We start from the raw sequence: 57,671 nt of genomic DNA on the forward strand, positions 1-57,671 counted from the left end.
TGCAGTACTACCGTTGGAAGTGTTACCAGTATTACCGTTGGAGCTATTATTACCTGATGGTTTATCTTTTCCATTATCAGGAACGACAATCACAGGGGCATTTTTCACTCCTAAAGCATATCCTTGATCATATGCAGATGAGTAAATAGCATCAGCAGAATTAATATCTTTGGCTAGCTTGTTGTACCCACGAAGGTAACCACTGTTATAAGCATTGTACACATCGTTGTAAACATTCTTATCTAGCTTATCAGATCCTTGAACAGTACCCTTATTAACGGAGTTAATCTTGGCATCACTTAATGCTGTAGTAGCACTGTTGTATCCCATATCGTAGGCGGATTTATCAACAGGGTTCAAAGTAGCATCTTGTTTTGCCTTGTTGTTAACACCATCAAGTGCACCAATTTGAACATGGCTTTGCCATTCAGCGTATGCACGTTGATATGCCTTGTCGTAAACAACGGATACATTATCTGTACTCATTGGACGTCCTAATTGGGCATCAATGAATCCAGCTTGCGCACCTCTAAATGAAGTATCTTCATCAGAATTAGTCATGTGAGTATTGTCATCATTACCGAAAGCTTGTTGTGCTAATTGGTAACCCTTCAATGCTTCGCCTGACTTATTAAAGCCAAGCATAAATGACTTGTCATTTTGTTGTTGAGGTGTTAGTTGATCAACAGTAACACCTGACATACCAGCATCATAACCACTAGAAGCATCAGCATAACCAGCTTGATAATCAACATTGCTGTCCTTTGGATAACTGTTGGTATCAAATGCAACAGCACCATTGGCGTTGTTGTAACCAGCCATGAATAAAGTATTACTCTTTTGTGCTTCAGTTAAATCGGTTGAACTTGGTAGTTTACCAGATTTAGCAGCATCGTATACTGCATCGGATCCATCCTTAGAATTGTTATATCCAAATGTGTAAGCTTGATCCAAGATATTTTGACTTTGCGCCTTATCATTTTGACTACCATTTAGGTATTGTTGACTACCATTGTTAGCCTTAGCAATGATTTGTGCATAAATATCATTGTATGCATCAGCATAAGCGGCTGGTTGTTGTGATACATCACTTCTTCTTCCTTGCTTGAAGTCATTCAATGCATCTAATACCGCTTTGTATGCACGGTCATGTGGACTATTTGAATTATAGTTATCAGTTGGCTTATTGATTGCATCTTGAATTCCTTGTTGGATTTCATCAGCCATATCGAAACCACTCATAAATGCAGGGTTGTTCAATTGTGCTTGGGTCAATTGGTCACGAGTAACACCTTTCTTGCGTTGTTCGTAACCAGTTTGTGCTTGTGCATAACCAGAATCGTAATTTTCTTGATTATTGATTTGAATATTTGTACTAGTGATTGTTGCTGAGCCTTCAGCAAGTCCATTAACAAAGTCTTGGGCACCCTTACCGATATTGTATCCTGTCATGTAAGTAGCGCTAGCTTTATTATCATCGCTTAGATCGGCAACTGACTTAGCAGCAAATCCATCTTGATAACCAGATTGAGTATTTACGTAACCTTGGTTATATGCACGGTCATCAGCATCAGCACCATTTGAATGTTCATTTGACAATCCGTTAATGAAGCGTTGACTTCCGGCATTCATTTCTGCAATTGATTGATCATATGCAGTCTTGTATGCGCGTTGGTAAGCTGCAGATTGTTGACTAACATCTGCAGGTGTCTTTTCAGAGCTGACCTGTTTGAATGCTTGGACAGCGGCATCGTAGGTATTAACTGCATCATCAGAACCAGTGTATTGGTCAGTATGGCTTTGTGTTGGATCGTTGTAGGCCGTCTTGTATGCATCCTTAAATGCTTGACCCATTTCGTATCCTTGAATGTATCCATAGTTAGAACTAGCTTCGGTATTACCCTTCAAACCATCGGAATAACCATTTTGGGTATCTTCATAACCTAATTTTTGGAAACTATCATCTGATACCTTGTTACCATTTGCAACATAGTTGCTATAACCAGTGATGTAATCATTATTATCCTTAGCATATTCATCATTATAAACATCTTGATATACCAATGGTTCATTTGACACATCACTTGGTTGATTATTAGTCATAACCGCATCATGTCTAGCTTTAACAGTAGCGTTGTAACCAGCCATGTATTGTGCGTTGCTAGTATCTTGTGGTGCTTTACCAGAATTAGCATCATCACGGCCGCTCTTAGCATTGGTTGCAGCACTATATCCTGCTGAGTAGGATGCTGATGGATGTGAAACTTGCGCCTTACCATCGATTGCATCCTTGTAACCATCACGAGTTTGGTTATAACCAAAGTTGTAACTTGATTTTTCCATTTCATTTGAATCGCTTGGTTGATTAGTACCAGCTGAGGTCAAGAAGTCGTTTTGACCATTCAATAGGTTTTGATGAGCGATACCATATGCAACGTTATATGAAGCACTATATGGCAATGAGTGACTTGAGTCAGTGTCTTGAGAACTACCACCTGACAAGGCAGATTGATATCCAGCAACGGCACCATTGTATGATTCATTAATATCATTCTTGGTGTTTTCATCGTCATTAGTGGTATCGGCTGTGTTCTTTGTAACATCTGCTTTAGCAGCCTTGAATCCAGCACTCAACTTCAAACCAACGTTGTATGCGGGAGTATATCCAGCATATGGAAGCTTTTCAGGTGAGTTAGAAATACCATTCATGAAACCTTTGGTTGCGTCAGCAATCCCTTGGTCAGTCGCAATGTTATTAGGCAACGATGAAGTATTCTTGTTTAGATATTGCTTAATCGCATTGAAGTAGTCACCTGAAACGTTGTTTTCATGACTAATGTCGACATTACTGTTTCCAGAGTTAGCATTATTAACGCTGTCCTTAATATCGTCAAAGTTACCATACATCTTAGCAAAGTAGGTGTTGTATACATCTTGGTATGCCTTTGGTCTACCTGATACATCACTCTTCACGCCATTTCTAGCATCAGTTAACGCGTCATTGACAGCATTAACACCGTATTGTGAGTATTGGTCACTATCGATATTAGATTGCTTAGTGTATGTGCCATTGGCAGCATTAAGGGCATTAACGTGTGCCGTATATCCAGCCATAAAGACAGTATCTGCTTTTTGTTGAGCAGTTAATGATGATTGTGGAACGATATTTCCATTACTATCGACTGCAGCAGCATATCCAGATTCTGCGTCTTTATATCCTTGGCTTTCAACACTATCATCTAGTGAACTATCATCCTTAGGTTTGCCATTCAAGAACTCGTTAGCACCCTTACCTAAGTTGTAACCTTGTACATAAGCTTTATTATTGATCATTGTTTGATCAAAGTTACCAGCCAATCCTGCTTCATAGCCATCCTTAGTAGTGTCATAAGCAGCCTTTTGTAATTTATCTAGACTATTACCACTACCAGTAGTTATTGAATGAGCATTTGGAAGTGATTGGGCAAATGAGTTCAATCCATCTTCAACCGCTTGTTGAGCTTGTTGAATCATTGCATTGTAACCATTTTGCATTGAGACAGACATACCTTTTTGAAGTCCTGGATTATTGATGTTAAATCCATCGGTTAATGCTTTCACTGCACCGTTAAATCCATCGGTTGCATAAGATGATGAATCACCGCTGGTGTTGTTGGTCTTATCAGCTAAAGCAGCAAGGTATCCCTTGTATGCTGATTGACCAGCTTTATATGATTCGGTGTAGCCGACATTGTTAGTTTCTTGAGTTTGCGATTGACCGTTACTACTAAATCCAGCTTGGAAACCATCAATTGCGTCTTGATATCCTTGGGCGTGGAAATCTGTTCCGGAATTATTGCTTCCTGATAGGTAAGCATTCTTACCAGATTCGTATTGATCGAAGAATTCCTTACCTTTAACATCGAAGATTGATTGATAAATTGGTGTATGTGCAGTGTTATCAACATTTGAATAATGCATGAATTGTTGACGAGCAGCTTGGGTTGCTTGGTAAGCATTCCCATAATCAGCATCGGTTGATTGCTTTTCTCCATCCTTGATGGAACCATCTTCAATCCCGTTCTTGTATTGGGTGTAGACATTGAATCCCTTCATAAATGCAGCTTGTCCAGCTTTAGCGGCAGGAATTTGACTAGCATCATTACCAGCAGCGGCGAAATTAAATCCGTCTTTAGCTTCTTGATAACCAGTAGTTTGATCTGCATTACTACTATCGTATGACTTTGCATATACAAACGCACTTGCACCTGTTCCGGCATTGTATCCACGAGTGTAAATATCAGCTGTGTAATCACTAGGTGTATGTGGTGAATTACTTGATGCGCTGGTGTAGCCATTATTAAATCCATCGTTAGTAATTGCAAAACCGCGCGCAGTTGCTTGATCTACGAGGTTATTAGAATCAGTGGTTCCCTTACCATTTCCATCGAAATATTGTTGTGAACCCTTAGCGATTGCATCCTTGTATTCGTTATATGCAAGGTTGTATGCGTTTTGGTATGAAATAGTCTTGTCAGCATTTGATTTTGGATTGTTCAATGCCTTGGCATCATCAAAACCAGCTTTAGCGGCATCAAATGTTTCCCTTGGACTAAATGCACCTTCGCTTTGATCGTTACCAGTGTATTCTTGGTTACCATCTTGAGCACTTTGGAAACTATCAGAGATTGCAGTTCCCTTATTGTAACCAGCTAAGTAACCAGTTGAGTTACCGTTTTGAATGTGTGGAATCTTCATTCCATCTGTGTAACCATCAGAAGTTTCTTTGTATCCACGGTTAAAGGCAACATCATCAGCATTATTAGTATCGTTAGAATGATTATTCAAGACACCAGTTAAGAATAGTTGTTTACCTTGTTCATATTGTTGACCAGATTCAACATTGGCAATTGTGTATGCCTTTTTGTATGCACCAGACTTGTTTGCATCAAGAACATGTTGTGTTGCAGTATCTTGCCCATCAGCAAATCCTCTAACAGCACCGTCGAATGCTGACTTAGCTTGATCAGTGGTTGCATTATTGTCTGTTGTTGCAGTCGCATGACTTCTAGTGTATTCAAGTGAACGAGCTACATCCAATCCTAATTGATAACCATTATCATAAGCTTGACTAGGTTGACTAATCTTACCAGCGTTATCGTTAGATGAATCATTTGGATGATCCTTTACATAGTTCAAAGCATCTTTGTAACCTGCTTTAGCATCCAAGTAACCCTTATCAATAGCTGCTTGTTCTAGAAGAACTGATGATGTTGGTTTGTTGGTGTTATTAGCATCACCATTGCCGTCTAAATCATCACTACCATCATAGTTAGTAAATGCATCAATTCCTGATTGCATCTCATTTCTAGCTGTTTGGTAAGCCTTGTCATAGGCATCGTTATATGCCTTTTGACTAGCTTCATTAGCAGCTCTTGATGTTGTGTTACGTGGTTTATCACTAATTGCATCCTTGTAACCGTCTTGTGCACCGTCAAACGCGGATACACCATTAGTATCTGCTGTGTATTTGTTGTTTGAGTTAGCGTCAGTGGATGTATTTTGAGATGCATTGTAGGCAATTGCGGAGGCTTTACCAAGATTGAAACCATCGATGTAACCAACGCTCTTATTGCTTAGATCGACGTCACCAGTAGCAGCAAGTCCAGCAGCGTATCCATCACTTTCATCACTGTATCCAGTCGCTGCGTCTGAATCATTGGCAGAATTATCAGCGGCCTTGAACTTGTTCATACCCTTTTGATAATCCGATACTACACTTTCATAGATGAATTTGTAGACTTCACTCTTGTTTGAGAAATCATTAATAACGGAATTGTTAGCCAATGCCGCTCTAGCATCTTTTGCAGCATCATATGCCACTTGGGCAGTTGAATCAGTTGGTCTAGCGTTACCGCTAGAAGCTGCCAATCCGTTTAATGCTTGAGTCTTAGCGTTATATCCAGCTTGGAATGCCTTTGACTTAGCAGATAAATCTGTTTGACTAAGGGTTTGATCAGCATTAAATCCACCTGAAGCATCTGTTGCTCCCTTAGCTTGCGCTTGGTCAAAGATACCTTGTGGGTTTGCGTTAATAGTGTAATTAGCGTTTGATAAGAATGAATCTGCTCCACTTTGGACCTTATTAGCAACGTCGGTTGCTGCTTGGTTGTATGCGGCAACGTATGTTGGGTCATCCTTGTGTTTTGGTTCACTGGCTACATCATGTGCCTTGTAGTCATTAAATGCATCAACGGCCCCGTTATAGGCAGCACCTTCTCTTAGAGTCTCTGCATAGCTGACTTCATCACCATTATCTGTGGCTGCATATTTATTCTTTTCGTCACTATTATTAGCATTATCTATTGCTGCTTGATATCCCTTAAGTGCACCAATGTATGATTGGTAACCGGCAGTGTAGGCTTTGTTAGTCTTCACAATATCAGGTAAACCATTAAATTGATTATTTAATTCATCTATCTTTTGATTAATTGATAAGGAACTATCCAATGAAGCAAAATATTGTTGAGCTTGATGGTAACCATCATTAGCCTTGTTATACCCACTAGTTTGCATATCAAGTTGGTTAGGAGAACTTACACCTTGAGCAAATAACTTAGCTCCACTCATGTATGATGCTTGGTTACTGTCAAAGGCCAATTTGTAAGCTTCTTTGTAAACATTATCATGTGGATTATTAGGGTCCGAATCTGTCACAGTATCAGTATTGCTACCATTTTTGATGGCATTTTGAGCATCCAAAGTAGCTTGGTAAGCTTCTTGGTATGCTGTTTCAATCACCTTAGGACTATTAATTCCTTTAGGACCATCAGCAGTCGCATCTGTTACCGCTTGTAGGACATGACGAGCTTCATTGAAACCATTTTGGTAATATTGGCTCTTAGTTGTATCTAGTGTTGCTTTTGAATCCAATCCTAGAGCAAATCCAGTTTGAGCATCTTGATATCCACCATCGAAACCTTGTTGTTCAACAGTGGTGAATGTCTTATCTAGTTTATGTTGGTTGAATAGATAATTATTCATACCATTTAACGCAGCATCTTGAATGGATGACATCGCTGCATTATATGCAGCTGCTGCGTATTTAGCTGAAATAGCAGGATCTTGATTAGATCTAGTGGAATTACTCTTAAAGTCTGCTAAAGCAAGCTTAACTGCTGCTTCAACGTTATTAGAATTATCGTCATTTGATCCATCGCTATTCTTGTAATTTTGAGTTTGTGTTGGATTATTCATTGTATCAGCATAGGCCTGCTTAATTGTTTGAGCAGCATCATAACCAGCTGAATATTGAGGGTTATCACCATTAATTTTATTCAAGCCATTTAATGCATCAACAAAACCAGATCTGGTATTACTTGCCCCTTGAATGGCGAATCCATCGTTATCTAACGGAGTTGATTGCAATACACTATTTTGACCGTTAGTGTATTCATCTTGTGAGTATTGGTATACCAATTTGTAAGCATTGTTGTATAGCAATCCTTTGTTTGTTAAGTCTGTATGAGACTTAGTCAACAGATCAGATTGAGCTTGTAACATTGCTGTAGCAGCTGTTTGATAGTTAACGTCACTACTACTTTGAGGAACCAGTGTTCCACTAGTCTTCAAGTCTTTAAATGCATTAATCAAACCATTGGCTTGGTTAAATCCTAAATTATTACCATCATTATTACTTGCTGGTAATTGAATTTGAGTTGATGATGACGCACTCGTTTTGATTACTCTTTGAATTAGGGAAGCCAATGTAGTGTTAACTGCTGATGTGTTAGAAGTATTGTTGTTATTTCCAGAGTTATTGCTTCCTGAATTGTTGTTTACAGATGTTAGCGTTTGAGTATATGCGTTCTTAGCATCCATAAAACCTTGGTAATAGAAATCATATCCGTTAACCAGATTCTGTGTAGCCGTTGCATTGACATCTGTTCCATTCAAGTATGCATTAACCCCGTTTACATATGCTGTTTCAGCATTAGTGTAAGCATTTGTATATGCAGTAATTAATTGTAATCCAGAAGTATTGTTTTTGGCCGGATTAGCATTAGCTAAATTCATTGCTGGGGAACCTAAGAAATCGGATCTAGCTTGATTAGCAGCATTATCTATTTGCGTTTTAAGAGAACTGTTTTGGTATGAGCTAAAGCCATATCTTTCAGATAATGTAGGTGAATTTAAGCTACCCCCGTTAACGGCTTCGTTGAAACCATTAACAGCCTGGTTGTATCCAGTATTGTAGGCAATTTGCACTGATGCTCCATCATTTAGGTTATTAAAGAAATTACTTTGAGTGGTATTTTGTTTATTATTTGTAAAATCTGAAGTTCCTCGAGCAGCATAGTACCCAGTTAGATATGATGGTGAATAAGATTTACTTGTATCTGTTAGTATCTTGCTGGTTCCATCGGTAAATCCTTGTTGTGTGTCACTGTAATAATTATGAAGATTACTATTTGCATCACTATATGCACCATCGGTGTTAACGACTTTAGATTTTGCTGTATTTTCATCAAGTCCATTCAAAGAACCCATAGAAACAATCGCAGCATTATACCCCATCATAAAGGATGGATTGTTCTTTTGATCGTTACTTGGGGTTGCACCAGTTAGGCCAAATTGGTATCCATTCTTTGCAGATGTAAAACCATCGTTTTCAGCTTGAATTGGATATCCATTTGAACTACTTGAAGCAACAGATTTACCACTAAGATACTCATTAGCACCTTGTTCATGCAATCTTTGTCCTTCAGCATAAGCTTTTTGGAATGCAATGTTGTATGACAATGATTGGGTACTATCAATTTTATATGGTGCATTTGACCAACTTGCAGTATAACCCGCACCTGCACCTTTAAAGGCATCAACACCGATTTGGTCGGTCAATGTTGAATTAGATGTTGTAGTTTTTGCTAAGTTATACCCGTTAACGTACCCTTTGGATGAGCTTGTTGACTTGAATTGTCCATACGCGAAGGTGTAAGCAACATTGTTAGAAGTCTTACTATTACCATTCACCGCATCTGAAACACCTAGTTTAGCGTCGTTAAATCCTTGAACGAATAAAGTATCACTGCTATTAGTAGTAGCGTTCACATCATATCCATTTAAATAAGCATCTCTACCACTTTGATAGGAAGTAGCTAGCTGTTGATTTAATACAGGATATAAAGTTTGGTACATAGCATCAGCAGAACTATCATTTACATTTTTACCATTTGGAACATCCACTTTAGCTTGAATATATGCATTATATCCATCTACAAATGCTTTATCAGGGGTTGGATTACCAACATTTATCTTATCTGTGGAGTTAGATTTCTTAGCGGCATTAATCCCTGCTAATGCATCCTGATAAGCGTTATATCCGGTATCATAAGCAGAACCTAGTGTTGTGTTAGTTGGTTCATTTTTAACGGCACCGTTAACAGCATCTTGAAAACCTTTCAATGCGATACTATAACCAGCGTTCAAGGCGGTCTTATCTGCTTGCTTACCTGCGTTTGTTCCTTGTCCATTATATGAACCATTACCGTTAGCTTCTCCATTTACAAATGAATTAGCCCCCGTAGTCAAATTGTTCTTCCATAATTGATATGCCTTAGCATAAGATTTTTGGTAAGAAAGTGGGTATGAAGAATCAGCTGTACTTGGTTGAGTGGCATCTTGAGCTGCTCTAATTCCAGCTACAGCACCCAAGTAAGATTGGGCTTGATCATAATTAGCATCGTTTGGTCTGACAGAATTGTTATCTGATTCCTTAGTTTGATCACTAATAGCATTATTGTAACCTTGAATAACTTGAGTAATAACATTGTTGTAACCTAATTTATATGCGGCACTATGGCTAGAATCATCAGAAGCAATTTGAGCATTAGCGTTTGGATCATTAATTGCGTCATTGTAACCTTGAGATGCTTGGTTATAACCAATTGAAGCTGCATCATTAGGATTCAAATCACTTAGTGTATTTCCATATAGGTATGAATATGCACTTCTAGCTGCTTCGTAACCATCTTGATATCCAGGAGCAGTATTTGAATTTGTTGGTAAATTTAATGATTGTGGATAATTATGATACCAGAAACTATAGTCACTAATGAATTTAGTAAATCCGGCCTTTGCATTATCATATCCATTGCTGTATTGACTATCAGTAGATTGTTTTGCAAGGCCCTGCAAGTAATCCTTTGCGCCTTGTTCAGATTGTGCCTGTGCTTGCGCTAGTGCCTTTTGGTAGGCTTGCTTGTAAGCTAAGTTAGAATCCCATTCCTGTGACTTATTATTGAATCCGTCCTTAGCACCCTTATACGATTCATATACTTGATAATCAGAAGAGTTGGAATCTAGATTTTTTGAAGCATCTTCATAACTCTTGTCAGAGTAATTGTTTGCCGCACCCGCGTCTGCTGCTTTCTTATATCCAGCTGCAATTGCTTGGGCAGCATTAAATCCAGCCATAAATCCTTTATTGTTTCTTTGAGCAGGAGTTAATTGGCTTTCGTCACTGATTGATAAACCAGTTTGATAACCATATTTAGTATCTTGGAATGCCTGGATAGAAATTGGATCTTTAGCGGTTGGATTATCTTTTCCAGCCAAAAATTCTTGACTGGCTGTGCTGTAAGTAGCACTATCATCTTTTATTTCATCATTATATGCATCTACGTATTCGCGACTCTTACCAGTTAAATCAGTAGAGGGCGTATTTAATGATGCGTCAGCATACGCTGCACGAACACCGTTATAACCTTCCATGTAATCAGGGTTGGTTGAGTCCGCCGGACGATTATAGTTATTACTTAGTTGGTTCTTAGCGTCACTGGCACCACGTTTAGCATCCAATAGAGCGTTAAACGCTTGTTGATATGCGCTAGATGGACTATTTGAAGTAATTTTGCTAATTCCGTCTATTTTACTGCCATTTTTACTAAATCTGTCATTAAAATCGTTATAGGCTTTTTGCGCATCTGAATAAGCCTGTGTATATCCATAGGCCTTGTTACTTGTATCTTGACTATTTTTCAAGAAGTCAGATACACCCTTATTGTATTGTGATTGAATCTTGTTAAAGGCGTTATTGTAAACAACTTGATAAATCGCGGATTGGTTAGCGGAACTGTTAGCTCGACCATTCTTAATGTCGTCATATGCTTGTTTGTATGCATTGTAAGCCGTCTTGTAAGCTGATGAATCGTTAACGTCATCATTGCCTAGTTGGCCAAAATTGCCACTTTCTAAATCAGCCTCAGCTTTAGCAATTGCTTGATTTGCATTTGCAGCTGCTGCTAATCCATCTTTGTATGCATTAGTTTGATTATCTGACGATGTGGTATTACCGCTGGTAACTCCACTGGTAAATGCTGATAAAGCATCTTGGTAACCCTTTTCATAACCGGCTTGGTTACTACTTTGGTTAGCATTATCTGCATTACCATTTAATAAGTCAGTAACCCCTGACTTAATAGATTGTCCCAAAATATATCCTGGTAGATTTTGGTTATTATGGTTAGTTACGCCATTATATCCATCCAATGCATCTTGGTAACCTTGACTAGCAACTTGAGTTGCTACTGGTGAGTTTTCATTAGTGTTATTAGCACCATTGTTCAAGAATGCATTAGAACCATCATTATAATTTTTAGTTAAGTTTTGTAGCGCTTGGTTATATGCATCAGTGTAGATTTGACCTTGACCTGACGCTGTATGTGAACCTGTCAATACTTGGTTCTTTGCATCATTAAAAGCACTTACACCTACCGCGTAAGCTGGGTCATTTTGTTCACGATTTGTATCTACAGTATTACTGTATGCAGCGTTTTGACCGTCAGTAAAGTTTTGACGTGCGTTAAATCCTTGTAAATATGACACACTTTGTGATAGTGGGGACACAACTCCGTTACCCTTATCATTGTATCCTTGAAGGGCATTGTAGTATGCATTGTTGTAGTTGTTGTTGTATTGAGTGGTTGCATTAGGGTTAGTTGTTTGAGCATTCCCGTTAATGAAGTCATTAATCCCTTTTTGAGTTCCGGCAGCATCAGCTCTGGCTTGGTTGTAACCTTGAATGTATGCAGCTGGATCATTAACAACGTTATCGCTACTTTGATTGGTAGTGTTTGATGCAGTGTCCTTAGGCATTGACGCTGGGTTAGTTGTTGGATCAGGCGCACCATTGTTAAAGGCATCGTAACCTGCTACAACACTGCTATATCCACTAGTATAGTTAGGATTAATCTTGTATTGGTTAATGTTTTGTTGATTATTATTACCGTTAGAAACGTCGGTTAAGGCGTCACCAACCCCATTGTTAATGTCATTGTAGTTACCAGAAGTAATTACTTGTTGACCAACATCAATCAAGTTCCCATTCTTGTCCAAATCGTAACGATGTTGAGATGATACATACTGACCAGTTTGCACTTGAGCAGTGGTATCAATACCGTCAACACCATAACGAAGTAAGATTCCAACATATGGATTCTTAGTTGGATCATAGTCCCTTGGCATTTGAACGGTGTACTTCATGATTTCATAGTTGTAATTACTTGGAACGTCCATCGTTTGGCTATATACATTCGTATCCTTGCTGGTAGTTTGATTTCTAATGTTTCCAGGAAGATATGTTAATCCAGTGTATGAATTATTAGTTCCGTATCCGGCTTGGATATAGATTGGTTCGTTGTCGTTTTCTTTATGACCACCGACTTGGGCATAACCAGTAAGTGAATAAGTTCCATCTTGGTTCTTCACAGGAGTCATAGGTCCGACGAAATAAACCGCTGGAACGGTAGCAATTTGAAGGTAATTTGGAGTACCTTGTGTGAAACTACCAGGGTTTGCGGATGCATCAACATAACTATTCTTGTTGTTATTTAAATGGAAACTGTAAAGAATTTGGCTTGGGTATCGAGTTGTACTTAGGTTACCTGCACCAGAACGGTTACCGTAAGTAACTAATGAGGTGTACGCATCAATTCTGTTGTTGGACAATGTACTTTGGGCATTAGAGTTACCTGTTAAATCCAAAGTAATGTTGTTTTGACCAGGGTTAGTGATGCTAAGCGGACCGGCAATCAAGTTAACTTGTCCTGAACCATCAGCACTAACGCTCAAGTTACCAAGGTTATTGACGTTAATTTGACCGTTGTTGTTATACAAAATACCGTAACTTCCAGTAGATGTGTTACCAAGGTTTTGTGATTGAACCTTTACCAAACCACCATTAGAAATGTTAACTTGACCTGTTTGGTCAACATACATAGCAGCATTGTAAAAGTAACTAGGCGCATTAGTTTCGATATCTAAAGTCCCACCATTAACGTTAACATTTCCGTAAGTATAGATACCATTAGCAAAAGTGCCACTACCATTCCACTTATCAGGAATGACTTGTAGGGTTGCCCCTTTATTAATGTTTAAGTTGGCACCATTGGTAACCACGATTCCGTAATTAGATCCATTACGAGCGTAGTAACCACCGTTCCCACGAGGAACCAATGTCATTTGCGATCCATCATTCATAGTCAAACTACCAGATAGCTTGATTACGTTATTACCATAATCAGGTGCAACTGTTCCGAAATAGTGAGTACCTGGGTACAATAGAAGGTTTTGGATTTCCATGTTTTCTTGGTTACCGTTTCCTTCTGTTGGATGGACCCCAGTGTTCAATGATGTTTGGTAACTTGAAACGTTAATTTCATTGATATTTCCCATGAAACGAATATCGTTACCCCCGGCCGGGAAGTCAGAAAGCATTTGAGCTCCGACGTAGTTAACGTTGTTGTAAACAACGGTACCAGGTTGGTTAATCTTCAAGAATCCATAGTAGTTGTATGAATATGCTGCTTGAAAGTTTTGAATAATCAATATAGGATTAACTCCAGAATCAGCATAGAATTGGTCCAAACATCCGTGGAAGTCAGCTTGGTGATTTTGACCATCAACGACTAACTTTTTTAGATGATACATTGTTGGCCAGTATTCAGTATATGGTGCACCTTGGAAGTCAATATCGTTAACTAACTTAACGTTTGTTGCATTAACAGTCTTTCCCCAAGCATCGTTATATGCAGAATAACCGGACCATTTACCGTTAACAATGTCACTTAGTTTCCAGGTAGGATAGTAATTTCCGGCCAATGCACGTTGGAATTGCCATGAATTATGAACAAACGCAGTTTTATTATTGTTGATTTCTTGAGCAACACTGTCGTATCCAGCACGATAGTAGCTAGTTCCGCCAATATAATTTAGGTTGTTGGAATTTGTTTCAAGACTTAATACGTATCCCCAATTAGTTCCATCTCCACCACCATTAATGGTGTCATAGACTGGATCCCATTGGTCATTCATCGCTTGTTGGGCACCCAAATAAGCCTGATCATACGCATTGGTTGAATCAGCACTTGGTGTGTAATTATCGTCAGGGAAGCTTAATTGATGGTTAGCATCGTAAACTAGCCCTTGATTCTTACTAATTCCAGTCCACTTACCAGCCTTGGCATCTTTAATTCCTTGTTGGGTTAAGAAATAGTTAACACCGTATTGGTAAGTAAGGTACAAAGCGGAATTTGGTGTATAAGTATTAAATGAAGTAATTGAACTATCATTTTGGCTAGGAATTGTAATCTGACCGTTTTGGTTTAGCTTAACTGTTGTATTGTTTTTACCGTTAAACTTAGCTAACAATTGTTGTTCATAGGCAATAGCCGAGTTGTAAGCATCGTTAGGTTTTTGACTAGAACTTACATTTTGTTGGTAAGAAGTATAATCCTGGGTACCAGTTCCTTGATCATGTGTCAACAAGTTATAAGCCGCTAGTGCTCTCATTGCACCGTTATAAGCAGCATTGTAGTAGTTTTGTTCATTTACATCAGAGATAGTAGAAACTTGGTTTCCGTTTCCAGCAAACGCATCTGAACCAGCGCGATCAATTACCGCCTTGTAAGCTGCAGCTTGGCTTGATGCGTTAGTGTAATCAGAGCTATAACTTGAAGTTGGTTGACTTGATGATGCCGAACTACTTCCTGAAGATTGTGTTGAACTGGACGATTGTGCTGAGCTTGATGATTGAGCTGAATTTGCTGATGATTGGGCAGCTGCTTGGCTAGCTGCAATACTTGATGCAGCTTGTGAATTATACGCACTGTTCACACCTAATCCATTGTTAAATCCAGATTGTGCGTCAGAATCGATTGCTTTGTTAGCAGCGACGTTAGAATCGACACTCAAACTTACGGCACTTTGGTTAGCGTATGATGCGTTAACATCAGAACTGACACTGGTAGCACTAGATGCTACTTGTTGGTAGCTAGATCCACCACTTGAAGCTGAATTAGTTTGAGTAACCGCCTTCAAAGCATCCGAATTCGTATCAGCGTGTGCCACATGACTAAATGTCATTGTGTAGGCAAGACCACCCACTGTAGCAAAAGTTGACAATGACATTACAACCCATTGTTTCTTGACTTTCTTCATTACTTTCTTATCTTTTATTTTATTGAATTTTTTCTTGTTGTATTGCATATTAACGTCCCTTTCAAATTCAATCTAATTTTTTAAAACAGTTATTTATGACATTATTAAAAATCTATATTTTTGCGCTTGCGTTTATTAAAAAGTGCGCAGTTACGGTAATTTTATATAATTATTATATTATCATCTTCTTAAAGAATTTTAAAACGATTTGAAGGATTATTTAATATTTATTTAAAAAATGATACACAATGTTCATTAATCACCTAAAAAAACAACATTTTGATTCACAGAAGGCAAAAAATTGAAATTATTATTTTTAATTTTCTTATAATCCAAATTTATATTTTTATGACAAAAATATATCAATAATATTATTTCTTCTAGCTTTCATTATTGGCTAATTTCTTTTACAATATAATAAATAATATTTGCGTTATATGGGAGGTATGAATTTTGTCACAACAACGATTATTAGACATTAAAAACGGCTATAACTTCCGCGAACTTGGTGGATACCAAACAGAAGATGGCCGTTTTGTAAAATGGAACAAAGTCCTGCGCTCAGGTGACCTTTCTGAACTATCTGATTCAGATTTAGCCTTTTTAGAAGACTATGGCATTAATTTCGATGTCGACTTAAGATCTGACACTGAAAGAACAAAAGCACCTGATAAGAAATCAAGCAAGATTAAGCTTATCGCTAATCCCGTCTTTAATAGCGGTCATGACAAGACTGAACAGCAATACGCTGAACAGTACATGGACGATGCTACACGTGGTAAACAAAATATGATTAATTCATACCAATCAATGGTCACTAGCCCATCCGCCCAAAATGCTTTTAAGAATCTTTTCAAGACCTTACTAGCTAACACTGACGACGGTGCCGTACTGTTCCATTGCGCGCAAGGAAAGGACCGTACTGGTCTATCAGCTGCTTTCTTCTTATTCGCTTTAGGCGTTGATGAAGATACAATCAAAAAAGATTACCTATTATCAAAAGAAGCAATGAAACCATTCATCCAAGTTAAAATTGATCAATACAGCAAGTACGGTATGACTAACGAGCTTCGTCAAAACCTACACGACTTATACACTGTTGATGAATCATACTTCGATGCTGCGATGGCTACCATTAAAGAGAAATATGGTAATATCAATAACTTCCTGCACGAATTTATTGGTTTATCTGACGCAGATATTGCTAAATTAAAGGATATTTACCTTACAGACTAAATAACATTGGAGTGATTTTTATGGGATTTAAAAAAGCTGCTGCTGCTTTAGGTGTAATGTCTACTGCAGTTGGGGCAGGAGCTTTTATGTTCAGTTACTACCTATTCAAACTAGGTATGAACAGAAAGGACGACGAACCTGTCCCACAAACTAGCCAATTACGTTTTGCATACGCATATTACCGTTATGTCGATTGGTTCCACGCTATCCCAAAGGAAGAATGGGTGTTAAACGAAGTCGACACAGGCGAAAAAATGATTGCTTCATATGTTCCTGCCAAGGAAGAAACAAAGAAAACAATCATCATGGCCCATGGTGTTGGATGTAATCGTGAGACAATGGCAAACTTTATTAAGATGTACCACGAATTAGGTTTTAATGTCCTAGCTCCAGATGATCGTGCCCACGGTGATAGTGATGGTAAGTACGTCAGCTATGGCTGGAAGGATCGTATCGACTACCTTCGTTGGATTAAGCTAGTTCTTGAAAAAGTCGGTGACGATGCCGAAATCCTAATGTTTGGTATCAGTATGGGAGCCGGAATTGTCACAATGCTAAGTGGTGAAGACTTACCAAAACAAGTAAAAGCAATCATCGCTGATTGTGGATACACCAATGTTGGTGACGAATTCAACTACTTACTAAAAGACATGTTCCACTTGCCTCCTTACCCAATCGAACCATTGGTTAGCGCGATTAACTGGTACAAGGTTGGATACCGTTTGCACAACGCCTCATGTACCGAAGCATTGAAGAAAAACAGCTTACCTACCCTATTCATTCACGGGGATAGCGACATCTACGTGCCAACTTACATGTCTTATGAAAACTACGCCGCATCAAACGGTCCAAAACAACTATGGATTGTGCCAGGTGCAGGTCATGAAGAAAGCTTCTGGGTCAACCCAGTCGCATACAAGAAGCGCGTCAAAGACTTCTTGCACACATACTTTGACTAAACAAAAAAAGACTCAGCATTTCGCTGAGCTTTTTTTGTTAATTATTCGAATCATCTTGAGCTTATTTATTCCAAATCGATTATATAAAAAAGCCAGCCAACCTGGCTGACTCTTACTTAAATGTTAATGTCATTAGCATTGACGCGTTAATAATCATGTAGATAACAATTGAAATCACTAGTGGTTTCCAATCATATGCTAGACTGACTTTCACTCGGTTAAACCAACGCTTCAAGTAATTTCCTTCATCCGCATCAATGATTGAATCAATGATGTTAAAACTAATTTTAGCGTTGATGTATGCCATGTATAGGATGGTCAAAGTACCAATCAATAGTACCAATCCACCTAAAATATCACCAACTGGGAGTGTGTAGTAAGCAAGTGCTAATTCTTGTCCAGCTAGTAATAATGTAATAATTGTTGGCAAGGCCACAATGCGACGTGATGGTAGCAAAGTACATACGAGGTAGAACAATACCAAGATCACTGCGTAAATCAATGAGCTTAATAGCGTTGACCAGTGTACTAAGAAGAATGTCACTTTAACATTGCCCCAGTGAGCAAAGTGCGCCTTACTGAAACTGTAGTAAACAGCGCATAAGAAGAATAGAACTGAGAAAGTCCAACCTTCTTTTGTCATTTCAAATTTTTTATTCATTATATATCACCTATGTTTCATTCTAACTGATTTTAAAAAATTACACAAAAAAAGAGCTGGCGGATTGCCAACTCTTTTTGTTTTACATTAAACCACAGCGTTTGAAAATTTCATCGACGTGGCGGATGTGATAGTGATAATCAAAGGCATCATCAATGTCTTCTTTTGAAAGTTTTTCGTTAATTGTTTCACTGGCTTCAACCAATGGCTTGAATTGTTTATTTTCATCCCAAGCAATTGCAGTAAGTGGTTGAACTGTGTCGTAAGCAGCTTCTCTAGTCATCCCTGCTTCAACTAACTTCAACATTACACGTTGTGAGTAGATTAGACCATTAGTAATGTTTAGGTTACTTAGCATTCTTTCTTCGAATACATCTAGATCGCGAACAATATTGTTGAAACGGTGCAACATGTAGTCGATTAAGATAGTAGAATCTGGCAAGATAACACGTTCTGCCGATGAGTGGGAAATGTCTCGTTCATGCCATAATGCAACATTTTCCATTGCAGTAACAACATGTCCCCTCATTACACGAGCTAATCCACAGATGTTTTCTGAACCAATTGGGTTTCTCTTGTGTGGCATTGCTGATGAACCCTTTTGACCCTTAGCAAAGTGTTCTTCGACTTCATGAATTTCTGAACGTTGTAGTCCACGAACTTCGGTAGCAAATTCTTCTAAACTAGTAGCAATCACGCCAAGACATGCAATGTAGTTAGCATGTAAATCACGTGGTAGCACTTGGCTGGCTACTGATTGGGCACGGATACCTAACTTTTGACATACGTATTGTTCAACGTATGGATCAACGTTAGCGAAAGTACCAACGGCACCCGAAATCTTACCTGCTTCAACATCCTTTGATGCCATGTTGAAACGTTCCAAGTTACGTTTCATTTCTTCATACCAACGAAGTAACTTCAAACCAAAGGTAGTTGGTTCAGCTTGCACACCGTGAGTTCTTCCCATGATAACAGTATCTTTGTACTTAAGGGCCTTGTTACCGATAGTTTCGATAATTTCTTCGATATCTTTACGAATAATGTTGTTAGCTTGTTTCAAACGGTAACCTTGGGCAGTATCAACGATATCTGTACTGGTCATACCGAAGTGAATCCATTTACTTTCATCACCTAAGTATCTTGAAACATCACGAGTAAATGCTACGACATCATGATGGGTAGTCTTTTCAATTTCTTCAATTTCTTTTTCATCAAAGGTAGCGTTCTTTTGAATCTTAGCTAAATCTTCAGCAGGAATTTCTCCTAACTTAGCCCAAGCTTCGTCAACAGCAACCTCCACAGCTAGCCATGAGGCGTATTGATTATATTTAGACCATACATTTCCCATTTCTGGTCTGGTATAACGATCAATCATCACAATCCATCCTTTCGAATATCTTGCTTTAATATTAACATATAAAATTCGCTTTTTCACTATTATCTTAAAATTAATTATACTTATTGTTCGTTTTTTATTTATTTTCCGAACATTATTTTCTCATTTATACAAATAGTTCTTGATTAATTTTTCCAGCATGGTAAAATCTTTCCTGGAGTGTTGAAATATACTCCTCAATACTTAAAGAAATATATGAGGTGAACTTGATGTCATCAATCGTTATTATAGGTAGCCAATGGGGCGACGAAGGAAAGGGTAAAATTACCGACTTTCTAAGTCAAGATGCTGATATGATCGTAAGATATTCTGGCGGAGACAACGCCGGCCATACCATCGTTATTGACAACAAGGAATTTCACTGCCGTTTAATTCCATCCGGAATCTTCTATTCCGATAAGCTAAGTATCATCGGAAACGGAGTTGTAGTTAATCCAGAAACTTTAATTTCTGAAATGGACTACTTAGAAGAAAATGGTTTTGATTATTCTGGACTACGTATCTCAAACAGAGCCCAAGTAATCATGCCATACCACATCTTGTTTGATAAATTACAAGAAGAACAAAAAGAACATAAATTAGGTACCACCCACAAGGGAATCGGACCTGCTTATATGGATAAACTAGAACGTATCGGTATTCGTATCGCCGACTTGATTGACGAACATACCTTTGCTGACAAGTTACACCAAGCATTAAACATTAAAAACAACATCTTAGAAAAACTATACGACCAACCTGGTTTTGACTTCGATGAAATCTTTACTAAGTACAGTGCATACGCTAAGAAGATTGCACCATTCGTTACTGACACTTCTCTACTAATTAATGAAGCTTTAGATAACGACAAAAAAGTACTATTTGAAGGTGCCCAAGGCGCAATGTTAGATATTGACCATGGAACTTATCCATACGTTACTTCATCTAACCCTACTGCCGGAAACGCAGCCACTGGTACTGGTATCGGTCCTAACCGTATCAACTCAGTCGTCGGTGTATGTAAAGCCTACACATCACGTGTTGGTGATGGACCTTTCCCAACCGAATTATTCGATGAACGCGCTGATCGTATCCGTGAAGTCGCTCATGAATATGGGGTTGTTACTAAGCGTCCTCGTCGTATTGGTTGGTTAGATGCCGTTGTCCTACAACATGCCGTTCGTACTTCTGGTATCACCCACCTATCACTTAACTGTCTAGATGTACTTTCTGGTTTTGACACCGTTCGTATCTGTACTGGTTACAAATACAATGGCGAATTAATCAAGTACTACCCTGCTAACCTAGACTTCCTAGATAAGTGCGAACCTGTCTTTGAAGACCTACCTGGCTGGGAAGAAGACATTACTAAGTGCAAGACTGTCGAAGAACTACCCGCTAACGCACAAAATTATCTAAAACGTGTTTCTGAACTAACTGGCGTTGAACTATGTACTTTCGCCGTTGGTCCAGACCGTGAAGCTACTAACATTTTGAAAAACGTATGGGAAGATCATAAATAAAGTGAGGTCATTATAATGAGAACTTTTGATTACCACAATGTCCAATTATTACCTGAAAAATGTATAATCAAGAGCCGTAGTGAAGCTGATACTTCAGTTCAATTCGGCCCACATAAATTCCAACTACCAGTTGTTCCCGCAAACATGGAAACAGTTATGGATGAAAATCTAGCTACTTGGATGGCTCAACATGACTACTTCTACGTAATGCACAGATTCCAACCGGAACAACGTCTAGAATTTGTTCAAAACATGCACAAAAAAGGTTTATTTGCTTCAATTAGTGTTGGTATCAAGGATGCTGAATACGACTTTATCGATGAATTAAAAGCCGCTGACGCTGTCCCTGAATACACTACTATTGATGTGGCTCATGGTCACTCAGACTTCGTTATCAAGATGATTAAATACATCAAAAAAGAAATTCCAGAAACTTTCCTAATCGTAGGTAATCTAGGTACTCCTGACGCTGTTCGTGAAATCGAAAACGCCGGTGCTGACGCTACTAAGATTGGGATTGGACCTGGTAAAGCATGTATCACTAAGTACAAGACTGGTTTCGGTACTGGTGGTTGGCAACTTTCAGCACTTAAGTGGTGCTCAAAGGCTGCTACTAAGCCAATGATTGCTGATGGTGGTATCCGTACTAACGGTGATCTTGCTAAGTCAATTCGTTTCGGTGCAACCATGATGATGATTGGTTCAGTTTTCGCTGGTCACGTGCAATCACCTGGTGAAATCGTCGAAAAGAATGGTAAGAAATTCAAACAATACTGGGGTTCAGCTTCTGCCAAACAAAAAGGTGAACACCACAACGTTGAAGGTCGTCAATTGTTAATCCCATTCAAGGGAAACATTGAAGACACCCTTTTAGAAATGAAAGAAGATTTACAATCATCAATCTCATACGCTGGTGGAAAAGACTTAATGTCACTACGTAAAGTTAACTACGTTCTACTAGACAGCATTGATGAATCATAGGATTTATATGTAAAAAGACCAACTCAGGAGAGTTGGTCTTTTTTTGTTGCTAAGTGTTAATTGAAACAAGTATATCTCTACAAAGTGGTCAGATTGGTTCGATTTGTTTGTGAACCTACTTTCCATTTGGGACTTCTTCGCTTCTGAAAGAAGTGTTGGCAATAGCCTAGCGGTCATTGTTCTTGTGTTTCTAGTATCTCAAAAAATTTATAAGAAATGATATGGAGGATTTATTCATGAAAGCTGCAAAGAATTTACTAAACATAAATAACATTGAAATTATTTCAAACTTGTCATCCTTATGTCTATTCATTGGATTAGATAAAAGCATGACTTTTTTGATAGTTACATTTTTCATGTTTTCAAAACATCTATTAATTATGACCAAGAATATTTTCACTTACTTAAATGATATTCGAAGTGGCGTCGAGCCGACGCCCGGAAAAGACTTGATTAAAGTCAAAACCATCCACAGATGCTCTCGCATCTGCAGTAAAGCTTTGAGGATGAAGAAGTCGGTAAGTGAGTTTTATATTAAATATTAATAGAACTATTTAGCAAGTGAGTAATACTTAATCCTTTTTCCACTATATGCATCGGTATATTCTGCACGACTAATAATTTGATTGTTATCAATTAATCGATTAATTTCATTTTCGTTATTAAAGGCATTATCAATAAGCATATTGGATGGTTTCAATCTACTTAGATTTTTAGATGTGGAATAGCACTTCTTACCAAATAGCGATTCCTTCCCCAGAGATTTGGTCATATATTTGCTAATGTAGGATGAAATCCTCATAGCATCATCATTATTACTTATATTTTCTACTCTTACAGATCCACCATCATCTTTTATTCTTTCGTCTTTTTTAATTATGGAAGCCCAATACTCGTGAATTTTTTTGTAATCCGGCTTGTATAAATTGGAAATTAAATGATAATGGATTGCTCCTCTTTTTTGGAATTCCATTACACATATGTATTTAAACTCTTCTTTACTTATCTTTCTTATTTTTCTTATGTATTTAGCTAATATTTCATTGGCCATACTAACATCTTCCAAATTATATCTAAAAGTTAACGTAATAAAGCTAAATTTAGTATTTAGAAAATTATTTTGAATCAATCCAATTATTTTCTTCTTAGCTCTATGGTTACTTTTTGTTCTACTTTCCATGTTTGTTTTTTTATTGCCAGATTTCTTTGTGATATGTAGTCTCTTTACTTTCTTACCTTTCGGTTTAACTTTTTCAAAAATACGAATCTCTCTTACATGTTCACCTTCCATCAAGCTGACATTATAATAATTATCGCTTTTCATCTTCATACTCCTTGTAAATGATATTAATAACTCTACCAAATGAACATTAATAATATATTATATAAAATTAATATTTTGCATATAATGTTTATATGGTTACTATAAACGTAAAGTCAGTATTTCCAAACCCTTCTTGTTCTTTTTTTACTTAAACTTAACTATGGTTAAATATCAGTAAACATTAACTGATCCTAATGAACTTGCGTTTAAATATAATCAAAAATAAAAAAGCCAACTCTTTCGAGTTGGCTTTTTTGGTTACTTATTATTTTTCATTTCTTTTACGTCTAAATAAAGCTAAAGCAAAAGATGAAATTAACATTAATAGCCCCATTACTTGGTAGGATTTGGTACCTTCATCACCAGTTTGTGGCAATTTATCTTTTTGTGTCTTATCAACATTCATTTTCTTGTTGTTAAGCTTTTGGTTTGTTGTCTTTTTACTGTTCTTATCTTTTGTCTTAACAGGGTTTGCAGCGTTGTTTTTGTTTGAGCTTGGTACCTTCGCTACTGAACTTGAAGCACTTGAACTTTGCGCGCTGCTTTGTTCTGTGCTTGTTGCGCTTGAACTTTCTGCACTGCTTTGTTCTGTGCTTGTGGCACTTGAGCTTTGCGCGCTGCTTTGTTCTGTGCTTGTGGCACTTGAACTTTCTGCACTGCTTTGTTCTGTGCTTGTGGCACTTGAACTTTGTGCGCTGCTTTGTTCGGAACTTGAGACGCTAGAACTTTGTGCACTACTATGTTCAGCACTTGAGACACTTGAACTTTGAGCACTGCTGTGTTCTGTGCTTGTGGCACTGGAGCTTTGGGCACTGCTGTGTTCTGCGCTTGTGGCACTTGAACTTTGCGCACTACTGTGTTCAGCACTTGAGACACTTGAACTTTGGGCACTGCTTTGTTCTGCGCTTGAAACGCTGGAACTTTGCGCACTGCTTTGTTCTGAACTTGAGACGCTAGAATTTTGAGCACTGCTTTGTTCTGTACTTGTTGCGCTGGAACTTTGTGCACTGCTTTGTTCGGCACTTGAGGCACTTGAACTTTGCGCACTACTTTGTTCGGCACTTGAGGCACTTGAACTTTGCGCACTGCTTTGTTCTGTACTTGTTGCGCTTGAACTTTGCGCACTGCTTTGTTCAGCACTTGAAACACTGGAGCTTTGTGCACTACTGTGTTCGGCACTTGTTGCGCTGGAACTTTGCGCACTGCTTTGTTCTGCACTTGAGGCATTTGAGCTTTGTGCACTGCTTGATGAAGAACTTGATTGTGAATTAGTTTCTTTGGCAATCAATACTTTGTATGTTTGAGTACCATCAGTTGGTACTAGTGTAGCTTCCTTATCATTTACTAAACGATAGCCAGATGGTAATAATGCACTTACATTAACAGCTTGTGTATCTAGAACATTAAAATCTTTAGAAACAACAGTTGCGTCGTTATTTTGATCAACTAGGTTAATAGTTCCATTTAATTGTTTGTATACCTTCACTTCAATTTGACCGTTATCACCTTGTTTTAAATTAATAACGTTATCATTATCATTTAGGACACCGTATCCTGCAGGAACCGGAATACTAATAGGGGTATTCACCACACCTTGAGCGACGACAGCAGGAGATAATGTTTGCCCATTGGCATTACCATTAACAATCTTAACTACTGCAGCTCCCCAATCTTTGCTAGGTTCACCATTTATACTCAATGTTCCATCTTGATTTAATTTATATAGATTAACATTTCCGACTGCACTATCGAATTGAACCTTAGATGGGTCGTAATTAGGTCCAATAATGATGGATTGAAGATTACTTTTAACTAAATCCTGTTTATCATTGTATGGATATCCATCGTCATTTCCTCCTGGTATAAAAGCAAAAGCTTGACTTACACCATTAATATTACGGGTGTCCAAGTTAGCAATATTAACACTAGTTAATTGAGGAGTGTTAATAAACATATATACCATTGAAGATAAATTAGGTGTTTTAAAGTTAGATAAATCGATACTCTTTAATGATGTTGCCCATCCTAAAAAGTAGTTAAGATTTGTTACTTTTTCAGTATTAAAAGTATTAACACCGACAAGATTTGTAAGATTGTAGTCATGAGCAAACATTTCTGACATATCGGTTACATTGCTGGTGTCTAGACCAGTAACATTAATGTCTGTGACGCGGTGATCACCTGCAAACATTTCAAAAGCATTAGTTAAGTTTGGTGTTTTCCAACTGCTTACATCAATGGATTGTAAGTTATGATCTTCAACAAATAATCCACTTGCGATAGATAGTTGACTAGCATCAACTTTATCTAGGCCAACAAATTCAGTTAGGTTATTAAAATCACCTAACAATCTACCTGATACACTTGGTAATTTCACCGTGTTTAAAAAGACAATCTTCTTTACACTTGATTTGTCAAATGGGAATGTTCCTAATGTCGCAACGGTATCACCAGATGAAACTGTTAAGACACCGTCACTACTTAAGGTAACATTAGCATCTCCCCACTTACCTGTTTGCACCTGAGTTGCAGAAGCAGTATCAGCATGAACATTGTTTACGTTACTTTGGACATATGCTCCGGTTCCAAGCAAACCGACTGTCACGATGGATACTACGACCCAGTTCTTTTTTACTTTGCGCATTACTTTTTTATTACTGTATTCATAATTATTTTTCTTGTTATATTTCATTGTTAACACCCCTGAGTCAATAAACTTTATCTTCATTCAATTATAGTCATTCTAAAAAATAAAATTAAAATTACATTAAAACTTAATGTTTTCTTATCAATTTTTTCACTTTCTTAACATAAGTAGACACAAAGTAAAAAGAGGACTATCACAGTCCTCTTTTTTACTTAAAGTATTTAGCTGTCTTATCCGTTAAGTCGGTAATTGAGCTTAGTTTAGCTCTTACCATTGTACGGTTTGGTTCATTTGGTGTCCCACTAGCACAGGTAATCAACGTTAATGTTGGTTTCTTGTACTTCTTGGTGATGTATTGGGTATCGTATTGATCAATCACAGAGACTGAGCTGACTTCATACTTGTATACTTTTTTACCGTTGGTGATGTAAATGGCATCCCCTTCAACCACCTTGTGTAATGGGCCAAACAAAATCTTTTCGTTGTTCATGTGATGTCCGGCAATCGCATAGTTACCCTTACCTAATTGTTGGTTGGGTTTCATAGTTCCGACCCCTGACAATAATTCTTCGTTATCCAAACCATAGTAGACTGGTAAGTTGATTGAAACTGATGGAATAGAAATCTTACCAATCATTGTGTGTTTATGACTAAAGATGGCCTTTGAGATTGAAGAAGCACTAACGCTTTCAATCTTTGAAAAGTCAAAGTTGGCCTTCTTGCTTTTATCTTGTTGAACGATCTTACCGTTCATTTCACTGCTAATCAAATGTTGAATGGCTGAGTTTTCTAGAAATGGTAGACTAACTAGAAAAATTCCAACTACAAGTAGCAATACCCATGTAGCTGTATATAATTTCTTTCTCATGATGATTCCTCACTCGTTATTTTATAGTTTTATCGTACCATAAAAACCAAAAGTTTCGTCATTTGAGGTTCAAGCATTACCAATTTTTAAATAAAAAAAGACTGATTATTCCCAGTCTCTTTTTTGGCTAGTCTTCAATTACCTTTAGTTTGCCGCGGAAATCATCTAGTGATGCGTATCCCTTAGCTTCCATAATGTCAGTTAACTCTCTTGTGACACGTTCGAAAGTTTGTAGCCCTTCTTCGTATAGTTGAGTCCCGATTGAAACCATCTCAGCACCGCATAAGATGTGTGCGAAAGCGTCTCGTCCGTTGGTAACTCCACCGGTACCAATAATCTTAATGTCATCGTTTAGACGTTGACGTAAGCCGCGGACATTGGCTAAGGCAGTTGGTAGGACCATTGATCCTCCGACGCCCCCAAAGCCACCTTTTGGTTTTAATACGACGGTTTCTGAGTTGGTATCAATCCATAGTCCATTTCCCACTGAGTTAATGGTATTCACGTGGCTTAATGGATACTTGTTCAATACTTCGGCAATCATGTCGAAGTGAACTAAATCGAAGTAAGGTGGCAACTTAATGCCTAGTGGTTTCTTGTAGAAACTGAATACTTCGTGTAGTAAGTCATCAGCAGCTGCAAAATCATATGCCATTTGAGGTTTACCAATCACGTTTGGACAAGATAGGTTCAACTCGGTCAAACCTTGGTAGTCATCGTTATCTTGAAGTTGGTGTAGCATCTCCAAGTCTTCTTCCTTTGACATCCCTGCCACTGATACGATGATTGGCTTTTTTTGGTCGTGATTCTTCAAGTAATCCATGTAGTAATCGAACCCTTGGTTAGGTAGACCCATTGAGTTAATGGAGCCGTTTGCTAGACGGTAGTATCGAGGCAATGGATTTCCAAAGCGACTCTTTGGAGTCATACTCTTGGTTACCATGGCACCTGATACCGGTTCGTTCATTAGTTCGTCTAGTTCTTGTTCGGTCTGACAATGAATTCCTGACGCGTTTAAAAATAGGTTCTTTACTGACATGTTGGCGATTTGTGCTGATAAGTCTACTGACATTTGAATTCCTCCTAAAGTGCGTTGACGGTTAGTGTTTGATCTTCTAGTACTGTTAACAATGATGCAACAGTGTCTAATGCGGTGAACAATGGCACCGCATTTTCAATCGCTGCGGCTCTGATTTGTGCTTCATCATCAAAGGTTGCTTCGGTTGAATCAATGGTGTTAACGACTAGTTTTAGGTGTTGCTTGTTTAATTCGCTGACCGGGTTATTATCATCGTCTTCTGAGAACTTGTGGATTAAGGCGTTGTCTAAACCATTTTCTTGGAAGAAACGATGAGTGTTTTCAGTCGCTTTAATTTGGAACCCTAATCTTCTGAAACGTTTGGCTAGTTCTAATGCTTCTTGCTTGTCTTCGTCGCAGACAGTGAATAAGACGTTGCCTGATGTTGGAATGGTAATTCCTGATGCGATGAATGACTTGTATAGTGCCTTGGCGTAGCTGGTGTCTGATCCCATTGCTTCACCGGTGGACTTCATTTCAGGGCCTAGTGTGTTATCGACTAGTGGTAGTTTTGAGAAACTAAACACTGGTGATTTCACGCTAATGCGGTTGGCTGGTGTCACTACCCCAGACTTGTAGCCTAGGTCGGATAGTTTTTCACCGGCCATGATACGAGTTGCAAGGTCAGCCATTGGGACGTGAGCCACCTTAGACATGAATGGTACTGTTCTGGAAGCCCTTGGGTTAACTTCGATGACGTATGCCACGTCGTCTTTGATAACGAATTGGACGTTCATCAACCCCTTGGTGTTTAGCGCCTTGGCTAGTTCAACCGCCGCAGTCTCGATTTGGTCTTGGACAGTTTGTGACATGATTTGTGGTGGGTATACTCCCATTGAGTCCCCTGAGTGAATTCCGGCTCTTTCGATGTGTTCTAGAATTCCAGGAATGACCACAGTTTCTCCGTCTGATACGACATCCACTTCGGCTTCTGAACCCAGTAGGTATTGGTCGATTAGGACTGGATGGTCGTTAGATGCGTGGACCGCCTTAGTCATGTAACGGTGTAGTTCTTCGTCGTCATGGACGATTTCCATTGCCTTTCCACCTAGTACGTATGAAGGTCTAATCATGACTGGGTAGCCGATTTGGTTAGCAATCTTTAGCGCTTCATCGATGTTTGTGGCGGTGTCACCTTGTGGTTGTGGTAGTTTCAATTGTTTGATGACTTGGTCGAAGTCGTGACGATCCTCGGCGCGGTTGATGTCTTCCACGGTTGTTCCTAATACCTTCACGCCCGCTTCGTGTAGTGGTTCTGCCAGGTTAATCGCAGTTTGACCGCCGAATTGGACGATCACTCCTTCTGGTTTTTCAATGTCAATCACGTTTAGCACGTCTTCGATAGTTAGTGGTTCGAAGTATAACTTGTCTGACATTGAGAAGTCGGTTGAAACTGTTTCTGGGTTGGAGTTCATGATGATGGCTTCATAGCCCAACTGTTGAAGAGTTTGCACACCGTGAACCGTGGCGTAATCGAATTCAACTCCTTGACCGATTCTAATTGGTCCAGAACCTAGGACTAAGACTGATTTCTTGTCTGATACTTCTGATTCACTGTGTTGGCCCCATGTGCTGTAGAAGTATGGAGTGGCCGCCTTGATTTCACCGGCTGATGTATCAACCATCTTGTAGACTGGTGTGATGTTATTGTCCTTACGCATTTGACGAACTGAATTTTCGTCGGTGTTCCAAATTTTAGCAATCCATTCGTCTGAGAAACCGTAGCGCTTGGCCATCTTCAACATTGGAAGTGATTGGTCGGTTGCTAACTCTGTTTCAATTTCTACGATGTGTTGAATTTTATCTAAGAAGAATAAGTTGATTTGGGTGCGAGCATTGATTTGTTCAATGGTAGCCCCTCTTCTGATTAGTTCGGCAATCATGAATAGTCGATCGTCGGTTGGGTCTTCAATTGCTTGAAGCATATCGGCTGTGTCGACACCTTCGTATTCGGCTGGGTCAAAGTAGCGTTGGTCGATTTCCAAAGAACGAACTGACTTTAATAAAGACTCTTCGAAGTTTCGACCGATGGCCATGGCTTCACCGGTAGCCTTCATTTGTGTTCCTAGGTGGTTATCCGCTTGTGGGAACTTATCGAATGGCCAGCGTGGTATCTTGGTTACGACGTAATCCAAGGCTGGTTCGAATTGAGCTAGTGTGATTTGAGTTACCGGGTTCTTGATTTCGTTTAGATTGATACCGACCGCAATCTTTGCGGCAATCTTTGCGATTGGGTATCCGGTCGCCTTTGATGCTAGTGCTGATGAACGTGAGACACGGGGGTTAACTTCGATGATGTAGTACTTCATTGAAGTTGGGCTTAGTGCCATTTGCACGTTACATCCCCCTTCGATATGAAGGGCTCTGATAATCTTCAATGCGGCGTCACGTAGCATTTCGTATTCACGGTCGGATAGTGTTTGGACCGGTGCGGCAACGATTGAGTCTCCGGTATGCACCCCGACTGGGTCGACGTTTTCCATCGAGCAGACAATCATGGCGTTATCGATTTGGTCTCTCATTACTTCCATTTCGATTTCCTTGTATCCAGCGATTGAGCGTTCCACTAGGACTTGGCTGATTGGTGATAGACGTAGTCCGTTTTCCATGATTTCTTCGAATTCGGCCATGTTGTGAGCGAATCCACCACCGGTTCCCCCTAGTGTGTAGGCTGGACGAATGGCTAGTGGAAATCCGATTTCGTTGGCGAATGCAATCGCGTCTTCCATGTTTTCGACCGTTTTTGATTCGGGAACTGGTTCACCGATTTCTTCCATTAGGTTTTTGAAACGAAGTCTGTCTTCTGCTTCTTCGATGGCGTCTAGCTTGGTACCCAGTAGTTCGACGTTGTATTCGTTTAGGATATTACTGTCGGCTAGGTCCTTGGCCATGTTCAAACCAGTTTGACCACCCAATGTTGGTAGAATTGCATCGGGTAATTCTTGGCGGATGATTTTACTGATGAATTCCAATGTGATTGGTTCGACGAAAATCTTGTCGGCGATGGTGGTGTCGGTCATGATGGTTGCTGGGTTGGAGTTGATTAGGATTACTTCGTATCCTTCTTCCTTCAAGGCTAGGCAAGCTTGAGAGCCTGAGTAGTCAAATTCAGCAGCTTGCCCGATGATGATTGGTCCGGATCCAATTACTAAAATCTTGTTAATGTCAGTTCGTTTTGCCATCTTAAATCCCCGCTTTCTGGTTGTCTTGCATTGCTTTTACAAAGTCGTCAAAGACGTATTCAGCATCATGTGGTCCAGGTGATGCGTCTGGATGATATTGGACTGAGAATGCTGGTCGATTCTTCAAACGCACTCCTTCGACAGTTCCGTCGTTGATTTCTGTTTGGGTAATTTCTAGTTCAGTTGATGGAATTGATTCAGCGTCCACCGCGTATCCATGGTTTTGGGAAGTGAAGTAAGTTTGTTCCTTACCGGCTTCTGCAATCGCGTGGTTGAAACCACGGTGGCCAAACTTCATCTTGTAGGTGTTAGCACCGTTGGCTAAAGCGAATAGTTGGTGACCTAGACAAATTCCTAGGATTGGTAGTTGTTCTTCTAGTTCGCGAATGACTGGTAGAACGTATTCTAGTTCCTTTGGATCCCCAGGTCCGTTTGATAGTAGAATGCCATCTGGATGACTAGCTAGAATTTCTTCCGCAGTACTGGTTGATGGGAAGACTGTCACGTTTAAGTTACGTTGCGCTAGTGAACGTAGGATGGAGTCCTTTAGTCCAAAGTCGATTAGAGCGACACGCAAACCAGTATTAGGTGCTTGGTAGACGCTGCTAGTTGAAGCGCTTTGTGCTGATGTGCTTTCTAGTGGTTGGTCAAATGCTGCTTTTATTGTTTCTGGTTTTAAGTCATCGACGATAACAGCTTCCATTGAACCTTCGTCTCTTAATTCTTGGGTTAGTGCTCTAGTATCGATTTGTGAAATTCCTGGAAGGTCTTCTAGTTCAGCGTATTGAGTTAGTGTCATGTTGCTACGCCAGTTTCCAACCAGTCTAGCAATTTCGTTTACGACGATGGCTGCAACTGATGGATGCAAGCTTTCCATGTCATCTCTGTTCACTCCGTAATTTCCGATTAGTGGGTAGGTAAACACTAGCATTTGACCATCGTAACTTGCATCGGTCATGCTTTCTTGGTAACCGGTCATCCCTGTTGAGAATACCAATTCACCGTGAACTACCTTCTTGGAACCAAATCCGATTCCTTCGTAAGTTGAGCCATTCTTTAATACTAAGTATCGTGCTTGCATCTATTCCACGCTCCCATCTTGATATGCGACGTTGCCGTCTACTAATGTTAGTTTTGTCTTTCCATATACCTTTTGACCGATGAACGGTGAGTTCTTACCTTTTGACAAGAAGTCATTGGCGTCGATTTCATATTCATCATTTAGGTCCATCAAGGTTAAGTCAGCTGGTTGGCCCTCTTCTAACCTACCCGCAGGTAAGTGGAAGATGTCAGCTGGATTCTTACTCATCCATTTCACTAATGTCTTTAGGTCAACCAATCCTGATTTAACAAAGCTGGTGTACATTAGGCTGAATGCTGTTTCGATACCGACAATTCCGAATGCGGCATTTTTCATGGATCCTGATTTTTCCTTCTCACTGTGTGGCGCATGGTCGGTTGCTACCATATCGATTGTGCCGTCCATTAGACCAGCGATTAATGCGTGTCTGTCTTCTGGATTTCTTAGCGGTGGGTTCATCTTCATCATTGGGTTGTCACTCTCAATCATTGAGTCATCTAGTAGTAGATGATGCGGTGAAACCTCGGCGGTAACGTTGACCCCGCGTTGTTTAGCCATTCTGACTAATTCGACTGATTCCTTAGTTGAGATATGAGCAACATGGTAGTGGACGCCGGTGTCCTTAGCTAGGACTAAGTCTCTGGCTAGTTGTGATGATTCTGAAAGTGGTGACATCCCTGGAAGTCCTAATTCGTCAGCCTTGGCACCTGCGTTCATTACCCCACCATTGATTAGTGAGTCGTCTTCGACGTGGGCAACCAATGGTTTGTTTAACTTTTGAGCTTCCTTCATGGCTAAATACATTGTTTCAGCGTTTTGGACTCCGTGGCCGTCGTTGGTAAAGGCGATTGCGCCCATCTCAGCCATTTGAGTGAAATCGGTTGGCTTGTATGCGATTAATTGTTTGGAGATTGCTGCGTATTGGTAGGCATGCACAACACTCTCGCGTTGGTTTAGACTTAATTGTTCTTGTAACTCGTGTGGTGTGTCCACGACCGGTTTGACATTTGGCATCACACAGACGCTGGTGAAACCACCGTGCGCTGAGGCCTTACTTCCGGTCTCTGTGGTTTCCTTGTAGGTTAGTCCCGGATCTCTGAAGTGGACGTGGACGTCGACTAGTCCAGGCAGTGCAGTTGCACCATTTCCGTCAATCACTTGATTGAACTTGTCGCCTAGGTTGGTCCCGATGGCCTTGATTTTATTATCTTCGATTAGGATGGATTGTAATTGGTTGTCTACATACACGTTCTTAATTAATGTCTTCATATTCGTCCTCCGCAATTAGGTCTTTACTCTTTAGGATTGATGTTAGGATGGCCATTCTGGCGAACACCCCGTTTTGCATTTGTCGAAAGATTCGAGATTGTGGTGCTTCGACAAGTGCGTCGGCAATTTCGATGTTGCGATTGACCGGTGCCGGATGCATAATGATGGCTTTCTTCTTCATCTTGTTGCCGCGTTCTTCGGTTAGGCCAAAGATGTTGGCGTATTCGACGGCGGTAAAACTTTCACGCGCATCTTCGTTTAGTCTTTCTAATTGCACCCTTAGCATCATCATGACGTCGACTTTTCCGACGATGGTATCGATGTTGGTAAACTCACCGAAGTTGTCGAAGTCACTTGGGTACCATTCATCTGGTCCAGCGAAGTATAGCTTGGCGCCAAGTCGTTTCAAGATTTCAGCGTTTGATCTTGCGACTCTGGAGTGAAGCAAGTCACCGACGATGGCAATCTTTAAACCCTTGAACTTCTTGAACTCGTCGTAGATGGTAAGTAAATCTAGCAAACTTTGTGATGGATGTTGTCCGCTACCGTCACCGGCGTTAACCAATGATGTGTGGATTCTTTCGTCGTCGATGAGTGGTTCGTACCATCCGGTGGTCTTATGTCTGATGACCACCCCGTCGGTACCGATGGCTTGTAACGTTTTGACTGTATCTGATAAGGTTTCACCCTTTTGCACCGAACTATTCTTAGGGTCGATGTTAATTGGTGTGATGCCTAACTTTCGTTCAGCCATTTCAAACGATGTGTGAGTTCGCGTACTGTTTTCATAGAACATGTTAGCGAAGTAGACCGGACGCTTTAGCTGTACTAGTTTGCCGTCACGGTATTGAATGGCTAGCTTGATTAGTCCCATGATTTCGTCATCATTTAACTGATTAAGATCTAAAAAGTGTGTTTGCATGTATCCATCCTCCTAAAAAAGCACCCAACTCGATGGAGTGGGTGCTTGGAATGGTCTGATTGCGTATATTCCAATGCACCCTCTCTGGAGTTGCTTAATTGAAACCAAGATAATAAAAAAGGACTTCCCTGACCGTGTCAGAAAAGTCCCTCAATGTCTGTTGTTTACACTGATGGCGTATAGTTTCTACGCATAGGCCTTGTCTGACTCTCTGGTCAATACTTAAAGGCGAATCTCTTTTTATGTTGTTTATAATATATCATACTTAAAAAATATAACAAGCCATTATTTAATGTTTTTATAAAAACAAATTCAATAACCCTGTCATGAAAGCTTTGTCAGGCAATAAAAAAAGACGCCAGTAAAGGCGTCTTTTTGTAGATATAAATATCGATTGAATAAATCGGCTAAGATCTTAGTACCAACCGTGTTGTAACCAGAATGACTTAGCGTTATCCCATGAACCGTAACGGGCAGCAACATATTGGTCAGCAACTCTTTCTTGGTTAGCAGCTGAGTAGTCACCGTGTAGCATAGCAGCACCTAGTTGGTACTTACCATAGTATTGACCGTTTGAGGCAGTGTATGAACCACCAGATTCACGGTTAGCAATCCAATCCTTAGCAGAACTGTTTGAGCCAGTGTAGCTTGAGCTTTGTGATTGGCTGTAGTTAGTTGTGCTTTGAGTTTGTGATTGACTGTAGTTGCTTGAGCTTTGTGTTTGAGCTTGTGGTTGACTGTAGTTGGTTGTGCTTTGAGTTTGTGTTTGTGCTTGTTGTTGAGTTTGGGCTACTGATTGTTGGTTAGTAGTACTTTGGTTAGTTGTTGTTGAAGCAACAGTGTTTTGATCAGTAGATACAGTTGCACTTGAAGGTAAAGTTAGTTTTTCACCTACGTAGATTAAGTCTGTGTTAACACGGTTGTTAACTGCTCTAAGTGAACTTAATGAAACGTTGTATTTTTGTGATAATCCCCATAGAGTATCACCACTTTGAACAGTCACAGTCTTATTAACTGTTGCCTTAGCTTGTTGTTGTGGTTGTTGTGCAGATGCGTTAGCAGTTTGATCTGCGTTGGCGTTAGCACCACCAGCTACAAATAATCCAGCTACTGCGGCAGTAGCAAATAACATTGACTTCATACTATTTAATTTAACGATAATAATTCACTCCTATAAAAATCTATAATTCTGTATTTCTGTATCGTCGAAAGTGTTAATCGATTTGATTAACTGTGATATATACTACATCGTATCCATTACATGCCTATATCATGCACGTTAAAAGATTTGGCTTTTTCGTAACATTGTCGTTACGCTGTAACAATATGACATCAAAAGTAGCATTACGCCCGTCGTTGAGCCATTTTAAACGTTACATACAGCTTAAATTATTCTAAAATCGTTTCTAATCTGGCAAAAAAGTACCAAAAAAACTTCTCAAAAAGGGATTACAAATTCCAAATTGATCAAAAAATGGATAAAAAAAAGGCGTTGAAAGTAAAACTTTCAACGTCTCTTTTTAATACCAGTTATTGGCAACCCAATGTTGTTTGGCGTTTACCCAAGAACCATATCGGTTAGCAACATATTGTTCTGCGACACGTTCTTGATTAGCTGGTGAGTAATCACCGTTAAGGTAACTACTATCTAATTGATATCTACCATAGTAACGACCGTTTTGTGCGGTGTATGAATCGGTAGATTCATGGAAAGAAATCCATGCCTTTGCTTCGGCATTTGCTTTGTTCCATTCTGATTGAGCACTGGATTGTGATTGATTTTGTTTCTTAGAAGTAGAATGATGTTTATTTGACTTAGTCGAGTGTTGCTTTTGAACCTTCTTATCGTCTTTTGCATCATTATTATTATCTGGAATCACGATTTGATCGCCAGCTAATAAATCATCATCACTATACTTGCCATTAGCATGCTCTAAAACAGACATGAAAACATTGTACTTATCTGACAAGTTTTCTAGTGTATCGCCAGACTTCACAGTCACTACTGTATTCGCGTTGGTATCTACAGTAGCATTTCGGTAAATAGAAAGTAATCCCGCGAACGAGATTGCGATTACAAGAAATAAAACATGAAATTTATATCTAATAACTGAAACACTCCTATATAAAATTAAAAAATAAAAAATTGCGTTTGTTGTCTTTCAACAACGAATGCATATTCTATCTGCTTAATATTACATGAGTATTACATACATGTTACGTTCACTACTTAGTTTGTAATACAGTAACATTACTGTAACTTGTTGAAATATAAATGAACAAAATGACTAATAACACGGCTTTCTAGTTTTAATAATCGTGTACAATATATAGGCATTTTTTGATCAATTTTCGCAAAAAAATTTTGATTTTTTTCAAAACCACTCAAATATGTTTCATTTGAAGTGATGTGCAACGTAAAAAACGCAAACAAAAAACCTACCACAAATCGCTTTATGATAGGCTTTTTAACTTTTTCTTAATAGTATTAAATTATTCTAAACATTAGTTAATCTTTATTGTGCTTAATAGCAATTCCTGTGACTGCACTTAGAATTGAGAACACTGGTGACAAGATACTTAAGAATAGGAATGGTGCAAAGTGACTTGCAGGCACACCTAATGTTGCTGAAATAAATGCTCCGGCAACACCCCATGGAATCAAGTAGTTAATTACGGTACCACCATCTTCAATCGCACGACTTAGTGCAACTGGTGCTAACCCAGCTTGGTGGAAGACCTTCTTAAATGCGTTTGCAGGTAGAATTTCTGATAGGAATTGTTCACCAACGAAGACGTTTACCCCGATGGCTGTAAAGATTACGGCAATGATTAACTTAGCGTCACTGTTTAGATGCTTAGTAAGTGGTTGAACAACGGCATCGATGATACCTAGGTGCATCAATAGTCCACCAAATGCTAAGGCAATCATAATCAATGCTAGAGTTCCCATCATTGAACTGATACCCCCTCTTGATAGAAGAAGGTCAACTGACTTGTTACCAGTCTTTGATACGAAACCACTAGTGATTAGGTCGTTAATCTTTAGTAGTGAAAGCTTGTGATCTTGGATTCCCATTAATCCGATTGAAACAATGATGTTAATGAATAATGTAGGAATTGTTGGAATATGACTCCATGCACAGATAAGTAGTAGTGCGATTGGAATAATTGCTAAGAATGAAATGTGGAAATTGCTGTTCAATACGTTTACTGTTTTGTCGACGTTTGATAGGTTAGCCTTACCATCACTGTGGTTTAAGAACACGAAGATGATGAATGAACCAATCATGGCAGGAATTGTTGACCACATCAAGTTCTTGATGTGAGCAATCAAGTCGGCGCCTGATACCGCAGCAGCTAGGTTAACAGTTGCGGATAGTGGTGATGACTTATCACCGAAGACCGCACCTGAGATAACGGCACCTGCAATCATGGCTGGGTTCATGCCCATAGTGATACCGATTCCCATGAAAGCAATCCCTAAAGTAGAAATAACGGTGAATGCACTACCGATGAATGTACCAACTAAGGCACATACTAGAAAGATTGATGGTAGAAACCAGTTGATGTTAATCAAATGGAAACCAAAAACCATTAGCGAAGGAATTACCCCTGAGGCAATCCAAACACCAATTAGTGAACCAATTAACAGGAAGATAAATAATGGAACAATTCCATTTTTAATTCCAGTGATGAATCCTTCGTCGATGTCATCCCATTTGAAACCTTTGAAACGACCCCAGAATACCAAAAGCATAATTCCAGTTAGGATTGGTACTTCTGGTGAAATTCCTAAACCAATAACACCGAATGACATAATTGCCATCATTACAACTAAAATAATAATTCCCTCAGCCAGAGTGACTGTCGGTTTCTTTTCTTCTTGCATAATATCTCTCCTCAAAATAACGTTAATTTTTTCTTCTATTATATATGTAGTCTTTTATTCATTTTGATATCGGATTAATCCTCCGCAGTTAGCAATTCTCATCTTCTCGTCTTCTTTCCATAAAAAAAGTCCCTGTTGTCTAAAACAACAGGGACGACTTATTTGTATTTTTACCGTGGTACCACCCAAATTAGTAACCACACGTAGTGGTCACTCACTCTCTAGAAATAACGACTCTAGTTGCCGTTCTTGGGTAGACACTATCCAATGTATTTCATCGAGATTAGCCTGATCGGTTCGCAGCAACCACCGACTTCCTGACACCCAGCTAATTCGTTACTTAGTTTGGAATAATTGTTTTGCTTTATTTGATTAAATTAAGATTAGCACTACAGATTTAATCCGTCAACTAAAATTTACATTTCTTCTAGTTTACGGTTTAGATAATGCGCCATCTTTTCCTTTGGATATACTCCAGTCACCTTTTCGACTGCCTTACCATTTTTAAATAAAACGATGCTTGGTAGTCCCATCACCTTGTATTGTTTTGCTACGTCTTCATTATTGTCGACGTTCATCTTACCAAAGTGAATGCGGTCACCGAATTCTTCTTCCATTGCTTCAAGCACTGGATCCATAATCTTACAAGGACCACACCATGGTGCCCAGAAATCAATGACGGTTATCTTGTTATCTGTTTCTTGTGCAAGATTTTCCCTTGTGATTGTTGTTGCCATTAGATTACCTCTTTGCTTTGCGAATAAAATGAATGATGAAGGTTACGATAAATGTAACCAATACGATTAAACCAAAGTGAAGTGGTTCAATTTCAATATCAATCATTGGAATTGAAAGGATTAGCTTCAAAGCGATCACTGCGATTAAGAAGTATGCCATTGTCTTTAACTCTGGTACCTTCTTCATCACTAACATGATGACTTCGGCAATTCCTCTCATACATAGGATCCCGATTAATCCACCTAGTAATACAATCACTGGATTATCAGAAATTGCTAAAGCAGCTAATACGGAATCAACGGAGAAGACAATATCCATAAATTCAATTTGTAATACTGTCATCCAAAAACGCTTACGATTGGATTCGTTGGCAGATTGCTTGAACATGGATTTTTTCTGTTTGTCAGAATGAGCGAAGTGCGCATAGACTAAGTAGAAAAGATATAATCCACCAACAACCTTTAATTCCCAGATATGGATTAGAAATACCCCTAATCCAATAATGATAAATCTAAAGATGTAAGAACCCCAAAGACCATAGAATAATGATTCTTCTTGTTCCTTCTTAGTTGGTAAAACTTGAGCCTGCGTGGCTAAAACCACCGCATTATCAACTGACAGTAAACATTCGATTAATACTAGGGATAAAATAACAACCCATGCATCCTCCGAAAAGATTACGTTATGCCAGTTATTCAAATCGAAAAACGGACCATATAATTTACTTAATAATGGTATCACCTAAAGTCTCCTCTTCTATTTTTCTACTATTATATAAGATAAATTTTTGAAAATATAGTTTTAACTATTAAATTTTTTATTTACTAATTTGATCATCGTACTTAGCTAAATTGTATTGCTTAATCAATGCAATTAAGTTCTTTGCGTAGTTAGGATCGGTTGCGTAACCATTCTTTTGTAGCATCTTAGCTTGTTGTTCATAGCTCATAACATTTTTTTGCTTAATGAAGTTAAGTGCTGTCACAGTACTGTGGTTTTCAACCGCATCATAGACGCTTGGGTACTTTCTGAAAGTAGCAGGAATTGAAATCTTCTTCTTGTCACCTTCACGAACAACCTTAACACCCTTAGCTACAGGTGTATCGTTACTTACGTATTCATCAGTGTAGTATTGGATTGATTTTCCCTTGTATGTTCCCTTCACACCGAAGATGTTGTATGCCTTCTTGTATAGTTCTGATTGACCCCAGTTAGATTCTTGGATAGCTTGGGCAATCACAACACTTGGTAACACAACGTGTTGTTTGTTCCATACTTGAACGGCTGGTTTAGCGATTGTTTCGGCAAACTCATGACGCTTCTTAGCAGCTTGTTCTTGTGCTTCTTCAATTCTTTGTTGATCAGATTTTTGAATTTGGTTTTCTCGGATTGTACTGTGCACTTGCTTTGCAACCTTATATCCACCAAATAATACAATCACAATTACAACTAACCAGACAATCTTCTTAGTTAAACTCATTTTCTTTTTTCTCATCATTTATCCTTCTTTTTTATATCGACAACACGATATTTTATTTCGTCATTCTCATCAACTGCGGCATATAATATGGAAGTTTTTTCTTCATTAAAGTAACCTAGGTTGACAACTGGCTGACCATCGATTGTCTCAACGTCTTCAAAGGCATTCATCATAAACCTTCTTAAATAGCGCATCTTAGCGATGTTTTCAGAAGCTGTCTCATTGGCAGCTGTAAGGGTGAATCCCTTATCTAAGTAATGCTTAATTAATGTTACTTTATTTAAGTTTTCCATATTAAAAACGCGAGATCTACTCTTATCGTCTCTAATTGAGGTAATGTAACCTTTTTGTTCCCAGTAACGAAGTTGACGTGTTGACACGTCCATCATCTTGCTGACTTCCCCGATTTTAAAAATTAGACGATTAAGGTCTATTTTTTCGGGAAATAATTTCTTTAAGCCCGACATTTCAACGGTTCCTTTCGTGTAATCTACATAATAAATTTACCACAAATTTGGAACCCTTTCATTACTTTAATTGGGTACAGTAAATATTAAACACTAAAATTATAAAGATTACATTAAAATTGCAAAGTTTTAATTAATTTGAAACTACTTTGTTACATTCTTGAAATATTAATCCCTTATCATATGAAATATATTGAGATAGAGAAAAAAACGAGAGAGATTTTTTATAAGAGAGAGGATTTTGAGAGATGAAAAAAATGATTACTAAAATTGCTATAACCGCAGTCGCGTTTACTTCACTACTATTTGCAGGTGCCGCTGCAAGTAACAACAACACAGCCCACGCTGATACTAATACCCAATTTACTTCAGTATACAGTGTTGCTAAGTCAAAATTAGGTGACCGTTACGTTTACGGTTCAGAAGGTTCACGTACTTTTGATTGTTCTGGTTTTACAAAATACATATACAGACACGGTCTAGGTGTTAATTTACCTAGAACTGCGCAACAACAATACCACTACTCTAAAAAAGTTGGTAAGAAGCAACTTCAAAAAGGTGATCTAGTATTCATTGGTTCATCAAAGAATAGCATTTACCACGTTGGTATGTACATCGGTGGAGGCAAAATGATTGATGCTCAAAACCGTGGTGTTATCCGTGAAAGCATCCATGCTCCATGGTGGCACGTAGTAGCTTACGGTCGAGTAGCTTAATTTCATCTCTTAAAATCCAAAAAAGACGATTACAAAATGTAATCGTCTTTTTTTATATTCTTTTATTGAACGTTGTAATCTGTAATCTTAACTTGATTGTCGCTTACTTCCATCTTAGTAAGACTGCCATTAGCTGGGCGTTCAGTGACGTCGTATTTACCTTCACCAAAACGTTCAACCAAACTCAATACCGCGTTTCCGTGACTAATTAATAGGACGTTATCGCCATCGTGGATGTTCTTATCATTTCTGATTAGGTCTAATCCTTGGTCCCAACGTTTCCAGTATTCTTCGTTGCTTTCAGCTTGATGGAAAGGATCGGATTCCTTTAAGAAGTCCTTAGCTTTACCGATTGAATACTTGGTAACAATGTCTTTGAATGTTGGCAAACCATGAGGTGCTCCAGCAACGTACCAGGTTTGATCCATATCATTTCCTTCGTAGTATCCGTAGAATTCTTCTCTTAGGTATTTAGAAATGGTTGGTTCTTTGACTGAATCGGCCTTGTTACCATCTAAGATGATCTTTGCGGTATGCATGGCTCTGGTGGTGTCACTGCAATAAGCTGCCGCAAAATGGGTATTGGCTAGCTTATCAGCAGTCTTTTTTGCACCCGTAATTCCTTTATCGGTCAAAGGTGAATTACTCCACCCTTGCAAACGATTGTAAATGTTAAAGTATGTTTGTCCGTGACGGACAACGTATAGATTAAATGTGATAACATTCATCCCCTTTTTTAACTGGTAATAATAGAATATCACTAATAAAAAAAGTTAGACAACATTCTGCCTAACTTAATTCAGTATTATAGTATTTAGACGCAATCTTGTGGTAGCGCAACTTATCTAGCGTCTTATAAATTATCATTTGTAGTTCGTGTAGTTTAATGATAGTGTAGGAACTCAATTGGACTAAGATTAATCTTTCAGTACGATTGATAATCTCTTGGTTACTAGTCAAAGCTAGCAAGTCACTATGGACCATCTCTGGCATGAATTCAATTATTTGTCCATCACTTAACTGAACATTTAATTTTTTAGTATTACCTTTTAGCAATGCCGTCATCCTCCTACTGATTTAACTTTATTTTACAACATTTGCATAATTTTGCAACTATATATGGTGATAGATATTTTTTATTTTGCCACATATTGTGGTGATGTTTTTATGACACGAAAAAAACATGCCTTTTTGACTTCGGTCTGTTAATATTAAGTATGAATTATATCAAAGGAGCTCTTCATTTTGAAAGCGATAAATTATCTGCGCTCTAAAATGTCCACTAGGTTTGGATTCTTCATTCTACTAGTTGTTTTATTTTGGGCTAAAACTATATACGCATATTTCACTGATTTCCAATTAGGACTTGCAAATCCGTTTGAATACTTCATAGCATTCATCAATCCAATCGCAACTACCATGCTTTTGTTTGGACTTGCAATGTACATTAAATCAAGTCGATTATTTTACCCTATTATCCTATTGATCGATGGGTTAAACACTTTACTACTATATTTAAACGTTATTTATTACCGTGAATTTACCGACTTCATGACAGTAAGTACCATGACCGGTTACTCAAAGGTTAACCAAGGACTTAGCGGATCATCACTTGCACTTACCATGCCACATGATGTCTTCTACTGGTTAGATATCGTTTTAGTATTACTTCTACTATTATTTAGAGTAATTCGCATCGATAACAAGAAGTTCGGTGGTAAGGGCGCATTCGCCATTACTTCGGTTGCCGTGTTAATATTCACCGCCAACCTATCATTTGGTGAAATGGCCAGACCACAACTTCTAACTAGAACTTTCGACCGTACATACATCGTTAAGTATCTTGGCGTTGATTCATTTACAGTCTATGACGCCATCTCCACTCAACACACTAAGGACTTGCGTGCAATGGCTACCAAGTCAGAAATGAATGACGTGCGAAAGTTCATCAACAAGCATTACGCCGCCCCTGAAAGATCGATGTTTGGATTAGCCAAGGGTAGAAACGTAATTATCATTCACTTGGAAAGTTTCCAACAATTCCTAATCGATAAAAAGGTCAACGGCCAAGAAGTCACTCCATTCTTGAACAGTCTCTACCATAGTAAGTCAACAATTGCCTTTTCTAACTTCTTCCACCAAGTGGGACAAGGAAAGACATCCGACGCTGAAAACATGCTAGAAACCAGTACCTATGGATTACCTCAAGGTTCAATGTTTACCCAATTCGGAAGTGACAACGTCTTCCAAGCAGCTCCTGCTATTTTGAAACAAGATAAGGGATACACTTCAGCAGTATTCCACGGAAACGTTGCTAGTTTCTGGAACAGAAACAATGTTTACAAGAACATGGGTTACCAATACTTCTTCGACGAAAGCTACTACGATACTTCCGGCGATAAAGCACTTGGTTACGGTTTGAAGGATAAGCTATTATTCAGAGATTCCGTTAAGTACCTTGAAAGATTACAACAACCTTTCTACGCCAAGTACATCACTGTTACTAACCACTTCCCTTACTCAATCGATAGCGAAGACAGTAACTTTAAGACTACTAACACCGGTGATACCAAGGTTGATAACTACTTCAAGACTGCTCATTACCTAGATCAAGCCATCCAAGAATTCTACGCATACCTACAAAAATCAGGATTATTGAAGAATTCAATCATCATGCTATATGGTGACCACTATGGTATTTCTAACTCAGAAAACCTAAGCCTTGCTAGAGCATTGGGTAAGAACCCTAATGACTGGACTGACTTTGATAACGCACAACTACAACGTGTTCCATTGATGTTTAACATCCCTGGCATGAAGAATGGTTACATCGACAAAACCTACGGTGGTGAAATCGATGTCTTGCCTACTCTACTTCACCTATTGGGTGTCAACACCAAGCAATACATTCAATTTGGAACCGACTTATTCTCCAAGAAACATGACACTGTCGTTGCATTTAGAAACCGTGATTGGGTAAGTACTAAGTACACATCCATCAGTGGTACTATTTACAGCAACAAGACCGGTAAGGTAATTCACCCTACCCCTCATCAAAGAAAAGTCTTCAATAAGATGCAAGCTCGTGTTAACACTGAGTTATCATTCTCTGATGAATTGAACGAACAAAACTTACTTCGTTTCTACACCCCTAGCGGATTCACTCCGGTAAATCCTAAGGATTACAATTACCAAGATGGTTTCCAAAAGGAACTTGGGGCTGAAACAGAATTGGGTAAGAAATCTACTAGTTTGTATGACAAGCTAAAGAAGAAATCCACTCAATCCCTATACAAGACCGATGCACCAGAATTAAACCATTCAGGTGGATCATCTCGAATCTCCAAGAACAACAACGAAGATAACTAAAAGAAAACGACCAATTGAAAGATTGGTCGTTTTTTATTTGCTTTAAACTAACTTAAAGGTAAAATGATTATAATTGGATTAAGAGATAGAGAAAAAGTGAGTTGAAATAATGAAACAATTTAAAAATAAAACCGTCGAATTGATTTATAGTCTGTTTATTATTTTTATCGCCGTCGCATCCGTTGTGATGGTCGGTCTAGACTACTTCGGCGTTATCAACATCTATCATGGTATTTTAGGAAATATTTACTATGGTATCTGGATCTTTTACATTATTGATTACATATCCGGCTTTCTATTGGCCAAGAACCACAAGCAATTCTTATTAGAAACATCGTTGGACTTAATTTCATTAATTCCAGCCCATCCGATCTTCGTGGTATTTCGTCTATACCGTGTGATTAGAATCGTCCGTCACTACAACCTATTTTGGAAGTTTGGTTGGGACGGAAAAGTGACCGGTGGAATCCACCGTTTCATTTACGACACTGGTTTTATCTACCTATTCTCAATCAGTATCGTGATTTTAATCTTCAGTGCTTTGATTTACTCACACTTCGAACAACATGATTTATCCACCTCATTATGGTGGGCAATTACAACCGCCACTACCGTTGGTTATGGTGATATTTCGCCGCAAACCGCTGGTGGAAAGCTAATTGCCGCATTCCTAATGTTCGGTGGAATTGGTTTTATTGGTTTGTTGACCTCTACGATTACCGACTTCTTCACCCATGGTGATAAGGACGAAACAGACGATAAAATCGATCAATTAACCAAACAAATTCAAGCTTTGACTAAGGAAGTTCAAAGCCTTGAAAAGACGGTCAAAAAAAATAGCACCCCATCAAAGGATGCTAAGAAAAAATAGTTTTTTATGATAATTGAGTACTGTGAATTGGTGCTCGATTGCCTGGGTATAGGTCGTTCATAATCGCATTGATTGTGATTGGAACTTCACCGAATCCAGTCGCGATGATAGTTTGTTTACCATCGTATTTGGCTTGGTCACCCACGGCGTAAATGTTCTTGATATTAGTTTGAAGATTGCCATCAACCTTTGTGGCATGGTGGTCTTCTTCGATATCTACATTCCAGCCTTGCATGTCTTTATTGTTAGAAATGAAACCGTAATTTACTAGAATCTTATCAACATCAATATCGATGAATTCATCATCTGTCTTCATCTTCTTAGCGTGGACTCTAACTTGGTTATTGTCCACGTTTTCTAATGACTTAATTAAGTAAGGAGTCAATAGTTTGACGCTTGATTGCTTCAATAGGTTAACGGTGTGTTCTAGCCCTCTAAACTCGTTTCGACGATGCAATAAGTAGACTTCATCGGCAATATCTTCTAGCATTAGTGCTTGATCGATTGCTGAATCACCACCACCTGCGACTAAAACTTTTTTATTTTTAAAGGCATCTAAGTCCGAAGCGGTGTATACTAGTTGTTGGTCTGAGATTGTTTCGACACCATCAGCGCTTAGTTTACGTGGGTTAAATGCCCCGTTACCAACCGCAATAATGATGGCTTTAGTTTTGGTAATTCCCTTATTTGTGGTAACCTTAAAAACGTCGTCAATTTTTTCAACGTTGACTACTGTTTGATTCAACTTAATGTCACCATCCATGGTGGCAAGTTGTTTCTTCAAGTTAGCCACTAAATCACGACCTGAAATCGCAGGATAGGCTGGGATATCTAGAATCGTTTTTTCTGGATATAATGCATTTACTTGTCCCCCTAGTTCTGAAAGACTTTCGATGATTTGGAATTTGGCGGTACGTAGTCCGGCATAAAAACCGGCAAACATTCCAACGGGACCTCCTCCAATTATCGTAATATCATAGATTTCATCTGACATTTTATTTTAACTCCTTTTATTTTGGTGTTATTTAATATATTATGTATCTTATAATTATACTTTAGCAAAGGAAGAACAATTATGCACAGCAAACGCAGAAAAATTATCATTGGGATTGTTTTGATTATTGAAGCAATTGCCCTATTCATCACTACCTCATGGATTTTTAGAGGTCGTGTCCTAAATGATGTGAAGGTAGACAAGACAAGAACTGCAACTATCTTCATCCCCGGTTATGGTGGTAACGCCGTTTCAACCGATGACTTCATTAATCAATTCAACGATCATGGCATTGCTAAGCGTGCTCTTCGTATTCATATTTCTAGCAATGGTAAGGTTACTACCATGAAGAAATATGTCAAGAAGATTTCAGCTGACAACCCATTAGTTCAATTAATCTTTGAAGACAACACTCACCCAATCAAAGAAGCTAAACAAATGAAGAATGTGATGACTTACCTATACAAGACTTACCACATTAAATCAGTTAACTTCTTAGGACATTCATCAGGTGGTCAAATCGCCTACGAATATATGGTTAGAAACCCTAACCAAAAGGAAGCTCCTAAGATTAACAAGTTCGTAAGTATCGCCAACGACTACCCTGCTGGTGATAAACGTGCTAAGAACTTACCACGTAACTTAAAGATTTTTAACATCGCAGGAGAAATCTACAACGTTGGTACTGATGGTGAAGAAGCCGTGGATATCGTTAAACCAATGGGTAAACTAGTTAAGCCTTACGTTAAGAGCTACACATTCTACCTATACCGTGGAGATCCAATTTCTGCTGAACATTCAATGTTGCACGAAAACCCAACATTGGATAAAACAATTGCTGAATTCCTATTTAGAAACTAGCAACCAAAATCTCGATTTCGTTTAGAAGTCGAGATTTTTTTATTAACAAATTTCTCATTTTCGTTAAATTTGTTCGTATTTATATGTCATTTCCTTAAAAACTTCTTAGTATCCCCTTTTATTTTGGATGGAAAGCCCATATAATTAAAGTTAATGAAAAATGTTCACGGGCAAAGATCCGTGAGGGGAATTAATATTGGGAGGGTTTTTCATTATGGCAAAGCAAAAAATTATCTTAGACGTTGATACAGGTGTCGATGACGCAATGGCTATCGCCTATGCTGTCGCTGCCCCTAACGCCGATTTAGTAGGTGTTGTGAACTCATACGGAAACGTATTGGTAGAACAAGCCGCTAAGAACTCACTAGAAATTCTAGACCTATTAGGTGCTACTGACGTACCAGTATTTGAAGGTGAACCACATTCACTAGAAACTGACAGTTTCGAAGTAATGGAAGTTTCAGCTCATATTCATGGTGTTAACGGTGTTGGTGAAGTTGAATTACCAGCAAGTAGCCGCCAAGTGGAAGAACAATCAGGTGTCGACTTCATCATCGAAGCCGCTCACAAGTACGGTAAGGATTTAACAATCATCCCTACTGGTCCACTTACCAACCTAGCCTTAGCATTACGTAAGGACCCATCAATTGCCGACTTAATCGGTAACGTTACTCTAATGGGTGGTGCTTTGACTGTTCCTGGTAATGTTTCTGATGCTGCCGAAGCAAACATCAACCAAGATGCTACTGCTGCCAACGAAGTATTCAGAAGCCCACTACACGATACTATGGTTGGTCTAGACGTTACATTAAGAACTCTTCTAACTAAAAAAGAAACTCAACAATGGCGTGACTTAGGCACTGTTGCAGGTGAAAAGTTCGCTGATATCGTTGACTACTACATCGATATTTACGCTGAAATGTACCCACACCTAGGTGGTTGTTCACTACACGACCCATTAGCCGTTGGTGTTGCTTGTGACCCAAGCTTCGTCCAAACATTGGACCTAGACCTATTGGTTCACACTGGTGAATTAAACTACGGACGTACTACCGGTGATACTGCTCACCTAGACGATCCAAATCCTACTGCTAGTGTTGCTATCCAAGTAGATGAAAAGCGTTACCTAAAGACATTTATGGAATACTTGAACTACTTATTCGCAAACAACAAGTAAACAAAAAGGACTTAAACTTCTCGTTTAAGTCCTTTTTTATTTATTCATTAAAGTATTTGTGTAGAAATACCGCTACCCCATCGTCATCGTGATCGACAGTAACATCTGTGGCAATCTCCTTGATTTCATCGGAGGCGTTGCCCATCGCAACACCGACATTGGCAGCTTCAATCATTTCGTAATCATTTTCCGCATCACCAAATGCCATCAGGTTGGAAAAATCCAATCCTAAGTGCTTTAACAAAATATTTAAACCGTAAGCCTTACTCATGTTTAATGGCAAAAATTCCATGATTTTGGGCTGAGAACGGACGATTTTATAATGGTCAGTAATTTCTGCTGGAAAATTAGCACGTGCATTATCCAATGCCGCAATTTGTTCTGACATGATGGCCTTACTGTATGGTTTGTTCTCTAATTCCTTGAAATCAATTGGAACGAATTCAAGTGGTGAATTCAAGACTTCCTTATAGGTTGATTTAACCAAATCGGTTAATTCGTAGACCTTTTCAAAGTCTAGAATGTCCAATGGTAAGTCGTTATCAAATGCGTATTGATGAATTAAGGAAAAATCTGCTAGGGTTAGTCCCTTTTGGTTTAGCACCTTTTGATCGTGATTTCGAATCACCATGCCACCATTGAATGTGATGGTGTAATCATTTGCCTCGGTTAGACCAAGTTGTTTTACATATGGCCAGACCGCATTAATCGGGCGACCGGTACATAGGACAACGGCGATTCCCTTTTTATGTAATTTTTGTAGTGTTGAAACATTTTCATCACTAATTTCTTTGGCTGAATTCAATAGTGTATTGTCTAGATCCAGCGCAATCATTTTTATCATAATGTGACTCCTTTTGAGTGAATAAAAAAACGACATTACAAAGTAATGCCGTCACTCTAAAATATTAAGCTTCCAACTGTGATTCTAATTCTTTTAGTTCAGTTTCACGAATGGAACGGGGTAAGAAACGACGAATTTCTTCCTCATTGTACCCAACTTCCAAACGTTTGTCATCAAACACAATAGGACGTTTGATAAGGTCTGGATACTTGACAACTAAATCTACCAAGTCTGATAGTGACAAGCTATCAAAATCGATGTTTAGCTTTTTGAAAATTTTGGATCTTGTTGAAATGATGTCTTCGCTCCCATTTTCAGTAAGACGTAAGATTTGTTTTACTTCGTCCGCATTCAATGGGTTAGAATTGATATTTCTTTCGCGGAAAGCAATATCGTGGCCCTTTAACCAGGCTCTAGCTTTACGACTGGATGCACTACTTGGTGCTACGTAAAGATTCAACATTTATATCACCCCTTAATCGCTTAATTTTTATAAAAACAATTATGGTTAGGTTAGTAGTACTTACTAAATGTAAATACAATTAACTGTAATCATCTTAACATACCTATAAGATAAATCAATTTAAATTTTTATTAAGAAAAGGTAAATGTTAATCAAATCTTAATTTTTCATTTTTAAAAAAGTGATAAAATATACACAACAAAAGAAACGGAAGAATCATGATAATTCAATACGGGGGTGGCACGATGAAAATAAATCTTTTAGAGACAAGTGATACACACGGCTTTTTGTTCCCCACTAACTATGTGAACTTAAAGGACGATAAACCCTTTGGGGTGCTTCGTTGCGCTACAGCAATCAAGGATCTTAGAACCAAGCTGGATAACGTCGTAGCCATCGATAACGGGGATTTCTTGCAAGGATCAGCATTGGCATACTATATTGCTGAAATCAAAAAACAATCCGCACCAAAACAAATTAACGACGTCTTTAATGCCGTTGATTACGATTTTGGAGTATTAGGAAATCATGAGTTTAATTACGGATTATCATACCTACACAACACCATAAATGAGTGTAATCGCCATTTTCTTTGTGCCAATATTATTGATGAAGATGGTACCCACCCATTTGGTAATCCATATGAAATTAAAGATATTAATGGTGTAAAGGTCGGATTCTTGGGTCTAACCACTCAAGGTACCACTAAGTGGGAAAAGAACTCCCATTTAGCCGGTCTAACCTTCCTTTCTGCCAAGGACACCGCCGCCAAATACATCCCTGAAATGAGCGAAAAAACCGATTTAAACGTCATCGTTTATCACGGCGGAATCGAACGTGATGAAGAAGGTGTCCCAACCGAAGTCTTAAATGGTGAAAACGAAACATACGATATCCTAGCACATGTTGACGGTGTCGATGCCATTATCACCGGTCACCAACACAGAAAGATTGCTGGTCACCTATTGGGCGTCCCAATCATTCAACCAGGTCATCGTGGTCAATACGTTGGACACATCGAATTAGATGTTCAACAAGATGACAATGGTAAATATTTTGTTCAATCCAGTGAAGTCGAATTAATTCCAACTAAGAAGTACCAAGTTGATCATGAAATCGCCAATAAGTTGGACGACATCCAAGAACAAATCAACAAGTGGTTAGATGAACCAATGGCTCATATCGAAGGATCAATGGACTTTGATTACGCCTTTGAAGCACGTTTAAACAAGACCAGTTTCATCCAGTTCATTCAAAACATTCAGATGCAAACTATGGGAGTAGACATTTCGGCAACCGCCCTATTTAATGATGAAGCTCACGGTTTTGAAAATCCGATTACAATGAGAAATATCATCACTAACTACGTTTACCCTAACAGTCTATCCGTGCTTAAGATTACTGGTGCCGAATTAAAGGCCGCCATGGAAACTAGCGCCAAGTACTTTGACTACCAAAACGGTAAGATTGGTGTGAACCATGACTACATTTTCCCTAAGCTAAAGCATTACAACTACGATATGTATGAAGGTGTCGACTACGTGATTAACGTCGCTAAACCAGTTGGTCACCGTATCGAAGATTTGACCTACCATGGCAAACCAATCGATGACGACGCCGAATTAAAAATCGTGTTAAACATCTATCGTGCCGTCGGTGGTGGAAACTACCAAATGTTTTCTCAAGACAAGATTATCAAGTCAGATGATCGAATGATGAGTCAATTAATCGCTGATTACTTAAGAGAACACAAGACCATTAAAGCTGAAAACAATCATAACTTTAAGGTCATCTACAGACCATAAAAAAAGAGTTCCAAAACTTCATGTTTTGGGACTCTTTTTAGTTTAACAATAATAGCATTAAGCTTCTTTAACTGTATTATGATTGCGTTTCTTATTCTTACCAACGTATTGAACAGCTTTTAATTCACGAATAGTAGTAACCTTAATCTTACCCGGATAAGTCAATTCATCTTGAATTTGATCCTTAACGTGTTTAGTCAATAACTTACTGTTATCATCATTTAACATTTCAGGATTTACAATAATTCTGATTTCACGTCCAGCCTGGATGGCATAGCTATCGCGAACACCCTTGTGTTGGTTAGCAATGTTTTCTAGGTTACGTAGACGACTGACGTATTCTTCAATTGATTCACTTCTAGCTCCTGGACGAGCACCAGAAATGGCGTCGGCGGTGGCAACAAGAATAGCGATTGGATCAGTTGGTTCAACGTCACCGTGGTGAGAAGCAATTGAATTAACAACGACTTCGTTTTCACCAAAGGCCTCAGTTAGTTTGACCCCTAATTCAACGTGGGTTCCACCAACTTCGTGGTCAATGGCTTTACCAATATCGTGAAGTAATCCAGCACGCTTGGCCAATTGGGTATTCAAACCTAATTCGGCAGCCAAGGCACCGGTCAATTGAGCAGTTTCAATTGAGTGGTATAAAACGTTTTGACCATAACTAGTTCTAAACTTCAATTTACCAATAATCTTCATCAAGTCAGGATGAACACGTCCAACGTGGAGTGAGTGAACAACTGTTTCACCGGTTTCACGTAAAGCCGCGTTAACCTTTTGAGTAGTGGTATTAACCAGATACTCGATGTTGCTGTTGGTAAAGTGACGAGAAATGATCAGACTTTCAATAGTTGTACGAGCAATTTCTCTTCTAATTGGATCATGAGTAACAATGTGAAGTAGTAATGGGTAGTCTTCATCAAAGATTAAATCAGTTCCAGTTAGTGTTTGTAGTAGACGAACATGTTGTTCGTCCTTACCAATTAACTTGGATTTGATGTCGCTACTTGGCAAGGCAATGTTTCTTTCAATGTGACTTCTAGGTTCATCCCTAGGGCCTCTTTGAATAGCTTCAATTACTAGGTCATTAGCAATCTTGTTAGCGGCAACCTTGCTTTCGGACAAGTTGTACTTAACTTCGATGTCTTTTTCACGACGAAGAGCGTTTTCGGTATGATTCAACACAGCATGACGAGCATAGTTCTTATCGATATGACTGATTGATTGAAGTGTCAATTCACGTTGTTGCCAAATGTCTTCGGCTTGATGCATGACGTCATCGATATCATCTTGGACCTTAGCTTGTTCATCGCTGCGTTCATTTAAATCATTAGTATATTTAGTTAATCGGTTCTTCATTTGTTCCAAGTACTTTTCGTGTTGGTTCAAACGGTTTTCACGGGTGATATTTTCTTCTTTTTGAGACTCGATTTCATCGTCTGCAATCTTTTGGTATTGCATGATGTCTTCTTTGTCATCAGCAATGATTTGCTTAGCCTTTACGGCAGTCTCATCGGCGGTCTTTTGTAAATGTTGTGCAGCCTTACTTTTGGCAGCGTCAACTTGACCCTTGATGCGCATATCACTAACCCAAAAACCTAATAAAGCACCAGCGATTAAAAATACTAATGCGGCTAGTTCAATCAAAAAGCGTCCTCCTTTCTGATTATTTTTATTTATTTTTTTAACGAATATTAAACGTATTGTTTGATGGTGTTATTACACACTATCTATAATAACATTTAACCCCCTATTTGATACACTGAAAGTTTTTAAAATTACGAAAAAGGCGCTAGATTCAACATCTAACGCCTTTAATATTATTTAAAATATTTGTTCAAAAATCCCTTAATTGTATCAACATACAACTTTGGATTAGTTTGATAAGAAGCAGCATGGGCTGCATTTTTCACAACAAGTAGTTGTTTTGGTCCCTTGCTTGCCTTGTATAGTGGGTAAACCATGCGAGTTGGTACGAACTTATCGTTGGCCCCATGAATGAATAGCATTGGACGGTGATTCTTCTTCACTTGGTTTAGTGATGAAGCTTCGTACATGCTGTATCCGGCTCTAATGTGGGTAATTCCACTTAGGATTGGAACCAATGGCCAACGTGGGAATGCTGGCATGTTGTAAAGTTGACCGGCTTCGTAGTTAATTTCATCGGAAACACTGGTGTAACCACAGTCTTCAATGAATGCTTTAACTTGGTGTGGCACGTCTTTTTCACCGGATACCATCATGGTAGTAGCTCCCCCCATGCTGACACCAAACATCACGATTTCAGTCTTTGGTCCTTGGTACTTGATGACTCTTTTCATCCATTTAATGTAGTCGAGACGATCTGGCCAACCATAACCAACGTAATTACCCTCGCTTTAGCCTTGGCCCCTATCATCGGGAGTTAAAACGTTGTAACCCATTTGATGGAAGATGTAGGCATAAGGAGCCATCTTTTCCTTACTACCCATGTAGCCGTGGGCAATCACCACGGTCTTGTTAGTCTTCTTCTCTGCTGGAATGTAGTTAGCCACCAGCTTTAAGTTTCCGGTCGCAGACTTTTGGGTCCAGTGAATCTTTTTGACGTTGTAGTACCACTTGGTACCTGGATATAGTGGTGAATTCTTCTTAATTTTATCGTTACTTAAAAAGGTCTTGTGTGAAGGAACCACGGCGACGTTGTAAAAATACATCCCCGCGCCCACAAAACCAACTACCGTCAATACGATTAAAGTAATCACGGTCGCTAGTAAGATTTTGGTTTTCTTTTTCAAGATAGTGCTCTCCATTTCAGTATTTAATAATTCGAGTATAGAGTTTCAATAAAAAAAAAGCAACTACCCGCCAATTTAACGCATTTTCGGTTATAATATGCGTAGAGGTGTTGTAAATGTTTCCGATTCGATTAAGAGCTCTTCGTAAAGGGCAACATATCAGTATGAACCAACTTGCAAACAATCTAAACGAAAGATTTCCAGAAGATGAACACAAAAATACCCCTTCACAAATTGGTAATTGGGAACGTGGGATTCGTTCACCTTCGTATGTCGAAATCAAAAAACTGGCATTGTACTTCAACGTCAGCATGGATTATTTGACAGGAAGAACTTCTGTTGAACATTTCAATCTAGGTAGCGTCTTGATGGAGAAAAATGAACTAACCTTTGGTAACCACACTTTGGATCAACAAGATCGATACGAAGTATACCAACTTATCAATGGTTATCTTCATGGCAAGGACCGTCAATACTTAGAAGACGGTGAACAACCAGAAGCATACCAAGAAGAACTTAATTTAAATTTTGATGATTATAAAATGTAAAAAACTCCAGAATATTTTCTGGAGTTTTTTTCGTAATTGTACATAGCACTCATTTTTTGTTTTTTAGTCGATGAAAGATATGGGGTCTGCCAACATATGCCCATGTCATCAATAAGAAATAACCTAACCAAAACACAATAAATGCGACGGCGCGGAACCAATAGTATTGCCATAAATCCATATCTTTCACCTCATTTGTTTTAGATTACTTTTCGTTCGTATGGTTCAGTACTAATTTGTTCGTCCAAAATAGTCTTGCACCATTCCTTTGCTGAGAATAATGAATGATCACGGTAGTTACCACAGCTTTCTGCAGTAGTACCTTGGACATCTTCCCATTCGATGTCATCTCTGATTGCTCGTAGTGAATCCTTTAATGCTAACGCTACCTTATCGTTTCCAGGGTTACCCCAGGTGATTAAATGAAAACCAGTACGACAACCGAATGGTGAACAGTCGATAACACCGTCTAAACGGTCACGTAATAGTCCTGCAAGTAAATGTTCAATGGTATGTAATCCGGCAGTTGGGATTGCTTCTTCATTTGGTTGAACTAGACGTAAATCAAAGTTAGCGATTGTGTCGCCGTTTGGTCCATGTTCTTCTGTGATTAAACGCACGTAAGGTGCCTTTACTGCTGTGTGATCTAATGTAAAACTTTCTACCTTTGTTTCTACTTTTGCCATAATAATCTTCCTTTCAAAAACGAATTAGTATTTAAATGCTGGTAAAGATACGCCCTTGTATTCCTTTTCGATTAGGTCGTATACCGCTTTAGAATGGTATGCGTTAACCACCTCCTTATAGGTCTTGTTGTTTTCTTCTGAAGTCTTAGTTACCAAGATATTAATCCATGGCTTGTTGTATGAATCGTTGATGTTTGGTGCGATTGCAAAAATTGAATCTTTAGCTGGGTTCAAGTGGTTAGCTTGAACGAAGTTAGAGTTGGTAATTCCAGCTGCGAAGTTAGGTAATAACTTGATGATGGCTGCTGGGTCGACTTCGATGATTTGTAACTTCTTAGGGTTACTTGTGATATCAGATACTGTTGGTGAGTAACCTTTAGCTGGGTTAGTCTTGATTAAGCCGGCCTTTTCCAATACCTTCAATGCTCTACCGGCGTTAGTTGGGTTGTTTGGAATGGCAATCTTGTCGCCTTCCTTTAGATCCTTAACGTTCTTAATCTTCTTTGAATAGATGTTCAAAGGTTGGATATAAGTGTTACCAATTGCGGTAAGCTTGTAGTTCTTTTGACTTACTTCTTGGTGTAGGAATGCATAGTGTTGGAAAGAGTTAATATCAATTTGACCACTATTGGTTGCTTGGTTTAACGCTTCACCGTCACTGAATACTTTTACGTCAGCGTAGATGTGTTTACTTGCTAATTCCTTGTTCACTTGTTTCCAGATTGGCACATCGTTACTACCAATAATTCCGACGGTGACAACCTTTTTGCCCTTGGCGCTTTCGCCTGACTTGTTGTGACCAGATACGATAATGAAACCTAATACAACGACTAGAATCGCTACTAAGATAGCTGATAAACTAGCGACTTTCTTTTTATTATGACTACTTTTTTGACTCATATAAAACGCTCCTTTAGCGGGTTAATAGTTCCGCGATTAATGTTCCAATTACTTGGACAATTGTGACTAAGATTAGTAATACGATGATGCAGGCCATCGTTACATCAAATTGGTTTTGTTGGTATCCATATTGAATGGCGAAGTTTCCTAAGCCCCCTCCACCAACAACTCCGACGATGGCGGTTAGTCCGATTAGACTAACGATTGTGGTAGTAGTCATTCTAGTGATACTAATGATACCTTCATGTAGATAGATTGACTTCACAATTTGGAAGTTGCTTAAACCGATTGCCTTACCGGTTTCAATTAAACCAGGATCAATTTCGTTTAACGCTGATTCAATCTGACGGGCAAAGAATGGTGTAATTCCGACAACCAATGGGAAGATGGTCCCGGTTACCCCGATGGCAGTTCCAGAAATCAATGTAGTTAGTGGAATTAACGCAACAATTAGAATGATGAATGGAATACTTCTAAATAAATTGATTAATTTATCG

38 protein-coding genes and 1 pseudogene (2 of these 39 running past the window's edge) are annotated in these 57,671 nt (G+C 38.8%); 11 read left to right on the forward strand and 28 right to left on the reverse strand.

What is annotated here, in order from left to right; genetic code table 11:
• Positions 1-15,525, reverse strand: the 5' portion of a protein-coding gene (locus J3U50_RS06625) for a DUF5776 domain-containing protein (RefSeq protein ID WP_301945885.1). 1,197 nt of this gene lie to the left of the window's left edge; 15,525 of the gene's 16,722 nt are visible here — the first part of the coding sequence; it begins with the start codon at positions 15,523-15,525; its stop codon lies beyond the left edge, outside the window.
• Between the two features lie 405 nt (positions 15,526-15,930).
• On the opposite strand from J3U50_RS06625, the gene J3U50_RS06630 reads away from it, so the two are divergent.
• Together J3U50_RS06630 and J3U50_RS06635 are read left to right on the forward strand one after the other, a co-directional pair.
• Complete coding sequence (locus J3U50_RS06630) at positions 15,931-16,713, forward strand: tyrosine-protein phosphatase (RefSeq protein ID WP_054607869.1); 783 nt, start codon at positions 15,931-15,933, stop codon at positions 16,711-16,713.
• Positions 16,714-16,733: 20 nt separating this feature from the next.
• Positions 16,734-17,672 carry an alpha/beta hydrolase gene (locus J3U50_RS06635; RefSeq protein WP_301945886.1) on the forward strand — a complete coding sequence of 313 codons (939 nt, stop codon included), beginning with the start codon at positions 16,734-16,736 and terminating at the stop codon, positions 17,670-17,672.
• Between the two features lie 112 nt (positions 17,673-17,784).
• On the opposite strand, the gene J3U50_RS06640 is transcribed toward J3U50_RS06635, so the two are convergent.
• Together J3U50_RS06640 and purB are read right to left on the reverse strand one after the other, a co-directional pair.
• Positions 17,785-18,333 (reverse strand): hypothetical protein, encoded by a 549-nt coding sequence (locus J3U50_RS06640; protein WP_301945887.1) that lies wholly within the window; start codon positions 18,331-18,333, stop codon positions 17,785-17,787.
• Between the two features lie 82 nt (positions 18,334-18,415).
• Positions 18,416-19,711 carry an adenylosuccinate lyase gene (gene purB / locus J3U50_RS06645; protein ID WP_053791439.1) on the reverse strand — a complete coding sequence of 432 codons (1,296 nt, stop codon included), beginning with the start codon at positions 19,709-19,711 and terminating at the stop codon, positions 18,416-18,418.
• A gap of 230 nt (positions 19,712-19,941) precedes the next feature.
• Between purB and J3U50_RS06650 the strand changes: the two genes are divergently transcribed.
• Positions 19,942-21,234 (forward strand): adenylosuccinate synthase, encoded by a 1,293-nt coding sequence (locus J3U50_RS06650; protein WP_301945888.1) that lies wholly within the window; start codon positions 19,942-19,944, stop codon positions 21,232-21,234.
• Between the two features lie 15 nt (positions 21,235-21,249).
• Positions 21,250-22,215 (forward strand): GMP reductase, encoded by a 966-nt coding sequence (locus J3U50_RS06655; RefSeq protein WP_301945889.1) that lies wholly within the window; start codon positions 21,250-21,252, stop codon positions 22,213-22,215.
• Between the two features lie 550 nt (positions 22,216-22,765).
• Here J3U50_RS06655 and J3U50_RS06660 read toward each other — a convergent pair.
• The 15 genes from J3U50_RS06660 to J3U50_RS06730 form a co-directional block, all read right to left on the reverse strand.
• On the reverse strand, positions 22,766-23,539 hold the full coding sequence (locus tag J3U50_RS06660) for a hypothetical protein (RefSeq protein ID WP_301945890.1): 774 nt from the start codon (positions 23,537-23,539) through the stop codon (positions 22,766-22,768).
• Between the two features lie 265 nt (positions 23,540-23,804).
• Positions 23,805-26,231, reverse strand: a complete 2,427-nt coding sequence (locus tag J3U50_RS06665; protein ID WP_301945891.1) for a BspA family leucine-rich repeat surface protein — start codon at positions 26,229-26,231, stop codon at positions 23,805-23,807.
• Positions 26,232-26,394: 163 nt separating this feature from the next.
• On the reverse strand, positions 26,395-27,054 hold the full coding sequence (locus J3U50_RS06670) for a class A sortase (protein ID WP_301945892.1): 660 nt from the start codon (positions 27,052-27,054) through the stop codon (positions 26,395-26,397).
• Positions 27,055-27,181: 127 nt separating this feature from the next.
• Complete coding sequence (locus J3U50_RS06675) at positions 27,182-28,126, reverse strand: dihydroorotate oxidase (protein ID WP_301945893.1); 945 nt, start codon at positions 28,124-28,126, stop codon at positions 27,182-27,184.
• 11 nt (positions 28,127-28,137) lie between these two features.
• Positions 28,138-31,314 carry a carbamoyl-phosphate synthase large subunit gene (gene carB / locus J3U50_RS06680; protein ID WP_301945894.1) on the reverse strand — a complete coding sequence of 1,059 codons (3,177 nt, stop codon included), beginning with the start codon at positions 31,312-31,314 and terminating at the stop codon, positions 28,138-28,140.
• 1 nt (position 31,315) lies between these two features.
• Positions 31,316-32,395 (reverse strand): carbamoyl phosphate synthase small subunit, encoded by a 1,080-nt coding sequence (locus J3U50_RS06685; RefSeq protein ID WP_301945895.1) that lies wholly within the window; start codon positions 32,393-32,395, stop codon positions 31,316-31,318.
• Positions 32,396-33,664 (reverse strand): dihydroorotase, encoded by a 1,269-nt coding sequence (locus tag J3U50_RS06690; RefSeq protein ID WP_301945896.1) that lies wholly within the window; start codon positions 33,662-33,664, stop codon positions 32,396-32,398.
• Positions 33,648-34,586, reverse strand: coding sequence for an aspartate carbamoyltransferase catalytic subunit (locus J3U50_RS06695; RefSeq protein WP_301945897.1), 939 nt, complete (start codon positions 34,584-34,586; stop codon positions 33,648-33,650). Before J3U50_RS06695 ends, J3U50_RS06690 begins: the two co-directional genes overlap by 17 nt.
• A gap of 415 nt (positions 34,587-35,001) precedes the next feature.
• The gene (locus J3U50_RS06700) at positions 35,002-35,727 is read right to left on the reverse strand and encodes a LysM peptidoglycan-binding domain-containing protein (protein WP_301945898.1); all 726 of its coding nucleotides are present in this window, start codon (positions 35,725-35,727) and stop codon (positions 35,002-35,004) included.
• A gap of 379 nt (positions 35,728-36,106) precedes the next feature.
• Positions 36,107-36,589, reverse strand: coding sequence for a LysM peptidoglycan-binding domain-containing protein (locus J3U50_RS06705; RefSeq protein ID WP_054607854.1), 483 nt, complete (start codon positions 36,587-36,589; stop codon positions 36,107-36,109).
• 506 nt (positions 36,590-37,095) lie between these two features.
• Positions 37,096-38,478, reverse strand: a complete 1,383-nt coding sequence (gene nhaC / locus J3U50_RS06710; RefSeq protein ID WP_054607853.1) for a Na+/H+ antiporter NhaC — start codon at positions 38,476-38,478, stop codon at positions 37,096-37,098.
• 416 nt (positions 38,479-38,894) lie between these two features.
• Positions 38,895-39,215, reverse strand: a complete 321-nt coding sequence (gene trxA / locus J3U50_RS06715) for a thioredoxin (protein ID WP_054607852.1) — start codon at positions 39,213-39,215, stop codon at positions 38,895-38,897.
• Positions 39,216-39,219: 4 nt separating this feature from the next.
• A complete protein-coding gene (locus J3U50_RS06720; protein ID WP_034534155.1) occupies positions 39,220-39,954 on the reverse strand; it encodes a TerC family protein in 735 nt (244 codons plus the stop codon).
• A gap of 79 nt (positions 39,955-40,033) precedes the next feature.
• Positions 40,034-40,711, reverse strand: a complete 678-nt coding sequence (locus tag J3U50_RS06725; RefSeq protein WP_054607851.1) for a glycoside hydrolase family 73 protein — start codon at positions 40,709-40,711, stop codon at positions 40,034-40,036.
• Positions 40,711-41,163, reverse strand: a complete 453-nt coding sequence (locus J3U50_RS06730; protein WP_054607850.1) for a MerR family transcriptional regulator — start codon at positions 41,161-41,163, stop codon at positions 40,711-40,713. The genes J3U50_RS06725 and J3U50_RS06730 overlap by 1 nt, the downstream gene beginning before the upstream one ends.
• A 257-nt stretch (positions 41,164-41,420) precedes the next feature.
• Between J3U50_RS06730 and J3U50_RS06735 the strand changes: the two genes are divergently transcribed.
• A complete protein-coding gene (locus J3U50_RS06735; RefSeq protein WP_368042536.1) occupies positions 41,421-41,879 on the forward strand; it encodes a C40 family peptidase in 459 nt (152 codons plus the stop codon).
• A 62-nt stretch (positions 41,880-41,941) separates the two neighbouring features.
• Here J3U50_RS06735 and J3U50_RS06740 read toward each other — a convergent pair whose 3' ends face one another.
• Together J3U50_RS06740 and J3U50_RS06745 are read right to left on the reverse strand one after the other, a co-directional pair.
• Positions 41,942-42,607 carry a histidine phosphatase family protein gene (locus tag J3U50_RS06740; RefSeq protein WP_301945900.1) on the reverse strand — a complete coding sequence of 222 codons (666 nt, stop codon included), beginning with the start codon at positions 42,605-42,607 and terminating at the stop codon, positions 41,942-41,944.
• A 61-nt stretch (positions 42,608-42,668) separates the two neighbouring features.
• Positions 42,669-42,935 carry a hypothetical protein gene (locus J3U50_RS06745; RefSeq protein WP_034530962.1) on the reverse strand — a complete coding sequence of 89 codons (267 nt, stop codon included), beginning with the start codon at positions 42,933-42,935 and terminating at the stop codon, positions 42,669-42,671.
• 219 nt (positions 42,936-43,154) lie between these two features.
• Between J3U50_RS06745 and J3U50_RS06750 the strand changes: the two genes are divergently transcribed.
• Positions 43,155-45,248: an LTA synthase family protein gene (locus tag J3U50_RS06750; protein WP_301945901.1), complete on the forward strand. Its 2,094-nt coding sequence runs from the start codon at positions 43,155-43,157 to the stop codon at positions 45,246-45,248.
• A 109-nt stretch (positions 45,249-45,357) separates the two neighbouring features.
• Entirely contained in the window at positions 45,358-46,119 is a 762-nt protein-coding gene (locus tag J3U50_RS06755; protein WP_301945902.1) for an ion channel, read from the forward strand.
• A gap of 4 nt (positions 46,120-46,123) precedes the next feature.
• Here J3U50_RS06755 and J3U50_RS06760 read toward each other — a convergent pair whose 3' ends face one another.
• Entirely contained in the window at positions 46,124-47,113 is a 990-nt protein-coding gene (locus J3U50_RS06760) for an NAD(P)/FAD-dependent oxidoreductase (protein WP_301945903.1), read from the reverse strand.
• An 81-nt stretch (positions 47,114-47,194) separates the two neighbouring features.
• Here J3U50_RS06760 and J3U50_RS06765 point away from each other — a divergent pair, with 81 nt between their 5' ends.
• On the forward strand, positions 47,195-47,974 hold the full coding sequence (locus J3U50_RS06765; RefSeq protein ID WP_054605332.1) for an alpha/beta hydrolase: 780 nt from the start codon (positions 47,195-47,197) through the stop codon (positions 47,972-47,974).
• A 214-nt stretch (positions 47,975-48,188) separates the two neighbouring features.
• The gene (locus J3U50_RS06770; RefSeq protein WP_041152831.1) at positions 48,189-49,151 is read left to right on the forward strand and encodes a nucleoside hydrolase; all 963 of its coding nucleotides are present in this window, start codon (positions 48,189-48,191) and stop codon (positions 49,149-49,151) included.
• 40 nt (positions 49,152-49,191) lie between these two features.
• On the opposite strand, the gene J3U50_RS06775 is transcribed toward J3U50_RS06770, so the two are convergent.
• Both J3U50_RS06775 and spx read right to left on the reverse strand, forming a co-directional pair.
• Entirely contained in the window at positions 49,192-49,995 is an 804-nt protein-coding gene (locus J3U50_RS06775; protein WP_301945904.1) for a Cof-type HAD-IIB family hydrolase, read from the reverse strand.
• Positions 49,996-50,059: 64 nt separating this feature from the next.
• Positions 50,060-50,458: a transcriptional regulator Spx gene (gene spx / locus J3U50_RS06780; RefSeq protein ID WP_034534086.1), complete on the reverse strand. Its 399-nt coding sequence runs from the start codon at positions 50,456-50,458 to the stop codon at positions 50,060-50,062.
• A gap of 245 nt (positions 50,459-50,703) precedes the next feature.
• Between spx and J3U50_RS06785 the strand changes: the two genes are divergently transcribed.
• Positions 50,704-52,263, forward strand: a complete 1,560-nt coding sequence (locus J3U50_RS06785) for a bifunctional UDP-sugar hydrolase/5'-nucleotidase (RefSeq protein ID WP_301945905.1) — start codon at positions 50,704-50,706, stop codon at positions 52,261-52,263.
• Between the two features lie 57 nt (positions 52,264-52,320).
• Here the strand turns inward: J3U50_RS06785 and rny are convergent, their stop codons facing one another.
• Together rny and J3U50_RS06795 are read right to left on the reverse strand one after the other, a co-directional pair.
• Entirely contained in the window at positions 52,321-53,913 is a 1,593-nt protein-coding gene (rny, locus tag J3U50_RS06790; RefSeq protein ID WP_054607842.1) for a ribonuclease Y, read from the reverse strand.
• A 173-nt stretch (positions 53,914-54,086) separates the two neighbouring features.
• Positions 54,087-55,055, reverse strand: a pseudogene (locus J3U50_RS06795) (alpha/beta hydrolase).
• Between the two features lie 101 nt (positions 55,056-55,156).
• Here J3U50_RS06795 and J3U50_RS06800 point away from each other — a divergent pair.
• Complete coding sequence (locus J3U50_RS06800; RefSeq protein ID WP_034530974.1) at positions 55,157-55,588, forward strand: helix-turn-helix transcriptional regulator; 432 nt, start codon at positions 55,157-55,159, stop codon at positions 55,586-55,588.
• A gap of 200 nt (positions 55,589-55,788) precedes the next feature.
• On the opposite strand, the gene J3U50_RS06805 is transcribed toward J3U50_RS06800, so the two are convergent.
• The 3 genes in view from J3U50_RS06805 to J3U50_RS06815 are tightly spaced (at most 24 nt apart) and all read right to left on the reverse strand, a layout consistent with a single transcriptional unit that may run on beyond the window.
• On the reverse strand, positions 55,789-56,274 hold the full coding sequence (locus tag J3U50_RS06805; protein WP_053796214.1) for an S-ribosylhomocysteine lyase: 486 nt from the start codon (positions 56,272-56,274) through the stop codon (positions 55,789-55,791).
• Positions 56,275-56,298: 24 nt separating this feature from the next.
• The gene (locus J3U50_RS06810; RefSeq protein WP_301945906.1) at positions 56,299-57,174 is read right to left on the reverse strand and encodes a MetQ/NlpA family ABC transporter substrate-binding protein; all 876 of its coding nucleotides are present in this window, start codon (positions 57,172-57,174) and stop codon (positions 56,299-56,301) included.
• A 13-nt stretch (positions 57,175-57,187) separates the two neighbouring features.
• Positions 57,188-57,671, reverse strand: partial view of a methionine ABC transporter permease gene (locus J3U50_RS06815; RefSeq protein WP_053791411.1) — the 3' portion only. 188 nt of this gene lie beyond the right edge of the window; the window shows 484 of its 672 coding nt (coding positions 189-672); its start codon lies beyond the right edge, outside the window; the stop codon is at positions 57,188-57,190.

Source organism: Lactobacillus sp. B3795 (assembly GCF_026535805.1).
GTDB classification, from domain to species: Bacteria; Bacillota; Bacilli; order Lactobacillales; family Lactobacillaceae; genus Apilactobacillus; species Apilactobacillus kunkeei_C.

Excerpts from the sequence above, each read along its gene's own strand:
- J3U50_RS06730 (WP_054607850.1), bottom strand. The coding sequence starts at position 41,163 with ATGTCGGGCTTAAAGAAATTATTTCCCGAAAAAATAGACCTTAATCGT.
- J3U50_RS06735 (WP_368042536.1), top strand. The coding sequence starts at position 41,421 with ATGATTACTAAAATTGCTATAACCGCAGTCGCGTTTACTTCACTACTA.
- J3U50_RS06805 (WP_053796214.1), bottom strand. The coding sequence starts at position 56,274 with ATGGCAAAAGTAGAAACAAAGGTAGAAAGTTTTACATTAGATCACACA.
- J3U50_RS06785 (WP_301945905.1), top strand. The coding sequence starts at position 50,704 with ATGAAAATAAATCTTTTAGAGACAAGTGATACACACGGCTTTTTGTTC.
- J3U50_RS06700 (WP_301945898.1), bottom strand. The coding sequence starts at position 35,727 with ATGAAGTCAATGTTATTTGCTACTGCCGCAGTAGCTGGATTATTTGTA.
- J3U50_RS06770 (WP_041152831.1), top strand. The coding sequence starts at position 48,189 with ATGGCAAAGCAAAAAATTATCTTAGACGTTGATACAGGTGTCGATGAC.
- purB (WP_053791439.1), bottom strand. The coding sequence starts at position 19,711 with ATGATTGATCGTTATACCAGACCAGAAATGGGAAATGTATGGTCTAAA.
- J3U50_RS06675 (WP_301945893.1), bottom strand. The coding sequence starts at position 28,126 with ATGTCAGTAGACTTATCAGCACAAATCGCCAACATGTCAGTAAAGAAC.
- J3U50_RS06640 (WP_301945887.1), bottom strand. The coding sequence starts at position 18,333 with ATGAATAAAAAATTTGAAATGACAAAAGAAGGTTGGACTTTCTCAGTT.
- J3U50_RS06670 (WP_301945892.1), bottom strand. The coding sequence starts at position 27,054 with ATGAGAAAGAAATTATATACAGCTACATGGGTATTGCTACTTGTAGTT.
- J3U50_RS06755 (WP_301945902.1), top strand. The coding sequence starts at position 45,358 with ATGAAACAATTTAAAAATAAAACCGTCGAATTGATTTATAGTCTGTTT.
- J3U50_RS06655 (WP_301945889.1), top strand. The coding sequence starts at position 21,250 with ATGAGAACTTTTGATTACCACAATGTCCAATTATTACCTGAAAAATGT.
- J3U50_RS06660 (WP_301945890.1), bottom strand. The coding sequence starts at position 23,539 with ATGAAAAGCGATAATTATTATAATGTCAGCTTGATGGAAGGTGAACAT.
- J3U50_RS06740 (WP_301945900.1), bottom strand. The coding sequence starts at position 42,607 with ATGAATGTTATCACATTTAATCTATACGTTGTCCGTCACGGACAAACA.
- trxA (WP_054607852.1), bottom strand. The coding sequence starts at position 39,215 with ATGGCAACAACAATCACAAGGGAAAATCTTGCACAAGAAACAGATAAC.
- J3U50_RS06685 (WP_301945895.1), bottom strand. The coding sequence starts at position 32,395 with ATGCAAGCACGATACTTAGTATTAAAGAATGGCTCAACTTACGAAGGA.
- J3U50_RS06635 (WP_301945886.1), top strand. The coding sequence starts at position 16,734 with ATGGGATTTAAAAAAGCTGCTGCTGCTTTAGGTGTAATGTCTACTGCA.
- J3U50_RS06695 (WP_301945897.1), bottom strand. The coding sequence starts at position 34,586 with ATGCAAACACACTTTTTAGATCTTAATCAGTTAAATGATGACGAAATC.
- J3U50_RS06650 (WP_301945888.1), top strand. The coding sequence starts at position 19,942 with ATGTCATCAATCGTTATTATAGGTAGCCAATGGGGCGACGAAGGAAAG.
- nhaC (WP_054607853.1), bottom strand. The coding sequence starts at position 38,478 with ATGCAAGAAGAAAAGAAACCGACAGTCACTCTGGCTGAGGGAATTATT.
- J3U50_RS06690 (WP_301945896.1), bottom strand. The coding sequence starts at position 33,664 with ATGAAGACATTAATTAAGAACGTGTATGTAGACAACCAATTACAATCC.
- J3U50_RS06810 (WP_301945906.1), bottom strand. The coding sequence starts at position 57,174 with ATGAGTCAAAAAAGTAGTCATAATAAAAAGAAAGTCGCTAGTTTATCA.
- J3U50_RS06800 (WP_034530974.1), top strand. The coding sequence starts at position 55,157 with ATGTTTCCGATTCGATTAAGAGCTCTTCGTAAAGGGCAACATATCAGT.
- J3U50_RS06665 (WP_301945891.1), bottom strand. The coding sequence starts at position 26,231 with ATGAAATATAACAAGAAAAATAATTATGAATACAGTAATAAAAAAGTA.
- J3U50_RS06760 (WP_301945903.1), bottom strand. The coding sequence starts at position 47,113 with ATGTCAGATGAAATCTATGATATTACGATAATTGGAGGAGGTCCCGTT.
- J3U50_RS06725 (WP_054607851.1), bottom strand. The coding sequence starts at position 40,711 with ATGAGAAAAAAGAAAATGAGTTTAACTAAGAAGATTGTCTGGTTAGTT.
- spx (WP_034534086.1), bottom strand. The coding sequence starts at position 50,458 with ATGTTGAATCTTTACGTAGCACCAAGTAGTGCATCCAGTCGTAAAGCT.
- J3U50_RS06775 (WP_301945904.1), bottom strand. The coding sequence starts at position 49,995 with ATGATAAAAATGATTGCGCTGGATCTAGACAATACACTATTGAATTCA.
- J3U50_RS06765 (WP_054605332.1), top strand. The coding sequence starts at position 47,195 with ATGCACAGCAAACGCAGAAAAATTATCATTGGGATTGTTTTGATTATT.
- carB (WP_301945894.1), bottom strand. The coding sequence starts at position 31,314 with ATGGCAAAACGAACTGACATTAACAAGATTTTAGTAATTGGATCCGGA.
- J3U50_RS06750 (WP_301945901.1), top strand. The coding sequence starts at position 43,155 with ATGTCCACTAGGTTTGGATTCTTCATTCTACTAGTTGTTTTATTTTGG.